The organism is Streptomyces toxytricini, from assembly GCF_014649915.1.
Lineage (GTDB): Bacteria > Actinomycetota > Actinomycetes > Streptomycetales > Streptomycetaceae > Streptomyces > Streptomyces toxytricini.
Genome location: NZ_BMTY01000033.1, coordinates 1 through 55,256, shown reverse-complemented (window position 1 = coordinate 55,256; position 55,256 = coordinate 1). Strand labels below are relative to the sequence as shown.

Sequence of the window (55,256 nt, the reverse complement as noted above, 5' to 3'; positions counted from 1 at the left end):
GCGACGGCCAGCTTCAGCAGCTGGACGAAGAGGTCGCCGACCTTCTCCAGGGTGGTGGCGAGCCAGCTGACGTCCTGGGTTCGGGCGAGCCAGCCGAACAGGACGCCGAGCACGAGACCGGTGACGATCTGCGCCCAGAAGGGGAACGTGAAGGAGGCCTTGGCGGGGGCCTGGGGGGTCGCGGACACGGACACTCTCCGAGTGGGGGCAAAGCAGGGGTGGGGAAGGGGGTGTGTGGGTTCAGCGACAGCCGCAACAGGCCGCGGACACACGGCGGCAGAGGTCGACGTGCAGGCGCGCCACGAGCGGGACGCTCGTGATCATTCGGGGCGCAACTGGGGTCAACATGTTTAACACGCTAACACTTTCCCTTTGAGAAACTCAAAGGCGGACTTTGAGCCAAGGTCATCAAGCGCCCGCGACGCCCTCCCCGCCGCCCGGAGAACCCCCCGAAAACGCCGAAGCCCCGGCGGCCGGGGATGTTCCCGGCGCCGGGGCGCTCGTGCTGCGGCGTGCTGCCGTGTGAGGAATCCGACCCTCAGGAGCCGACGCGGGCGGCGTCGTCGGCCGCGTCCTCCTGGGAGCGGTTGGCGGCGAGGCGCTCCTTGGCGCCGGCGACGCGGTCGGCGATCTGCGCGGACATCTCGTCGCGCTGGCGGCGCAGCAGGACGAACGACAGCGGGGCGGAGATGACCAGCGCGAGGAGCACGACCCAGGCGGGGTTCGCGTCTCCGAGGCCCGCGGGGACCCAGCCCAGGTTGACCAGGACGGCCACGAGGACGAGGCATCCGACGAAGATGCCCAGGCGCATCGCGGTGTAGCGGATCGTCGCGCTCGGCTTGAAGGACACGGTGACCCCTTCTTCGGTTCGTCGGTTTCGTCGTGGCGTGTCCGTCCAGTGAAGCACGCCCGTACCGCGGCCGGCGCCGCCGGGGTCGGCGCACGGGCACCGCCGGGGGCGGCGCACGGCCCGCGGGGGCGGGGTTCAGTGCAGCGGCAGCAGCATGATGATCTCGTCGCGGTCGTCGCCGGGGGCCGCGCGGATGGCGTCCGGGATGCGGCCGACCTCCTTGTAGCCGCAGGCGGCGTAGAAGTGCTCCAGGCCCAGGCCGCCGCGACAGGAGAGCCGGATCGCCTCGACGCCGTCGAGGGTGCGGGCCGCGTCGGCGGCGGCCTCCATCAGGGCGCGGCCGGCGCCGCGGCCCTGGAGGGCGGGGTCGACCATGACGGTGTACGCCCACACCCAGTGGGTCATCAGCCGGTGCGTGTTGAGCGCGAGGAAGGCGCAGGCGCGGACGCGCCCGTCCGCGTCGCGGCCGACGACGAGGCGGTGGCGTCCCTCGGCCATGGCGACGAGGTGCTTGACCATCTCGGGGCGGATGTCGTCCTGCGTCACCGGCCCCACGAAGCCGACGGCGCCGCCGGCGTTGCTGACGTCCGCCCAGAGCTGGACGATCCCCTCGCGCAGGGCGGGGTCGACGACCGGATCAACCGTGAAGGTAAGAGTCACAGGCCAAGATTATCTATTACGGGCCCTCCGGACAACGCGGCACGGACGTCAACGCGGACCGCCCCCGCCCCCAACGCGAAGGCCCCGGCCTCCACGAGGAAACCGGGGCCCGGGGGCCGCTCGTGCGGGCGTCCGCGCGCCCGCCGGCCGGGTCAGACCCGCATCGCCTGCGGCGTCTCGCGCAGCGACGCGTCCGGTCCGGGGTACTCGCGGATGACCTCGTAGCGCGTGTTGCGCTCGACGGGCCGGAAGCCGGCCTCGCGGATGAGCTCCAGCAGGTCGTCGCGGGTCAGCTTGTTCGGGGTGCCGTAGTTGTCCGCGTCATGCGTGATCTTGTACTCGACGACCGAGCCGTCCATGTCGTCGGCGCCGTGCTGGAGCGCCAGCTGGGCGGTCTGCAGGCCGTGCATCACCCAGAAGACCTTGACGTGCTGCACGTTGTCGAAGAGCAGCCGCGAGACCGCGAAGGTCTTCAGCGCCTCGGCGCCCGTGGCCATCGTGGTGCGGGCCTGGAGCCGGTTGCGGACCTTGCCGTCCTTCATGTCGACGAAGTCGTGCTGGTACCGCAGCGGGATGAAGACCTGGAAGCCGCCGGTCTCGTCCTGGAGCTCGCGCAGCCGGAGCACGTGGTCCACGCGGTGGCGCGGCTCCTCGATGTGCCCGTACAGCATCGTGCTCGGGGTCTTCAGCCCCTTCTCGTGCGCGAGCCGGTGGATGCGCGACCAGTCCTCCCAGTGGGTGCGGTGGTCGACGATGTGCTGGCGGACCTCCCAGTCGAAGATCTCCGCGCCGCCGCCGGTGAGGGACTCGAGGCCTGCCTCGATGAGCTCGTCCAGGATGTCGGAGGCCGACATCCCGGAGATCGTCTCGAAGTGGTGGATCTCGGTCGCCGTGAACGCCTTCAGCGAGACGTTCGGCAGCGCCTCCTTCAGCGCGGACAGCGAGCGCGGGTAGTACCGCCAGGGCAGGCTCGGGTGCAGCCCGTTGACGATGTGCAGCTCGGTGAGGTTCTCGCTCTCCATGGCCTTGGCCAGGCGGACGGCCTCCTCGATGCGCATCGTGTACGCGTCCTTCTCGCCCGGCTTGCGCTGGAAGGAGCAGTAGGCGCACGACGCGGTGCACACGTTCGTCATGTTGAGGTGGCGGTTGACGTTGAAGTGGACGACGTCGCCGTTCTTGCGCGTGCGCACCTCGTGGGCGAGGCCGCCGAGCCAGGCCAGGTCGTCGGACTCGTAGAGGGCGATGCCGTCCTCACGGGTCAGCCGCTCGCCGGAGCGAACCTTCTCCTCCAGCTCACGCTTCAGCCCAGCGTCCATCGGCCGGTCGCCTCCTCAGTGTCCTGCTCTGCCCGGTAGGGCCTGCCCAACCCTGCAACCGTACTCTCAGCGCTCGGCGGGAAGTTCCCCGACCCGGTTCTCCCACTTCGTCGACAGCACGATCGTGGTGCGGGTGCGGGAGACGCCCTTGGTGCCGGAGAGCTTCCGGATGATCTTCTCCAGGCCGTCCACGTCGCTCGCGCGGACCTTCAGCATGTACGAGTCGTCGCCGGCGATGAACCAGCAGTCCTCGATCTCGGCGAGGTCCCGCAGGCGGCGGGCGACGTCCTCGTGGTCGGCGGCGTCGGAGAGGGAGATGCCGATCAGCGCGGTGACGCCGAGGCCGAGCGAGGCGGCGTCGACGGTCGCGCGGTAGCCGGTGATGACGCCGGCCGACTCCAGCCGGTTGATCCGGTCGGTGACGCTGGGGCCGGACAGGCCGACGAGCCGGCCCAGCTCCGCGTACGAGGCGCGTCCGTTCTCCCGGAGTGCCTGGATGAGCTGCCTATCCACCGCGTCCATATGCCTGGAGCCTTCCATTGTTCGGCGATGCTGCAAGTTTACGTATAGAATCAAAGGCACACAGGGGTCAACACCCTGTGAATCTGTCAACAGATCAATGACGATCTTCAGGAGTGGTGTACCCGTGTACACGATCGAGATGGCCTACGCACACATGCGACAGCTCCAGGAGCTGGCCAACCGATCCCGCACCGACAAGCCCGCAGCCGCCTACCAGGTGGACAGGACCCGCAAGCCGCACACCGCGAAGAAGCGCTAGCCACCGCTTGCCTCCCGGGAGCGGGACGCTCCACCGAGCTCCCCCTCCCACCGGCGGTACAGCCCGTGCGGCACCCCTGCCGCGTCGAGCACCCGCCCCGCGACGAAGTCCACCAGGTCCTGGATGTGCGTCGCACCCGCATAGAACGCCGGAGAGGCGGGCAGCACGACCGCGCCCGCCTCGTCCAGCGCCACCAGCTGCTTCAGCGTCTGGCCGCTCAGCGGGGTCTCCCGGACGGCGACCACCAGCCGGCGCCGCTCCTTGAGCGTCACGCTCGCGACCCGCTGCAGCAGGTCCTTCGACAGCCCGAGCGCCACTCCCGCCACGCAGGCCGTGGACGCCGGCACGATCAGCATCCCCTTCGCCGGGTACGAGCCCGAGCTCGGCCCTGCCGCCAGGTCCCCCGCGGCCCAGTACCGGACGTCGCCGTCCGACGCCGCGAACGCGCCCGGCTTGCCGTCCGCGCCGCGGGCCAGCCACTCCGCGAGGTCGCCGCGCCAGTGCGCGTCGCGGAAGGCGATGCCCGTCTCGTCCAGCAGGGTCAGCCGCGCGGCCCGGCTCACCACCAGGTCCACACTCTCGCCCGCCGCCAGCAGCCCCCGGATCACCGAAGCCGCGTACGGCGTCCCGGAAGCCCCGGAAACCCCCACCACCCAGGGGGTGCGCTTGCGCTCTGTCATGGCTACGAGACTATCCGGCCACACCGAGCGGGCACTCGCTAAGGTGTCCCGGACGTTCCCGAGGGGAACGGAGCACGACACCCGGGGGGCGGAGCGGATGAGCAGCAGCACGATCGAGCCGACATGGAGCCGGACGGACCGGGCCAGGGCGGCGGCCAAGCTCATGCTGGGCTGGGTGGCCCTGCTGTGGGTCCTGGAGGCGGTCGACCACGCCACCGGCCACGCCCTCGACCAGTACGGGGTGGTGGCCCGCGACCCCGACACCCTGCCCGGCGTCGTCACCGGGTCCTTCCTCCACTTCGGCTTCGACCACGTCGCCTCCAACAGCGTCCCGCTGCTGGTCCTCGGGTTCATCGCCGCCCTGTCCGGCATCCGCCGCTTCCTCGCGGTCTGCGGGATCATCATCGTGGCCGAGGGCCTGGGCACCTGGCTGATCTCCCCGCCGAACACCATGACGCTGGGCGCCTCCGGGGTCGTCTTCGGCCTCTTCGGCTACCTGCTGATACGTGGCTTCGTGGAGCGGAAGCTCCTCGGGATCGCCGTCTCCTTGGCCATCGCCGCCTACTGGGGCACCACGATGCTCACCGGCATCCTCCCGGTCCACGAGGGCATCAGCTGGCAGGGCCACCTCTGCGGCCTCGTCGCGGGCATCGCCACGGCGGTCTACCACCGGCGCCCGGCCCGGACCCGCCCGGCGGGCCCGCAGCTCACGGGGTGACGACGGAGGGGTCCACGGGCAGGTCGGAAGTGTCGACGGTGAGCTTGCCGATACCGGTCTCCACGACGACCGTCCCGCCGTACGCGACGGTGTCCGTACCCAGGTAGCCGTCGGGGCCGGGGTTCCAGAACAGCACGCAGTGCGCCTTGTAAGGGTCGAAGACCAGATAGTGCGGGATCCCTCGGCGCGCGTAGGCACAGGGCTTCACGTCGTAGTCGTTGCGGCGGCTGCTCGGCGAAACCACCTCGATGGCCAGCTCGATCAGATCGGGCGAGTAGGCGCTGAGGTTCTTGGCCACTTCGGCGGCCGGGATCACGGCGAGGTCGGGGCAGAACTCGTTGTCGCCGTCGAACGGGATCGCGACATCACTGAGGAAGCCCCACTGTTCCGACATCTGGGGCTTCAGCGCAGTCCACAGTTGCCAGATCGTGGCGTTGTGGTGCGGCTTCAGCGGACTCATCACGATGGCGCCCTCGACAATCTCCATCCGGTAGCCCGGGAACATGTCCTCGAACCGGCTGAGCTGTGAGTGCAGGCGGTCGCTCTCCGAGACGGTCACGTCGGCCTCCCTGTCCATGCACTCGATGGTAGGGCGCACGGTATGCACGCGGGCGGGCGTGCGCAGCCCGATTCGGGCGGAGTCGCTCCTTCGGGTTACCAGCGCAGGCCGCGGAGTACGAGGTCCACGAGGGCGCACACGAACAGGGCGATGCCGATGAAGCCGTTGACCGTGAAGAAGGCGCGGTTCAGGCGGGACAGGTCGTGCGGGGTGACGATCGTGTGCTCGTACAGGAACGCCGCGACGACGACCGCCAGGCCGATCCAGAACGCCACGCCCGCGTCCGTGGCCACGGCGTACCAGGCCAGGAGGGCCGTGGTGACGGCGTGGGCGCCGCGGGCGCCCCATAGGGCGGCCGGGACGCCGAAGCGGGCCGGGACGGACTTGACGCCCTCCGCCCGGTCGGCGGCCACGTCCTGGCAGGCGAAGATCAGGTCGAAGCCGCCGATCCACACGCCGACGGCCAGGCCCAGGATCACCGCGTCCCAGGACCAGGTGCCCGTCACGGCGAGCCAGGCGCCGACCGGTCCCATCGCCTGGGCGAGGCCGAGGATGGCGTGCGGGAAGTTCGTGAACCGCTTGCCGTACGGGTAGACCACCATCGGCACGACCGCCACCGGCGCCAGCATCAGGCACAGCGGGTTCAGCAGGGCCGCCGCCCCGAGGAACACGGCCAGCGCGATCCCCGCCCCGGTCCACGCCGAGCGCACCGACACGGCGCCGGTGACCAGCTCGCGGCCCGCGGTGCGCGGGTTGCGGGCGTCGATCTCGCGGTCGATGATCCGGTTCGCGGCCATCGCGAAGGTCCGCAGGCCCACCATGCAGACGGTGACCAGCAGCAGCTCCGTCCAGTGGACGGTGCCGCTCTCGTCGAACATCGCGGTCAGCGCGGCGATGTAGGCGAAGGGCAGCGCGAAGACCGAGTGCTCGATCATCACCAGGCGCAGGAAGGCCTTCACCTTGCCGCTGGACCGTGGGGCGGCGGGGCCCGGCCCGGGGCCGACGACCCCGTCAGCGGTCGTCATCATGCGAGGTCTCTCCGGAACTCGTCGATCTCGGCCTGCAGGGACGCGCGAGACAGCGGGCCCGTCGTCAGGGACACCGTGGGCGCCCCCTCGGGCTCGGGCGGGGTGGCGTGCACCGTGACCACGTAGCTCTCGCCCGTCCGGACGTGCTGCGTCGGGCGGCCTTCGAGCCGCAGCACCGCGCCGGCCTCGACGGTGAAGGGCTCGCCGGTGGCGACCGCGGCCTGCAGCCGCTCCGCGAAGTCCTCGACCTCGGTGTCGCGTACACCGGGCAGCTCGAAGCCGCCGTCGGCTTCGTAGTCGTCGTCCAGCACCAGGGCCCACAGGTCGCCCGGGCCGGCGAACTCCTCCGCCGAGACGCCCGCCTGCTCGGCGGCCTTGCGGACATCCGGGTCCGCCGGGTCGAGTTTCGGGCGTACCAGCAGCATGAACGTGGTGTCCTCGCCGATGAACAGCGCCGGTCCACCCAGGTAGGAGCTCACAGCCCGTACTCCTTCCAGCGGCGGTCCACCAGGGCCGCCGTCGCCGGGTCCGACTCGACCATGTCGGGCCAGCCGCCGTCGCGGGTGTAGCCCTCCTCGGGGAGCTTCTTCGTCGCGTCGATGCCCGCCTTGCCTCCCCAGAACTGCTGGTAGGAGGCGTGGTCGAGGTGGTCGACGGGCCCCTCGACGACGGTGAGGTCGCGGGAGTAGTCGGTGTTGCCGAGGGCCCGCCAGGCCACCTCGTGCAGATCGTGGACGTCGCAGTCCTTGTCGACCACCACGATCAGCTTCGTCAGGGACATCATGTGCGCGCCCCAGATCGCGTGCATGACCTTCTGGGCGTGCTTGGGGTACTTCTTGTCGATCGAGACGATCGCGCAGTTGTGGAAGCCGCCCGATTCCGGCAGGTGGTAGTCCACGATGTCCGGCACGATGATCTTCAGCAGCGGCAGGAAGAACCGCTCGGTGGCCCGGCCCAGCGGGCCGTCCTCGGTGGGCGGCCGGCCGACCACGATGGACTGCAGCAGCGGCCGCTTCCGCATCGTGATGCAGTCGATCTTCAGCGCGGGGAAGGGCTCCTGCGGGGTGTAGAAGCCGGTGTGGTCGCCGAAGGGGCCCTCGGGGAGCATCTCGCCGGGCTCCAGCCAGCCCTCGACGACGACCTCGGCCTGCGCGGGGACCTGGAGCGGGACGGTCTTGCAGTCGACCATCTCGATCCGCTTGCCGGCGACGAAGCCGGCGAACAGGTACTCGTCGATGTCTCCGGGCAGCGGCGCGGTCGACGCGTAGGTGACGGCCGGCGGGCAGCCGAACGCGATGGCGACCGGCAGCCGCTCCCCGCGCTCCGCGGCGACCGCGTAGTGGTTGCGGCTGTCCTTGTGGATCTGCCAGTGCATGCCGATGGTGCGCTTGTCGTGGCGCTGGAGGCGGTACAGGCCGAGGTTGCGGACGCCGGTCTCGGGGTGCTTGGTGTGCGTCAGGCCCAGGTTGAAGAAGGAGCCGCCGTCCTTGGGCCAGGTGAACAGGGCGGGCAGCCGGTCCAGGTCGACCCGGTCGCCGGTGAGGACGACCTCCTGGACGGGCGCCGCGTCCGCCTTCACCTTCTTCGGCGGCACGTGCACCATCGAGCCGAGCTTGCCGAAGGCCTCGCGGACGCCGACGAAGCCCTGGGGCAGCTCCGGCTTGAGGAGGCCGCCGATCTTCTCGCTGATCTCGGCGTACGACTTCAGGCCGAGGGCCTTCAGCAGGCGGCGGTCGGTGCCGAAGACGTTCATCGCCAGGGGCATGTCGGAGCCCTTGACGTTCTCGAACAGCAGGGCCGGACCGCCTGCCTTGTTCACTCTGTCGACGATCTCCCCGACCTCCAGGTACGGGTCGACTTCGGCCTTGATGCGCTTGAGGTCGCCCTCCCGCTCCAGGGCCCGGAGCAGCGAGCGGAGATCGTCGTAAGCCATAGGGGCCAGTATCCGTCACCGGATACGCTGGACCTGTCACCGGGGCCGTCGATTCGAACCCCGCCATTGCTCACAGGGGGCTGCTCCACATGATCCGGGCGCTGATGTTCATCCTGCCGCTGGCGCTGACGATCTATGCGTTCATCGACTGCCTCAACACCCCCGAGGACGAGGCCAAGCACCTCCCCAAGGTCGTCTGGGTCATCATCATCCTGCTCTTCTGGATCGTCGGCCCGATCGTCTGGTTCGCCGCGGGCAAGATGCGCCGTCCTCCGGTGGGCGGCCGTACGCCCTCCGAGTGGCACCGCAACCACCGGCACGAGTGGGTCGCCCCCGACGACAACCCGGACTTCCTCAACTCCCTGCGCGAGGAGAACAAGAAGGACGAGGCCCTCCTCAAGGACTGGGAGGCGGACCTGCGGCGCCGCGAGGAAGAGCTGAAGCGGCGCGAGCAGGGCGAGGACAAGGACAAGGGGCAGTCCTAGCGGGTGTCCCGCCGCGGTCTCAGTGGGACGGGGCAGCCGATCGCCCCGGGCCTGTGGCCGTGGCCGTCAGCACGGCTTCCAGCCGCTCGAAGCGGTCATGCCAGACGGCCAGGCCGTGTGCGCAGTCGCTGTCGGAGCCGTGCCGGTCGTCGGTGAAGCGGACCAGCGTGGAGTCCGTGCCCAGCGGCTCCAGGTGGAAGCGGATCCGGTCGTTCTCGTCCACCGTGTACTCCGCGACCCGTTCGACGTCCCAGGCCGTGACCCGGCCCGAGACCGTCTCGTCCTCGTCGAGCCAGTGCAGGGTCACGGCCCCGCCCAGGTGCCGTTCCAGCACGTCCGCATCCGCGAGCCAGCGGCGCAGCCCCTCCGGCGTGGTCAGGGCCGGCCAGACCGTCTCGTAGGCGCACGGCAGGTGCGGCTCGAAGTGCAGCAGGTAGCGGTCGCCGCTCCGGCGCTCGCTGGTGCCTTGCGGTGTCGGCATGGCACCAGCGTCGCCCCGTAGGCGCGGCCGCGCACCTCGGGCCCAAGCCCGGGGTGCGCGGCCGCGCGTGTACGGAGGACCGGGGGCTCAGACGCCCGCGTACGAGTGCTTGCCGTTGAGCAGGATGTTCACGCCGTAGTAGTTCCAGATCCAGCAGGCGAAGGCGAACAGGGCCAGGTAGGCGGCCTTGCGGCCCTTCCAGCCGGCGGTGGCGCGGGCGTGCAGGTAGGCGGCGTACGCCACCCAGGTGACGAAGGACCAGACCTCCTTGGGGTCCCAGCCCCAGTAGCGGCCCCAGGCGTCGCCGGCCCAGATGGCGCCCGCGATGATCGTGAACGTCCACAGCGGGAAGACGGCCGCGTTGATGCGGTAGGAGAACTTGTCGAGCGAGGCGGCCGACGGGAAGCGCTCCAGCACGGAGGCGGCGATCCTCGAGGGGGTGCCGCCGGAGGCGAGCTTGGACTCGTACGAGTCGCGCAGCAGGTAGAGCACGGCGCCGGCCGCGCCGATGTAGAAGACGGCGCCGCAGAAGATCGCGGTGGAGACGTGGATCCACAGCCAGTACGAGTGCAGGGCGGGGACCAGCTGGTCGCTCTCGGTGTACAGCCAGGTGGTGGCGACGCCGAGGTCGAGCAGGACGGTGGTGACGAGGATCAGGCCGAGCCAGCGGACGTTCTTCTTCAGGGCGAGGAGCAGCAGGTAGGTGCCGGCGGCCACCGCGGAGAAGGTGATCGAGAACTCGTACATGTTGCCCCAGGGGGCGCGCTGCACGGAGGCGGCGCGGGCGACGACGCCGCCGGCCTGGAGGAGGAAGCCGAGGACGGTCAGCGAGACGGCGATCCGCCCGTACAGGTCGCCCTGGGCGGTGCCGCCGGCGGCGCCGGGGCCGTCGGGGACGTCGCGGGTGCCGGGCGCGGACCGGGTCACGACCTTCGGCTTGTCGAGGACGGCGGTCGTGCCCTGGGAGCGGACCTGCACGGCGGGCGCGGCGGCCGCGGCGGGGGCGGTCGTCAGGGCGGCCGCGGTGCGGGCGACCTTGCTGCGGCTGCCGAAGGTCCACTCGGCGATGTGCGCGAGGAAGGCGAGCGTGTAGACCGCCATCGACGAGTAGACGAGGTAGTTGCTGATCTGCGCGAGGTTCTCGTTGACCTCGGCTGCGAGCGGCGTCATCCGCGCTCTCCTTCGACGGTTTCCGTGACAGGTCGTTCGGGCGCCGTGGGCGCCTGCTCGTGGAGGGCGGCGGCGAGCTGCCCCAGCTCCTCGGGGAGCCTGGCGGACTCGCTGCGGCCGAGTCCGGCCATCTCGACGACGGTGGTGCCGTCCGGGCCGGGGACGGCGCGGACCCAGATGCGGCGGCGCTGGATGAACAGCGACGCGGCGAGGCCGCCGATGGCGGCGACCGCCCCGCCGAGGGCGAGGCCGCTGCCGGGCTGGGCGGTGACGGAGAAGGTCGCCCAGCGCTCGATGCCCTCGAACTTGACGGTGCCGGCGCCGTCGGGGAGCTCCATGGTCTCGCCGACGAGCATGCGCTTCTTCAGCAGCTGCCCGTCGGCGTCCTTGAACTCCTGCATCTTGGCGGTGTTCAGCCGGTACACGTTCTGCGGCAGGCCGGAGTCGACGCCGAGGCTGCCGTGGTAGGCGCTGAGGGCGAGGACGGGGAACTTCAGGTCGGGGAACTGGGAGAGCATGGTGCCCTGGCCGGCGCCCGCGAAGGTCGGCACGAAGAGGGCGTTGAAGCCGAGCTGCTCCTTGACGCCGTCCTTGTTGCGGTAGCCGTCGGTGACCTTGACGGCGCCGGAGGAGCTGAGGTTGCCGTCGAACGGCAGCATCGGGACGGCGTCCTTGTAGACGACCTTGCCGGAGGGGTCGGTCACCGAGATGACCGGCGCGTAGCCGTGGCCCAGCAGGTAGACCTTGGCGCCGTCGACCTCCAGGGGCTTGTTGACCTGGATCTCGCGCTTCTGCGGTGCGCCGTCCGCGCCCTTGTGGAAGGTGACGTAGGCGGTGAAGTCGCGGGCGGTGCCCTTCTGGGGGCCGGACTCCTCGTAGCTGGCGGAGAAGTCGTCGAGGGTGAAGGAGAACGGCGGCAGGTCGTCGGTGCTGAAGAAGCTGCCGGACTTGAAGTCGTCGTACTGGGTGAGGGTGTTCGCGAAGCCGCTGCCGCGCAGGACGAGCTTGCCTCCCTCGGACTTGAACAGCTGGCCCCAGGCGAACGCCACCAGCATCACGATCAGCGACAGGTGGAAGACGAGGTTCCCGGCCTCGCGCAGGTAGCCCTTCTCCGCGGCGACGGAGCCCTTGCCGGGCTCGGTGCGGAAGCGGCCGCGGCCCAGGAGCGCCTTGGCGTGGGCGAGGACCTGCTCGGGCGCGGTCTCGGTGCGCCAGGTCGCGTACGCGGGCATGCGGTCCAGGCGGCGGGGCGCGCCGGGCGGGCGGCCCGTGAGCTGGCCGACGAACTGCCAGGTGCGGGGGACGATGCAGCCGATGAGGGAGACGAACAGCAGCAGGTAGATCGCGGAGAACCACACCGAGCTGTAGACGTCGAAGAGCTGGAGCTTCTCGGCGACCGGCACCCAGAACGCGTGGTCGCGCTTCCAGTCGGCGACCTTCAGCTCGTCGACCTGGTTCTGCGGGACGAGCGAGCCGGGGATGGAGCCCAGCGACAGCAGGAACAGCAGGATGAGTGCGACCCGCATGGAGGTGAGCTGCCGCCACATCCAGCGGGCCCAGCCGAGCACGCCGATGCCGACGGGGCCGGGGCCGTCCTCCGCGGGGGCGGTGGACAGCTGGGCGCCTGCGGCGGCCTCGGCGGAGTCGGAGTCGGCCCGGTCGGTGCCGGGGAGGTCGGACGGTTCGTCCGCGGGCGGGTGCTGCGCCTCTGCGGACGCCTTGTCGGTCGTACTCATGTCCGTGTAGTCCTCAGATCCCCACCGTGAAGCCTTGGGTCCAGCTCTGCATGTCGTTCACGATGCTGCCCCACACTCCTGTGACGAGCAGCAGGCCCGTCGCGATCAGCATGCCGCCGCCGATGCGCATCACCCACGCATAGTGCCGCTTCACCCAGCCGAACGCGCCCAGCGCCTTGCGGAACGCGACCGCGGCCGCGATGAACGGGATCCCCAGCCCCAGGCAGTAGGCGACCGTCAGCAGGGCGCCGCGCCCGGCGCTGGCCTGGTCGAGGGAGAGGGTGGTGACGGCGGCGAGGGTCGGGCCCATGCAGGGGGTCCAGCCGACGCCGAAGAGCACCCCGAGCAGGGGCGCGCCCAGCAGCCCGGCCGCCGGCTTCCGGTGGAAGCGGAACTCGCGCATCGTCAGGCCGGGGATGGCGCCCATGAAGAACAGCCCGAGGAGGATCACCAGGCCGCCCATGACCCGGGAGATGACCTCCTTGTTGCCGAGCAGGACGTTGCCGAACTGCCCGAAGAGGGCTCCCGTCGAGACGAAGACGGCGGTGAAGCCGAGGATGAACAGGCTCGCGCCGGCCACCATGCGCCCGCGCCGGGCCTCGGCGAGGTCGGCGCCGCTGACGCCGGTGACGTAGCTGAGGTAGCCGGGCACGAGCGGCAGCACGCACGGCGAGAAGAAGGAGACCAGGCCCGCCAGCACGGAGATGGGCAGGGCCAGCAGCAGGGCGCCGGACAGGACCGTGGGGTTCACGCCGGCCGGCTCGGCGGCCAGGGTGAGGAGTTCGGGGACCACGAGGTCACTGCTCCGCGAGCAGCGGGTCGATCATCGAGCGCAGCTGCTGCTCGCCCAGCGGGGCCAGGGTGCGCGCGGCGATCTTCCCCTCCTTGTCGAGGACGATCGTGGAGGGGATGGCGTTCGGGTTGAGGCTGCCGGCCGGGAAGCGCAGCAGGAGCTTGCCCGAGGGGTCGTACAGACTCGGGTAGGTGATCTTGAAGTCGGCCTCGAAGGCGGCCGCGTTCTGCTTGCTCGTGTCACGGGTGTTGATCCCGACGAAGGCGACGGGCTTGCCGGCGTCGGCGAGCTCCTGGGAGACCTTCGCGAAGGACGGGGCCTCGGCCCGGCAGGGCGGGCACCACGAGCCCCACACGTTGAGGACGACGACCTTGCCCTTGAGCTCGGTCGTGTCGAGGGTCTTGCCGTCGACGGTCTCCCCGTCGAGCTTCGGCGCGTCGACGCGCTCGCCCTTGGCGACGGTGGAGATGCCGCTGGGGCCCGTCACGTAGTTGCCGCCGCCGGACCCCGAGGACTTGGCGCCGTCCTCGCACGCCGTCAGGGTCAGGGCGCCTGCGGCGGCCACGGCGGTCAGCAGGAGGGCGCGGCCGCGGGCGGGGCGGCGGCGGGGGGCGCGGCCAGTTCTCATGTGAAAAGTTTCGCATGAGCGATTTGCCGATCTTCCGCGCCCCCCGGGGCCGGTGCCAAGCCGCTGGTCAGGCCCCGAACGCCTTCGACTTGCCCTTGACGGGCCGGGCGCCCGCCAGCAGGTGCGGGGGGACCAGGTCGCGGGCGGGCTCGCTGTAGCCCACCGACACCAGCCTGTCCCCCTGGTACGTGAACGAGGTCAGCGACGCCAGCGTGCACTGCCGGCGGCGCGGGTCGTGCCACAGGCGGCGCTTCTCCGCGAAGCTGCGGACGATCCAGATCGGCAGCTGGTGGCTGACGGCGACGGCCTCGTGGCCGCGGGCCGCGTCGCGCGCCGCCTCGATCGCGCTCATCATGCGGACGACCTGCTCCACGTACGGCTCGCCCCAGGACGGGCGGAACGGGTTGGTCAGGTGCCGCCAGTTGCCGGGCCTGCGCAGCGCGCCGTCGCCGACGCCGAAGGTCTTGCCCTCGAAGACGTTCTCCGCCTCCAGCAGCCGGGCGTCGGTCGCGATCTCGAGGCCGTGGGCCTTGGCGACGGGCTCGGCCGTCTCCTGGGCCCGCTCCAGCGGCGAGGACACGACGTACGCGACGTCCCGGTCCCTGAGGTGCTCGGCGACCCGGTCGGCCATGCGGCGGCCCAGCTCGGAGAGGTGGTAGCCGGGGCGGCGGCCGTAGAGCACGCCGTCGGGGTTGTCGACCTCGCCGTGGCGCATCAGGTGGACGACGGTGGTGTCGCTCATGCGGAGGCCTCCGGGGTGGCCTGCGCGGCGGCGCGGGCGGCGGCGGGCAGGGCGGCGGCGATCCGCTCGACGGCGGCGTCGTCGTGGGCGGTGGAGACGAACCACGACTCGAACGCGGACGGCGGCAGGTAGACGCCCTGCGACAGCATCGAGTGGAAGAACGCGTTGAAGCGGAAGGACTCCTGCTGCTTCGCCTCGTCGTAGTTGCGGACGGGGTCCGCGGTGAAGAAGACGGAGAACATGTTGGAGGCGGTCTGCACCCGGTGGGCGACGCCCTCCTTGGCCAGCGCGTCGGTGACCAGGCCCTGGATCCGCTCCGAGACGGCGTCGACCGCGGCGTACGCGGCGTCGTCGAGGAGGCGCAGCTGGGCGAGGCCGGCGGCGGTGGCGACGGGGTTCCCGGAGAGGGTGCCGGCCTGGTAGACGGGGCCGGCGGGCGCGAGGTGGGCCATGACGTCGGCGCGGCCGCCGAACGCGGCGGCGGGGAAGCCGCCGCCCATGACCTTGCCGAAGGTCATCAGGTCGGGGCGGACGCCGTCGACGCCGTACCAGCCGGCCCGCGAGGTGCGGAAGCCGGTCATGACCTCGTCGGAGATGTAGAGCGCGCCGTTCTCCCGGCACAGGTCCGCGAGGCCCTGGTTGAAGCCGTCGGCGGGGGTGACGACGCCCATGTTGCCCGGGGCGGCCTCGGTGATCACGCAGGCGATCTCGCCGGGGTGCGCGGCGAACGCGGCCCGTACCGCTTCGAGGTCGTTGTAGGGGAGCACGATGGTGTCGCCGGCCTGGGCGCCGGTGACGCCGGGGGTGTCCGGGAGCGCGAAGGTCGCCAGACCGGAACCGGCGGCGGCGAGCAGCGCGTCCACGTGGCCGTGGTAGCACCCGGCGAACTTCACGACCTTGGAGCGGCCCGTGAAGCCGCGGGCCAGGCGGATCGCGGACATGGTCGCCTCCGTGCCGGAGGACACCAGGCGGACCTGCTCGACCGGCTCGATCCGGGCGGTGATCTCCTCTGCGAGCGCGACCTCGCCCTCGCCGGGGGTGCCGAAGGAGGTGCCGCGGGCCACCGCGGCCTGGATGGCCTCGACCACGGCCGGGTGGGCGTGGCCGAGGATCATCGGTCCCCAGGAGCAGACGAGGTCGACGTACTCGCGGCCGTCGGCGTCGGTCAGGTACGGACCGGTACCGGACACCATGAACCGGGGCGTTCCGCCCACGGCGCGGAACGCGCGGACCGGAGAGTTCACGCCGCCGGGCGTCACGAGGGACGCGCGGTCGAAGAGAGTCTGCGAGACTTTGGCTTCATACGGGTACGGGTAGCTCACACGAGCCATGGTCTCATCAGGCCGCGACCGACTTGCGGACGGGCGTTTCACCGCGCCGCCCCGGGGGAGGTCACTGCCATGATGATCAGGCTGCGTGGCGGCAGCCGCGGGGCCGGGGCAGGCAAGACCAGTCGGGTGGAGATATGCAACGCGGTGGTGGACCGGGCGAGGGTACGGACGACCTCGACCCGAAGCGCGCCCGCGAGGCCCGCGAAGCCCGCCGCCGCGGCAGGCACCGCCGCCGCGCCGCGGACGCGGCCGAGCCCGTGCCCGCACCCGCGCCGGCCGCGGAGGAACTCGACGGCCCGGTGCCCAAGGGCCGCGGCATGGGCGTGACGTACAAGTACTTCGGCGCGCCGGACGGTGCGACGGCGGCCCGCGTGCCCGTGACCATGCGGCCGGAGGAGCTCGGCGGCGACGAGCTCGGCATGGGCGGCATGTTCACGAAGATCAAGCCGGAGACCATGGCGGCGATGGTGCTGACCGGCATCCAGGGCATACCCCTGCACAAGGTGCCGCCGCTGGAGCTGGTCGTCCTGCACCCGGACTACGCGGTGGTCAAGCTGCCGACGACGGTCGTCGACCCGCTGCGCGACATCGGCGAGGAGTCCGTCGGCGCGGCCGCGTTCATCTGGTCCACGGTGCCCGACCGCGGGGGCCCGCGCGACGCGTTCAACGTGTACCAGCTGCTGCACGAATGGCAGGATTTCAGCCAGCGCCTCCACGAGGCGGGCCACCAGCCGTACTGCCTGGTCTGGCCCTGACCGGCCGCCGCGCGCGGGGTGCGCCCCGCGCCGCCCGCGGCCGGGCGGCCGGGGCCCCGTAATTCGGCCGCGCGGGCCCGCCCGGCGATGGCATCCTGGGCAGCGTGAACGGACCCGGCATCCACCTCACCCTCGCCCCTGAACTCCGCCTGTTCGTCCCGCCCGGCCGGCGCGCCGAACGGGTCCCGACCGCCACGGACGGAGCCTCCAGCCTCGGCCACGTCGTCGAGTCCGCGGGAGTCCCGCTGACGGAGGTCGGCCGGCTGCTCGTCGACGGCCGCGCGGAGCCCTTCTCGTACGTGCCCCGGCCCGGCGAGACCGTCGAGGTGTTCGGCGTGGACCGGCCCCAGCGGATCGCCGGCGCCCCGCTGCGGTTCCTCCTCGACGTGCACCTCGGCACCCTCGCGCGCCGCCTGCGGCTGCTCGGCGTGGACGCCGCCTACGAGAACGAGGACATCGGCGACCCCGCCCTCGCCACCCGCTCCGCGGACGAGCGGCGCGTGCTGCTCTCCCGCGACCGCGGACTGCTGCGCCGCCGCGAGATCTTCGCCGGCGCGTACGTGTACAGCGACAACCCCGACGAGCAACTGCGCGACGTGCTGGGCCGTTTCGCGCCAGCGCTCGCGCCGTGGACGCGCTGCACCGCCTGCAACGGCACGCTGCGCGACGCCGACAAGGAGAGCGTCGGCGACCGCCTGCAGGGCGGCACGCACCGCTCGTACGACGTGTTCGCGCAGTGCACGTCCTGCGAGCGCGTCTACTGGCGCGGCGCGCACCACGCCCGCCTGGAGCGCATCGTCACCGACGCGGTCGAGGAGTTCGGGGGCGTGGCGGCGCCGTAGGGCGGTCCGACGCGGGCGCGCGCCGGTCAGAAGGCGTAGGTGTCGCCCGTGTCCAGGGCGAGGACCGCGTGCTGGTTGTTGGCGAGGTTGCGGTCCGCGGCGCCGCCGTTCCACCAGGTGTCGATGCGGACGACGACCTCGGGGACCGGCTCCTTCAGGCCCAGGACGAGCCCGATGTGCCGGCCCTGTCCGTGCCGCGGCAGCGGCCCGGTCTCGCACACCACCTCGCGCGCCCCGGCCCGCACGCAGCCCGCCGCCAGGTCCTGCCGGTCGGCGAGCTCGGCGGACAGGCGCAGCCGCACGGTGGAGTCGGGGAGCTCGGAGGGCCCCTCGTTCCACGGCACGAGCCACACCCGCAGCTCGCCCCCGGCGAGGGCGACCCTGCCGTGGTAGGCCACGTCGGCCTCCGGGGCGGCCGCTGCCGCCGCGGCGGGCCCGCCGGGCTCCGGGCCGGCGGCCCCGGCCGCCGCGGCCGCGCCGGAGGCGCCGCACAGCAGCCCCGCCGCGCCGGCCAGCCCTGCGAGCCCCATCACCACACTGCGAGCGGCACCACGGCGCACCGCCACCACCTCCTCGTCCACGCGCGGAGGCTAGCCCGCGGCCGCGCCCGGCCGGTCGGACCATCACACGAACGAGGGCGGGTCCTCCCCCCATCCGGCGGGTCCGGCGGCCTGGCCGACGGGCCCGTACCCGGCGGCCGGCCCGCGCCTATGCTGGCGGTGTCCGCCGTACGAACACACGCACGCACCCCACCGCACGCGTGCGCCCATGCACGAGGAGCCGCACATGAGCACGGCCACCCGGACCGCCGTAGTCACCGGCGCGAGCAGCGGCATCGGCGCGGCCACCGCCCGGCGGCTGGCCGAGGCCGGCTACCACGTCGTCCTCACCGCCCGCCGCAAGGACCGCATCGAGGACCTCGCCGCCGAGCTGGGCGCGGCCGGGCTGTCCGCGGCCGCGTACGCCCTCGACGTCACCGACCGTGCCGCCGTCGACGCCTTCGCCGCCTCCCTCGACCGCTGCGACGTCCTGGTCAACAACGCGGGCGGCGCGCTCGGCGCCGACCCGGTCGCCACCGGCGACCCCGCCGACTGGCGCACGATGTACGAGGTCAACGTCATCGGCACCCTGCACGTCACCCAGGCCCTGCTGCCCGCCCTGACCGCCTCCGGCGACGGCACCGTCGTCGTGCTGTCGTCCACGGCCGGGCACGGCACGTACGAGGGCGGCGCCGGCTACGTCGCCGCGAAGAACGGCGCCCGCGTCCTGGCGGAGACCCTGCGCCTGGAGATCGTCGGGCAGCCGGTGCGCGTCATCGAGATCGCCCCGGGCATGGTCAGGACGGAGGAGTTCGCGAAGACCCGCTTCCGCGGCGACGAGGAGAAGGCCGCCAAGGTCTACGCGGGCGTGGCCGAGCCGCTCACCGCCGACGACGTGGCCGACACGATCGCCTGGGCGGTGACCCGCCCCTCCCACGTCAACATCGACCTCCTGGTCGTCCGCCCCCGCGCCCAGGCCTCGAACACGAAGGTCCACCGCGACCTCTGAGCACGGGGACGAGCCGGTCCGCACCGTTCGGGTGAATGCGCACGCCGTGTACCCGCGCGCACGGAGGAGCCCCGGCCGGGCGGTGCCCGCCGGGGCTCCTCCGTCCCCCCGGATCCGCGTGCGGGCTCAGCCCTTCACGCAGATGACCTGCTTGAGCCTGGCCACGACGCGGACCAGGTCGGTCTGCTGGTCGATGACCTGCTCGATGGACTTGTAGGCGCCGGGGATCTCGTCCACCACGCCCGCGTCCTTGCGGCACTCGACGCCCCTGGTCTGCTCCGCCAGGTCCCGCGCGGAGAACCGCTTCTTCGCCGCCGTCCGGCTCATCTTCCGGCCCGCGCCGTGGGAGGCGGAGTTGAAGGACAGCTCGTTGCCGAGGCCCTTCACGATGTACGAGCCCGTGCCCATCGAGCCCGGGATGATCCCGTAGTCGCCGCTGCCGGCGCGGATCGCGCCCTTGCGGGTGACCAGCAGGTCCATGCCCTCGTACCGCTCCTCCGCCACGTAGTTGTGGTGGCAGCTGATCTCCCGCTCGAAGGACACCTTCGCCTTGCGGAACTCCCGCCGGACGACCTCCTTGAACAGGCTCATCATCGCGGCCCGGTTGTACTTGGCGTACTCCTGCGCCCAGAAGAGGTCATTGCGGTACGCCTCCATCTCGGGCGTCGCCGCGAGGAAGACCGCGAGGTCCCGGTCGACGAGGTTCTGGTTGTGGTCGAGGCTGCGCGCCACGCCGATGTGGTGGTCGGCGAGCTCGTTGCCGATGTTCCGGGAGCCCGAGTGCAGCATCAGCCACACCGAGCCCTCCTCGTCGAGGCAGAACTCGATGAAGTGGTTGCCGGTGCCCAGCGTGCCGATCTGCTTCGCCGCCCGCTCGCGCCGGAACTTCACGGCGTCCGCGAGGTGGTCGAAGCGGTCCCACAGCCGTGCGTACCCGTCCGCTGGGAACCCGTACAGCCGGTCGGCGTCGACGGGGTCGCGGTGCATGCCCGCGCCGACCGGGATCGCCCGCTCGATCTTCGAGCGGAGCCCCGACAGGTCTCCCGGCAGGTCGTTCGCCGTCAGGGAGGTCTTCACCGCGGACATGCCGCAGCCGATGTCGACGCCGACGGCCGCGGGGCAGACGGCGTCCTTCATCGCGATCACCGAGCCGACCGTGGCGCCCTTGCCGTAGTGGACGTCCGGCATGACGGCAAGACCCTTGATCCACGGCAGGGTGGCGGTGTTCTGCAGCTGCCGCATGGCACTCGGCTCGACGGACGCCGGGTCGGTCCACATCCGGATGGGGACGTGCTCCCCCGCAACCTCGAAGTACGACATAACGGCTTAATCCCCCGAAACCCATGGAAAAATCAGAATCCGCAAAACCCTCGCTCAGGACCCCAAACCAGACAGGAGACCGGCGCCGGGACCGGCGTGTGCGATAGACATTGTGTCCATCCGCGCCCAAAGCGCGGCAACGCATTTTCCTGACCGCCGGGCGGCCGGGGCGGTCGAAGGGAGCCAGAGGACGTGCAGCGCAAGGCGGTACGGCGGGTCCTGCCGGGCATCGCGGTGCTCACCGCACTCGTGGCCGGCATGGCCGGCCTGACCGGGTGCACCGGCGGCGGCAGCGGCGGGGGCGACACCGACTCCAAGTCCGGCGACAGCTCCCCCGCACCCGCGCCCGCCGGGAAGTACCGCAGCCTGCCCTCCCCCTGCCGGTCGGTCGACGGCAAGCGGCTGCGGGCCATGCTGCCGGCCGCGCCCGGCCTCACCGAGGAGGACCGCGAGCGGATCTACGCCGGGACCGCCGACACCTCCTACGACGCCGACCGGCACGTCGGCTGCCGCTGGAGCGCGCAGACCCCCGAGGAGACCCGCCTGCTCGCGGTCGGCTTCGAGCGGGTCGTCTCCTACGACCGGACGACCATGAGCGACGACGACAAGGCCCGCCAGGTCTACGTCCGCAGCCTCACCGACGCCCGCCTCCCCTTCCCCGGCCCCGCCGCCACCCCCGGCGCCCCGGCCTCCCCCGGCGCCGCCCCGGCGTCGAGCCCCCCTCCCGCGGCCCCGCCGGCCTCCCCGCCCGCGGCCGCCACCGGCGCGCCCCCCGCCTCCGGATCCCCCGCGCCGGGCAGCGGCGCCCCCACCCCGTCGCCCTCCCCGTCCGAACTCGGCTCCCGCGTCCTCGAAGGCCTCGGCGCCGAGGCCTTCATCGAGGACAAGCTGGGCCCGGCCGGCGCCAGCGCCGCCCAGTCCCGCACCGTGCGGGTCGTCTTCCGCACCGCGAACGTCATCGTCACCGTCGAGTACAGCGTCCAGCCCGCCGTGCCCGGCGCCGTCCCCTCCAGCACCGAAACCCAGGACAAGGCGCGGCAGCTGGCGCAGGCGCTCGTCGAGCGCTTCAGCGACTGACGGCGTCCGACGCGGCGGCCCGCGACACCCCGGCGTGACGGCGCGCACAGCAGCCGCACGCCCGGTGGGGCTACCGTTGCACGGGTCCCGCGCCCGCGCCGCGTCCGTACCCGCGCCCCCACCGCTCCACACGAACGCGTCCCTCAACGTAGTGAAGGAACCATGCACCGATCTGCTTCGCGCCTCACCCGGGTGCTCGCCTGCGCCGCCGTCGTCCCGGTCATATTCGCCGCCGCCGGATGCTCGTCCGACTCGGACAAGGGCAAGGGCTCCGGATCCGGCGACGGCAAGAAGTCGGGCGCGTCGGCGTCCGCCAAGCCCGGTGGGAAGCCGAAGGTCGAGCTGGAGAAGGCCCGTTTCGCCACGCTCCCCGAGCCGTGCAAGACCCTCCAGTCCAAGACCGTCGAGACGCTCGTCCCGGACGCGAAGGACACCAACGGCACCGCGACCAAGTCCAACGACCTGGGCAGCCGCGCCAGCTGCTCCTGGAACGGCCTGAAGACGGACGGCCTGAAGGGCTCCCAGTACCGCTGGCTGTCGGTCTCCCTGGTCCGCTACGACTCCCACGCCTCCCTCGGCAGCGCCAACAAGCGCGCCGAGGAGCAGTACGGCAAGCAGGTCGAGACCGCGAAGGCCACCGAGGGCGCGACCGACGTCAAGGCCGAGGCCGTCGCCGAGACCGGCGACCAGGCCACCTCGATCGTCTTCGGCGTGAAGAAGGACGTGGACTTCGCGAACACGACCGTCGTCGCACGCACCCACAACGTCGTCGTCACCGTCGACTACAACGGCGCCGCCTACGAGGGCGCCGGGGCACCGGATCACGCCAAGCTGCTCCAGGACGCCGTCGCCGCGGCCAAGGAGATCATCGCCTCCGTCGACGCCGCCAACCAGGAGCAGAAGCAGCCCGAGCAGCAGCCTTCCCCGGCCGCGTCCCAGTAGCAGGCACCGACACGGCGGGGCGCAGCGGACCGGGGACCCTTGGTGGAGGCTGACATTCAGTCACCCGTACAGTCACCCGTACGCTGTGCCTGCCGTGGCACGACAAGGGGAGGAGATCGCGGGTGGCCGCGATGCAGCTGACTCGTACGCACCGAATACTCATCGGCGTGGTCGTCGCGGGTGCCGTCGTCATCGCGGGCATCGGTTTCGCGGGCTCGTACGCCGCGGTCCGCGAGCTCGCGCTGAAGAAGGGCTTCGGGAGCTTCTCGCTGGTCTTCCCGATCGGCATCGACGCGGGCATCTGCGTCCTGCTGGCCCTGGACCTGCTGCTGACGTGGATCCGGATCCCCTTCCCGCTGCTGCGCCAGACGGCGTGGCTGCTGACCGCGGCGACGATCGCGTTCAACGGAGCCGCGGCCTGGCCCGACCCGCTGGGCGTCGGCATGCACGCGGTGATCCCCGTGCTGTTCGTCGTCACCGTGGAGGCGGCCCGGCACGCGGTGGGCCGGATCGCCGACATCACCGCTGACCGGCACATGGAGGGCGTCCGCATCACGCGGTGGCTGCTCTCCCCCATCCCCACCTTCAAGCTGTGGCGGCGGATGAAGCTGTGGGAGCTGCGCTCCTACGAGCAGGCCGTCGGCATGGAGCAGGACCGGCTGATCTACCAGGCGCGGCTCCAGGCCCGGTACGGGCGCAGCTGGCGCCGCAAGGCGCCGGTGGAGGCGCTGATGCCGCTGAAGCTGGCCCGCATCGGCGTACCCCTGTCGCAGACGGCCCCCGAGGGGCTGGCGGCGGCCGGGATCGACCCCGCGCTGCTGCCGCCCGCGGACACCGCGGCGAAGGCCCCCGCGTTGGCGGCGGGCGCCGCCGCGGCCGCGCAGCCGCAGGCCCTGGCCGGTCCGGGCGGTCAGGGCCCGCAGCAGGGCGCGCAGCCGGTGCCGTCCGGGCCCGGGCAGGACCCGCGGGCCGGGGCGCAGGCGCAGGCCGAGCCGCAGCCGGAGACCCAGGCCCAGGCCGAGGCCCGGGCGGCCTGGCTGCAGGCCCAGGGCGTCCCGCACCACGCGCCGCCGCCGTTCGCCGTGGACCCGACGGCCATGCCCGCGGCCCACAACAGCGCCTGGTTCGCCGCGCCGCGGGCCCCGCAGACCGCGTACGAGAGCGGCTACAACCCGCAGTACGTCGAGGGCCTGGAGCCCACCCCGGTGCTGCCGCCGGCCGGCCCCGAGCTGCCGGACACCGAGCAGGACCCGGCCGCCCGGCAGGCCCTCGCCGCCCAGCTCGAGGCCCGCGCCGCCCAGCGCGCCCTGGACGCGCAGGCGGAGACCGACGGGCAGGGCGCCCTCTTCCCGGCGGCCGCCGAGGAGGAGGCGGACGGCGGGATCGACGAGGTGAAGTTCGCCGAGGCCGCGTACGAGGTCTTCCGGGCGTACATCGACGAGAACGGCGGCTTCCCGACCCCGGAGCAGCTGGAGATACACCTCCAGGACCGCATGGGCATCGTCCACCCGCGCAGCGCCTCCGCCCTGCGCCGCCTGATGCCGGAGCTGAAGCAGCGCTACCAGCGCGACCTGGAGAACGAGCACATCGCCTGAGGGCCTCCCGCCCCGCCCGGGCGGTGAGGAAGCGGAAAGGGGGCCCGCCGGACACCCGGCGGGCCCCCTCCGTCGTACGGCCGGTCAGACCGCCAGCAGCTTGCGGACGCGGTCTGCGCCGACCGCCAGCAGCAGCGTAGGCAGGCGCGGGCCGGTCTCCCGGGTGACGAGCAGGCGGTACAGCAGCGCGAAGAAGCTGCGCTGCGCGACCTTCAGCTCGGGCGTCGGCTTGGCGTCGGGCTCCAGCCCGGCCATCACCTTCGGCACGCCGTAGACGAGCGTGGTCAGCCCGTCGAGGGACCAGTGCGAGTCGAGGCCCTCCAGCAGCAGCGCCAGCGAGCGGCGCGCCTCGTCGTCGAGGGAGGCGAGCAGCTCGGTGTCGGGCTCCTCGCGCACCAGGGTCCGCTGGTCGGCCGGGACCTGGGTGGTGATCCAGTTCTCGGCGCGGTCCAGGCGGGGCCGGACCTCGTCCAGGGAGGCCAGCGGCTGCGACGGGTCGAGGTCGGCCAGGATGCGCAGGGTCTGCTCGTCGTGGCCGGCGGTGATGTCGACGACCGAGGCGAGCGTGCGGTACGGCAGCGGGCGCGGGGTGCGCGGCAGCTCGTGCGAGGCGACGCGGACGGCGCGGGTGTGCGCGGCGGCGTCGGCGGGGAGCACCGAGCCGTCGGCGACCTTCGCCTCCAGCTTGTCCCACTCGTCGTACAGGCGCTGGATCTCCTGGTCGAAGGCGATCTTGAAGCTCTGGTTGGGCTTGCGGCGGGCGTACAGCCAGCGCAGCAGCTGCGGCTCCATGATCTTCAGCGCGTCGGACGGGGTCGGGACGCCGCCCTTCGACGACGACATCTTCGCCATGCCGCTGATGCCGACGAACGCGTACATCGGGCCGATCGGCTGCTCGCCGCCGAAGATGTGCACGATCTGGCCGCCGACCTGGAAGGACGAGCCCGGCGAGGAGTGGTCGACGCCGGACGGCTCGAAGACGACGCCCTCGAACGCCCAGCGCATCGGCCAGTCGACCTTCCAGACGAGCTTGCCGCGGTTGAACTCCGACAGCTTCACCGTCTCGGTGAACTCGTCCTCGGTGCAGACGTACGTCAGCTCGGTCGTCTCGTCGTCGTACGAGGTGACCTTGGTGAAGTCCTTGCCGCACTCACCGCAGTACGGCTTGTACGGGAAGTACTCGGCGCCCTCGGCGCTGCCGTCGTCCTCGCCGGCCGCGCCGGAGCCCTCGGCGGCCTCCAGCTCGGCCTCGTCGACCGGCTTCTGCGACTTCTTCGCGGCCTTCGGCTTCGTGCGGTACTGGGCGAGGACGGCGTCGATGTCGCCGCGGTGCTTCATCGCGTGCAGCACCTGCTCGCGGTAGGCGCCCGTCGTGTACTGCTCGGTCTGGCTGATCGGGTCGTACTCGACGCCGAGCTCGGCAAGCGCCTCGACCATGGCGGCCTTGAAGTGCTCGGCCCAGTTCGGGTACGGGGACCCCTCGGGCGCGGGCACGGAGGTCAGCGGGCGGCCGATGTGCCCGCCGTGGGACTCCTCCGTGACGCCCGGGATGCCCTTGGGCACCTTGCGGTAGCGGTCGTAGTCGTCCCACGACAGGACGTGGCGGACCTCGATGCCGCGGCGGCGGATCTCGTCGGCGACCAGGTGCGGGGTCATGACCTCGCGCAGGTTGCCCAGGTGGATCGGGCCGGAGGGGGAGAGTCCGGACGCGACGACGACAGGTTTGCCGGGTGCTCGGCGCTCCGCCTCGGCGATGACCTCGTCCGCGAAACGGGAGACCCAGTCGGTCTCGGTGCTGCTCTGAGCCACGACACGTCCTTCTATCTCGAATGCTGGCTTCAGCCATTCTCCCAGACGGAACCCGCCGCCCCTTGGTTGCCCGGCGCCCCGTATAAGCCGGGAAACGGGCTGCGGCCGCGTGGGATACTCGGCCCTTGTCGGAACGAACAACCCGCGCCCCCGGCGGATACCGCGCCAGGGGCACACTCACAGGAACGGCAGCTCATGGCCTCGGTCCCTTCCCTCGCTTCCTCCGTCCATCAGCGCGTCGCCGACGCCCTCGCCTCCGCCCTGCCGGAGGCCGGTGCGGCCGACCCGCTGCTGCGACGAAGCGACCGGGCCGACTTCCAGGCCAACGGCATCCTGGCGCTGGCGAAGAAGGCCAAGGCCAACCCGCGCGAGCTGGCGGCCACCGTCGTCGGCGGCCTCGACAAGGGCGGCGTCATCGAGGAGATCGAGGTCTCCGGTCCCGGCTTCCTCAACATCACGGTCTCCGACCGGGCGATCGTCGAGACGCTCGCGGCGCGCGCCGCCGACGACCGCCTCGGCGTCCCCGTCAACCCGGACGCCGGCACCACCGTGATCGACTACGCGCAGCCGAACGTGGCCAAGGAGATGCACGTCGGCCACCTGCGGTCGGCGGTCATCGGCGCGGCGATGGTCGAGATCCTCGAATTCACGGGCGAGCAGGTCGTGCGCCGCCACCACATCGGCGACTGGGGCACCCAGTTCGGCATGCTCATCCAGTACCTGATCGAGCACCCGCACGAGCTGGACCACAAGGCCGCGGAGCCGGCCGCCGGGGACGCCGGGGCGGCCGAGGCCGCCGGCGAAGAGGCCATGTCGAACCTGAACCGGCTGTACAAGGCGTCGCGCGCGCTCTTCGACGCCGACGAGGAGTTCAAGACCCGCGCCCGCGCCCGCGTCGTCGACCTCCAGGCCGGCGACGAGCAGACCCTCGCCCTGTGGCAGCGGTTCGTCGACGAGTCGAAGATCTACTTCTACTCGGTCTTCGACAAGCTCGACATGGACATCCGGGACGCCGACATCGTCGGCGAGTCCGGCTACAACGACATGCTCGCCGAGACCTGCCGCCTGCTGGAGGAGTCCGGCGTCGCCGTCCGCTCCAACGGCGCGCTGTGCGTCTTCTTCGACGAGTACAAGGGCCCCGACGGCCAGCCCACCCCGCTGATCGTCCAGAAGTCCGACGGCGGCTTCGGCTACGCGGCCACCGACCTGTCGGCGATCCGCGACCGCGTCGGCAACCTCAAGGCGAGCACCCTGCTGTACGTGGTGGACGCCCGGCAGTCGCTGCACTTCAAGATGGTCTTCGAGACCGCCCGCCGGGCCGGCTGGCTCCAGGAGGGCACCAAGGCCGTCCAGCTCGCCTTCGGCACCGTCCTCGGCGCCGACGGCAAGCCGTTCAAGACCCGCGAGGGCGAGACGGTCCGGCTGGTCGACCTGCTGGACGAGGCCGTCGACCGGGCCACCGCCGTCGTCCGCGAGAAGGCGGAGAAGGCCGGCCTGACCGAGCCGGAGATCGTCGAGAACGGCCGCCACGTCGGCATCGGCGCCGTCAAGTACGCCGACCTGTCCACGTCGGCCGCGCGCGACTACAAGTTCGACCTGGACCAGATGGTCTCGCTCAACGGCGACACCTCCGTCTACCTCCAGTACGCGTACGCCCGCATCCGGTCCATCCAGCGCCGCCTCGCCGACACCGCCCCCAAGGCGCACCCGGAGCTGCCGCTGGCCCCGGCCGAGCGCGCGATGGGCCTGCACCTCGACGGCTTCGGCGAGCTCGTCGCCGACGCCGCCGCCGAGTACGCCCCGCACAAGCTCGCCGCGTACCTGTACCAGCTCGCCTCGCACCTGACCGCCTTCTACGACCAGTGCCCCGTCATGAAGGCCGACACCCCGGAGCAGCAGGAGAACCGCCTGTTCCTGATCGACCTGACGGCGCGGACCCTCGGCAAGGGCATGGGCCTGCTGGGCATCCGCACCCCCGAGAAGCTCTGACGCCTCCCGTCTCCCGCTTCCCCCCGCCCCCGGACCGGCAGCCGCGCGCTGCCGGGCCGGGGGCGGCTTCGTACCGGGGCGCCGCCAAGTACGGTGGCCCCGACCGTTGTTGACGCAGCGGCGGCCGGGGGTACGGGGAGGGCACACACGATGAAGGCAGGCGTCTACCTGGCGCACCCGCGGAACGGGAGCTTCAACCACGCGCTGTTCGAGGCCGTCACGGCCGAACTCGCCGCCCGCGGCTGCGAGGTGCACGCGCACGACCTGTACGCGGAGGGGTTCCCGCCGCTCCTCGCGGCGGAGGAGACGGAGACGGTCGACGCGGCCGCCGCCACCGACCCGCGGGTCGAGGCGCACCGCCGCGAGGTCGCCGACCTCGACGCGCTCGTCTTCGTCCACCCCAACTGGTGGGGCATGCCCCCGGCCGTCCTTGCCGGCTGGGTCCAGCGGGTCCTCGTCCCCGGCGTCGCCTACAAGCTCGGCACCGCGGACGGGGAGCCCGCCGGCCTGCTGCGGGCCGACCGCGCCCTCGTCCTGAACACCTCCGACACCCCCGAGGACCGGGAGGCGGGCGAGTTCGGCGACCCGCTGGAGCGCATCTGGGCGGCCTGCGTCCTGCCGTACACCGGCGCACGGGACGTCCGCCGCCGCGTCTTCCGCACCGTCACCGACTCCACGCCGCAGCAGCGCACCGCCTGGCTCGCGGAAGCCCGTGCCCTGGCCGCGGCGCTGGTCACGGACGCGCCGGCGGGCTGACGCCCGGACAGGGACCTCCGCACCTGGCGACGGGCCGTACGACTCCGTACGATCACCTGACCGCGGGCCGCGGCCGGGGGGTCCGGGGAACGGCGCCGCGGGAGGCATGGGGAGGCCGATCGTGGACCCGTTACGACTGGCGCGCGCCGCACTGCACGTCCTCACGGAGGCGGATGCCGGGTACGCCCCGGCGCAGGCCGCGCTGCCCGCCCGCATCCGACTGCTGGCGGAAACCCGCCTGCGCGCCACCGCCTCGGGCACGGTGGCCCTGCACCGCCTCCGCGACGCCCCGGGCGCCGCCTCGGCCACCATGGCGGAGATAGTCCTGGCCGACGAGGCCGACCGCGATCCGGCCTTCGCGGCGGCGCTGGGGGCACTGCTGGAGGAGCTCCGGGGGGTGGGGGGTGCCGGGCCGGCCCGGGGCGCGGCTCGGGCGCCGGGGGCGGTGGAGGCTGCGGGGGCGGCGGAGGCTTCAAGGGGGGCGCAGGCCGCCGGGCCGGCGGAGGCTTCAGGGGCGGCTCGCGGCTCGGCTCCGGGTGCAGGGGCGGCGGAGGCCGGCGTATCGGCGTCGGCTGCGGGATCTGCGGCGGCTGCGCCGACCGCGCGGCCGACGGCCGCACCGGCGCAGGCTCAGGGGGCGGCCCGCGGCTCGGCTCCGGTCTCGGAGGCCGCGCAGGCCGCCCCCGACAGGGATGCGGAGTCTGCGTCGGCCGCACCGGCGGAGGCTCCGGCCGGGGTCCCCGGAAAGGCGGCTCCGGGTGCGGGGGCTGCGGCGCCCGCGCAGCCGCAGGCGGCGACGTCGCCGCTCCTGCCGCTGTCCCCCGCCGCCCGGCAGACGGCGGGGTCCGGCGGGGGCGGCCCGGATCGGGCCGGGCGGCCGGGGGCCGTCGACGACCCGCACGCCATCCGCGCCGCCGACGCCGTGCGGCCGCCATCTCCGGCTCGGTCGGCCGGGCGGGCCGTGCGGGCGGCCTTCCTCGCCGGGGCGGCCGCCACCACCGCGATCGCCGCGACAGGCGGCCGGGTGCCCACCGCCTTGTGGCCGCTGCTGCTGCTGCTCGCCGTCGCCGGGCTGGTCTGCGCGCGCTCCGCCGTCCGCCGCCCGTTCCGCCCGCTGCCGGCGGCGGGGCTGCTGCTGAACCTGGCGGTGCTCGCCCTGCTCGCCGCCGACGCCGTCACGGGGCGCGCGTTCTAGCCGCGGGCCCTATCGGGCCAGATCGGACCCGATCACCCGTTCGGCCCGATTCCGGTCGACGGGGCCGGGGGTAGGGACGTGCCGTCCGTCCGTCCCTCCCCACCCGCCCCGGAGGCCCCGTGCCCCTCATGACCGGCCCGTACCGGCCCGGCACCCCGTGCTGGATCGACCTGATGGTGCCCGACCAGCAAGCCGCCCTCGACTTCTACACCGGCCTCTTCGGCTGGACCGGCGAGATCGGACCGCCCGAGACCGGCGGCTACTCCGTCTGCGAGTACAAGGGGCAGCCGGTCGCCGGGATCATGAAGGCGATGAACCCGGACGGATCCGTCCCCGACCCGATGCCCCCGGCTGCCTGGACCACGTACCTGGCCGTGCACGACGTACACGAGGTGGTCAGAGCCGGCGCCGCGGCCGGCGGCGGCACCCTGGTCGACCCGACGGACGTCATGGACCTCGGCCGGATGGCCGTCCTCTCCGACCCCACCGGCGCCGTCTACGGAATCTGGCAGGCCGGCACCTTCCGGGGCGCCGGGATCGTCAACGAGGACGGCACCCTCACCTGGAACGAGCTGGCGACCGGCGACCCCGGCAAGGCCGCCGCGTACTACGCCGAGATCCTGCCGATCACGCCGACGCCGTCCGAGATGCCGGGTGCGGAGGGCTACACCGAGATCAAGGTCAACGACCGCGCGGTGGGCGGGATCATGTCCCTCGACCAGCACCCGAAGGGGACCCCGCCGCACTGGCTGCCGTACTTCCGCGTCGCCGACGCCGACGCGACCCAGGCCGCCGCGGAACGCGCCGGCGGCAGCGTCATGGCCCCCGCCTTCGACATGCCGGTCGGCCGCATGGCCGTCCTGGCGGACCCGCAGGGCGCGGTCTTCGCGGTGATCACGCCGAACGAGGCCCCGGAGCAGCCGGACCCGATGTGACGGGCGGGCCGGCCCTTTGCCGCCGCCGACGGGCCGCCGCCGACGGGGGCGGGGGGCGGCCGACGGGGGCGGGGGGCGGCCCGTCGGCCGCCGGTCGGCACACGGCCTGCGCTCATTCGATCAGCTCACGCACATGGCCCCGCCCCGCCTCCAGGTCTGCGGTCGATTCCAGCAGGAACTGCCAGGCGGGCGGCGGTGACACCTTCGAGGGCGCGCCGAACTCGCACCACACCGACTTCCCCGGCTGCCTCGGCACCGCGCCCCACCGGTCCGAGAGCGCCTCGACGATGCGCAGGCCGTACCCGTCGCCGATCCGGGTGCGGGACAGGCCGGGGCCGCTGTCGTGCACTTCCAGCCGCAGGCCGCCCTCGTACCGCCGGAGCCGGACGCGGTAGTACCGGCCGGGCGGGACGCCGTGGCGGAGGGCGTTGCCCGCCAGCTCGCTCACGCAGAGCAACAGGTCGTCGCGGTGCTGGGTGACACCCCACACGTCAAGTGTTTCCGCCGCGAACTGCCTGGCAGCGGGCACGGTTTGGCGGGAGCGCGCGAAATAGCGGTCCCTCATCCGGGCGGGTTCAATCTCCTGGATCACGGGGCGATCGTCGCCGTCCGTGACTACCGTGTGCAGTGCGACCGCCCGTACCGATCCATTGGTACGGGCAGGTACGGGTAGATCACGGGCGCAGGTGGGGAGTCCGGAAAACATGCCGCCGAGGAAACGCGTACCGAAGAACGGCACCGCCCTGAAGATGGTCGGGGCACAGATGGCCGTACTCCGGGTCAGGAAAGGCCTGACACAGCGCCAACTGGCCAAGTTGGTGCGGATGGAAGAGGAGACGATCGCCTCGATCGAACAGGGCAGACGCGCCCTGATGCCGGACGTGGCCGAGATGATGGACCGGGTGCTGGAGTCGGGCGGGGTGCTGGCGGCGGGGGTGGAGAGGCTGCCGGCGGTGGATCAGGTGCCTTCATGGGCTGAGGAATACCTGGATCGCGAGCGGGACGCCCTCGCGATCTCCTCGTACGAGAACCAGGTGCTGCCGGGTCTGCTCCAGACCGACTCCTACGCGGAAGCAGTGTTCCGCAACCGCGTTCCTCTCCTGCCGAACGACGTGGTCTCTGCACAGACAGCGATCCGCATTGCACGTCGCGAGATCCTGCGGCGCGAGACCCCGGTCACGCTCAGCTTTATCGTTTGGGAGCCGGTCTTGCGCCTCAAGATCGGTGGCCCGGAAGTCCACCGGGAGCAGCTCGCGCATCTGCTCAGTTGCTCGAAACTGCCAGGTGTGTCGATCCAGGTATACCCACTCGACCACACCAGCCACCCGGCGCTCGATGGCCCTTTCGTGCTCCTGGAGACCCCTGACCATCAGCGTCTGGCCTATGCAGAAACACAACGAGGGAGTCAGCTCATCTCCGACATGAACGAGGTGAGCATCTTGGAGCGCAGGTATGCGATGCTGCGGACTCAGGCCCTCAACCCGGTCGAGACGAGGGCCGAGTTGGACCGCCTGCTAGGAGAGCTATGAGCAGCACCGCACGGAAGTGGTTCAAGTCCAGCTACAGCGGCGACGATGGCGGCCAGTGCTTGGAAGTAGCCGTCGATTGGCGGAAGTCCAGCTACAGCGGCAGTGACGGCGGCAACTGCGTCGAGGTCGCCACATGCCCCGGCACTGTGCACGTCCGGGACTCCAAAGTCACCGACGGACCGGTGCTGAGCCTCGCTCCCGGCGCCTGGACCGCGCTTGCCGGGTGGGTCGCCGGCCGGTAGCCGCGGCAGCGGGTGTCGGCCGGGGCTCGGCCGACACCCGCTCGTTCGCGGATCACTTGATCAGGACAGCGGGTAGGAGTGCCTGCCCGTCGCCTCGTCGATCTCTCCGTGCGCCTTCTGCAACATCTGGGACGCGAGATCCATCAGCGCCCGCGCGCCCGCGATCTCTTCCCCGACCCTCAGCTGCGCCGGGTCGGAGGGGTGGCGCATGGCGTAACCGCGCGCCCGCATCTCGGAGCCGTCACCGAGCCTGACCATGGCCGCCGCAGTGGTGCGGTGCCCGTCCTCGGTGAATTCGAGCTCCACGTGCCACCCGACCAGTGTGGACATGGTGCATCACCTCCAGGGGCTCACCCTTGTCCCTCCAGGGTGCTACCGGGGTGGACGGGATGCGAGCGGGGCGGGGGTGGAGGAGAGGTGACGGAGGCAGGGGGCGGGGGCGGGGGGCGGCGGGAGCCGGCGACTCGGCGTTGGGCGCGACGGCGGGGGCGGGCGTTGCCGGTAGCCGATCGGTCGGCATCAGGGATGGCACTGGGGGTGTCCCCGGCAGTCGATGGTGTCCGGGGCGTGCCGCCCTGTAAAGGGCGCTCCTCCTTCGTCGTCGCGTCGCTTCGCGATGGCCCTTCGGGCCACCCTTGACAGGACGACCCGCCCCGGAGGCATTTTTTTCTGCCGGGGCCGCCCCCGGGGGAATGGCCTGGAGGGACGAGCCCTGTGGGGCGGGGTCAGGGAGCGTGATCCCCGCCCCGGGGGCCGTATCCAGCCCCACCGGCATCAGCAGCCCCGTCGGCGGAAGCCCGGTTGGCTCTCCCGTCGGGAAACGACGCCCAGAGCATCATCCGGAGGCAGGAGCGCCCCAGATCGCTACGTGGGCGCCCTCGGTTTGGCGTCCGGCGGCCGTCAGGGGCCGGGAGGCGCGACGGATCGCTACGTGGGCGCTCCCGGCTCGGCGGCTGGCCGCCGTCTGGGGCCGGGAGCGCGGCAGATCGCTACGTGCGCGCCCTCAGCTCAGCGGCGGTCGGCCGTCGTCGCCCAAGGGCGCCGGACGCCGGCGCCGGACGCGGCTGCCCGGATCGGAATGGACTGGTCAGGAGAACAGGTTGCGCCAGAAGTTGGCGCGGACGTCGCGGATCCAGCAGGTCCTGTTGCAGTGCGGTGCGCGGTACCAGCGGTGGACGACCGGGCGCCCGCAGAACTGGCACGGCACCGTGCGAGCCTTCTTCTCCCCCATGCCGGGGACTCTAGCCGTCAGGAGCCCTGTTCGTGGCGGGCCACCCGGTTCGAGACGTCCTTCAGGAGGGGGTCGAGGCGGCCGACGAGGGCCTGGTAGTCGCGGGTGCCGCCGTCGGCCCACTGTGCGAGGCCGACGACCATCGAGCGGCCCTGGCCGGTGAAGGCCTGCACCATGCCGCTGTCCGGAGGGAGGGTCTTCAGGCCCGAGCCGGGCGGCGGCGCCTGGGCGCCGACCTGGTAGTCGGTCGGGTTGCCGCCGAGTCGCATCACCAGCGTGACGGTGTCCTGCGGGTCCCTCATGGTGAAGACCGCCAGGTTGAACTGGTTGTTCTGGCCGTCCTTGTAGAGGGCGACGTGCTCGCCGAGGCAGCCCTTGCCCGCGTCGATCATGTTGGCGAGGGCAGGGCCGACCGAGTCGGGTTCGGTGCACGACTTCAGGGTCACGGCTCCCACCTTGGTGAAGTTGCCGCCCCTCCCGTCCGGCACCTTCTCGGGGAAGGCGTCGGCGAGCGGGATCACCGGCCGGTCCGATGCGCTGGGTGCGGCTTCGGGTGCGGGGGCCGCCTCCTGTCTGCTCGCGACGGTCTCCCCGCCGACCTTCGTCAGGAGGAAGAAGACCACGCCCGCGACGGCCAGTCCGACCAGCAGCTGCAAGATCAACGGAAGCTTCCGCTTGTTAGTCATGCTCACGACGAACACCCTAGGCAGACCCGCTGACATTGCAGGTCACAGCCTCATTCCGGTTCCGCGGTGGCCCGGGTGTCGTGAATGGTCAGCGCTCCGGCGAGGTCGAGGTCGGCGTTGGTGCCGTGGGCACCGGCGCGTACGAGCAGCACTGCGCCGAGCGCCGTGCTCCAGAACGTCCTGACCTCCACGCCGAGCGGACGCTCCGCCCTCCAGCCGCGGCTGTCGACGAGTCGGCCCACGAAGCGCTCGGACTGCCGGAACAGCAGGCGGAGGTGCTGGTCGACGACGGGGGCGAGTTCGGGCTTGGCGATCCCCGCGGCGAGTGCCCGCGCGACCGACGGGAGCGAGGGCATGGCCAGTACGGCGCGGGCGACGTTGCGCCGGAACGCCGCCGCATCGGGGGCCTGGGTGCCGATGCGCTCGATCCGTCGGGCGTCGTGCAGCAGGCCGAGGAAGGCGGCGTGCACGAGCAGCGAGTCCTTGGACCCGAAGTGGTACGTGACCTGGTTGGGGAAGACGCCCGCCGCCTTCGCGATCTCCGCGACGCTCACCTCGCCGCCGGGCCGCTCCTCACACAGCCGTGCGGTCGCCTCGATCAGCCGGCGCCTCGTCGCAAGACCGCGGCCACGGGCCTCGCTTCGCCTCTTCTCCATCCGCGAATTGTATGTGATACAACAGAGACGTTGACTTGTATGGCATACAAGAAAGGTGCAGGGACATGGACGTCGTCGTGACGGGACTGGGCGCGATCACACCACTCGGTGGAGACGTGGCGTCCACCTGGGACGCCCTGCTCGCCGGCGAGTCCGGCCTCCGTGCCGGCACCGACCTGCCCGACGTCGTGGCGGGGACGATGGCGGTCGACCCCGCCGAGTCACTGCCGCCGGTGCGGGCCAGGCGGCTCGACCGCTCACAGCAGGCCGCCCTCACCGCCGCGGCCGAGGCCTGGGCCGACGCCGGCGCACCGGAGGTGCACCCGGACCGGCTCGCATCGGCGATCGGCACGGGCATCGGGGGCGTACGCACGCTGCTGAAGGAGGACGACGTCCTGGAGTCGGCCGGGACCCGGCGCGTGTCGCCGCGCACGGTCCCGATGCTCATGCCCAATGCGGCCGCGGCGCTGATCAGCATCGAATACGGTGCACGGGCCGGGTCCTACACGCCCGTCTCGGCGTGCTCCTCCGGCGCCGAGGCGATCGCTCTGGGGGCCAGGCTCATCCGTGCCGGCGAGGCGGACGTGGTGATCGCGGGCGGGACCGAGGCCGCGATCACCCCGATCACCGTGGCCGGCTTCACCCAGGCACAGGCCCTGTCGCGGCACACCGCCGACCCCGCCTCGGCCTCCCGGCCGTTCGCCGCGGACCGCAGCGGATTCGTCCTCAGCGAAGGCTCGGCCGTCGTGGTGCTCGAAAGCGCCGAGCACGCCGCCGCCCGGGGCGCGCGCGTCCACGCGGTACTCGCGGGCGCCGGCATCGCCGCCGACGCCCACCACATCACGGCGCCCGCCGCCGACGGCTCCGGTCAGATCTCGGCCATGCGGAAGGCCCTCGCGCAAGCCGGCCTGACTCCCGCGCAGATCACCCACGTCAACGCCCACGCCACCGGAACCGAGGTCGGCGACGCCGCCGAAGCCCGCGCGATCCGAGAGGTCTTCGGCCGCGCCACCGTGACAGCCCCCAAGGCATCGCTCGGCCACCTCTTCGGCGCCGCCGGCGCGATCGAGGCCCTCATCGCCGTCCTCAGCGTGAAGCACGGCGTCATCCCCCCGACCCGCAACCTCGCCACCGGCGTCGCCCCCGACATCGACCTCGATGTCGTCACCGGCCGGCGAGACGTCCCCCAACAGGCCGTCCTCAGCAACTCGTTCGGCTTCGGCGGACAGAACGTCTCGCTCATCGTCACCCCATGACGGCGTTCAGCCGCCGACAACCACACACCGCGATCTGACGCGCCCCCGCCATCGACGACCGCCGGGCGCTGAGCCGGGATCGCCCACGCAGCGATCTGACGCGCTCCCCGCTCCGACGGCCGCCGGACGCCAAACCCACAGCGCCCACGTAGCGATCCGGAGCGCTCCCGGCCCCCCGACGGCCGCCGGACGCCAAACCTGGGGCGCCCACGTAGCGATCAGCCGCGCTCCTGTCTCCGGATGATGCTCTGGGCGTCGTTTCGTGCGGTCAGAGCCCACCCGGCTCCCGCCGACGGGGCGGCTGATGCCGGTGGGACGAAAGGGGCCACTGGGGCGGGGGAGCAAGCTCCCTGATCCGGCTTGTAGGCCCAAGTACCTCCAGGCCATTCCCCCGGGGGCGGCCCCGGCAGAAAAAAATGCCTCCGGGGCGGGCCGGTCGGTCAAGGGTGGCCCGCAAGGGCCATCGCGCAGCGACGCGACGACGAAGGAGGAGCGCCCTTGAGGGACCGGCACGCCCCGGACACCATCAACTGCCGGGGACACCACCAGCCACACACCCGACCCCGACCCATCGGCTCCCACCCACCGGCTCCCGCCGTCGCGCCCCCGTCACCGCTCCCGCCGTCACACCCCCGCCACGGGCCGGCCGGCTACCGCCGCCCCCTCACCGCTCCCGCCGGAGCCACCCCGCAACCTCGGTCGCCCAGTACGTCAGGATCGTGTCCGCGCCCGCCCGCTTGATGCCGGTCAGGGTCTCCATGATGGCGCGGTCGCGCTCCACCCAGCCCTTTTCCGCGGCCGCCTCGATCATCGCGTACTCGCCGCTGATCTGGTACGCGGACACCGGCACGTCGACGGCCTGGGCGACCCGGTACAGGATGTCGAGGTACGGGCCGGCCGGCTTGACCATGACCATGTCCGCGCCCTCCTCCAGGTCGAGCGCCAGCTCGCGCAGCGACTCGCGGGCGTTGGCCGGGTCCTGCTGGTAGGTCTTGCGGTCGCCCTGGAGGCTGGAGGCGACGGCCTCGCGGAAGGGCCCGTAGAACGCGGACGAATACTTCGCCGTGTACGCCAGGATGGCGACGTCCTCGTGGCCCGTCTCGTCCAGCGCGTCCCGGATGACTCCGACCTGGCCGTCCATCATGCCGCTCGGCCCGACCACGTGGACGCCGGCGTCGGCCTGGACCTGCGCCATCTCGGCGTACCGCTCCAGCGTCGCGTCGTTGTCGACACGGCCCTGCGCGTCGAGGACGCCGCAGTGGCCGTGGTCGGTGTACTCGTCCAGGCACAGGTCCGACATGATCACGAGATCGTCGCCGACCTCCGCCTTCACATCCCGGATCGCGACCTGGAGGATGCCGTCCGGCTCGGTACCCGCGGTCCCCAGCGCGTCCTTGTTCTCGTCCGCAGGCACCCCGAAGAGCATGATGCCCGCGACTCCCGTGTCGACGGCCTCGGCGGCGGCCTTCCGCAGGGTGTCGCGGGTGTGCTGGACCACGCCCGGCATCGCCTTGATCGGCAGCGGCTCGTCCAGGCCCTCCCGGACGAACGCCGGGAGGATCAGGTCGGAGGGGTGCAGCCGGGTCTCCGCGACCATCCGCCGCATGGCAGGGGTGGTGCGCAGCCGGCGGGGCCGCGAGCCGGGGAAGGATCCGTACGCGCTCATCTTCAGTCGCCTCTTCGAGCTTCGACAGCAGTCGGGGTCGGGTCCCAGCCTAGGGCCGGGCCCGCCCCGCGACGCGTGAGGGCCCGGGTGCGGGATGCACCCGGGCCCTCACGGGCTGCCGTCCCGGCCGGTCAGCCGACCGGCGGACGAGCAGGGGAGCAGTCGAGCGGTCGACCCGCTCCTCAGGTCGTCCGGCGCCGCCGCGCCCCCGGCCGGCGCTCGCTCGGCCGGGACACCGACTCGCCGGCCTCCTTGGCCGCCTCGCGGCGCGCCGCCCCGTACTCGGCGAGGGCTTCGGCGAGCTTGCCGACGCTCGGCTCCGGCGACAGGACGTCGACCCGCAGGCCGTGCTCCTCCGCGGTCTTCGCGGTCGCCGGGCCGATGCAGGCGATGACGGTGACGTTGTGCGGCTTGCCGGCGATGCCGACGAGGTTGCGCACCGTCGAGGACGACGTGAAGAGCACGGCGTCGAAGCCGCCGCCCTTGATCGCCTCGCGGGTGTCCGCCGGCGGGGGCGAGGCGCGGACGGTCCGGTAGGCGGTGACGTCGTCGACCTCCCAGCCGAGCTCTATCAGCCCGGCGACGAGGGTCTCGGTGGCGATGTCGGCGCGCGGCAGGAAGACGCGGTCGATCGGGTCGAACACCGGGTCGTACGGCGGCCAGTCCTCCAGCAGTCCGGCGGCGGACTGCTCGCCGCTGGGCACGAGGTCGGGCTTGACGCCGAACTCGACGAGCGCGGCGGCGGTCTGCTCGCCCACGGCGGCGACCTTGATGCCGGCGAAGGCGCGCGCGTCGAGCCCGTACTCCTCGAACTTCTCGCGCACCGCCTTGACGGCGTTCACCGAGGTGAAGGCGATCCACTCGTAGCGGCCCGTCACCAGCCCCTTGACGGCGCGCTCCATCTGCTGCGGGGTGCGCGGCGGCTCCACGGCGATGGTGGGAACCTCGTGCGGCACGGCGCCGTAGGAGCGGAGCTGGTCGGAGAGGGAGGCGGCCTGCTCCTTGGTGCGGGGGACGAGGACCCGCCAGCCGAACAGCGGCTTCGACTCGAACCAGGCGAGCTCCTCGCGGCGGGCGGCGGCGCCCTGCTCGCCGACGACGGCTATGACGGGGCGGGCGCCCTCGGGAGAGGGCAGGACCTTGCCCTGCTTGAAGACCTGGGTGATGGTGCCGAGGGTGGCGTTCCACGTCCGCTGCCGGGTGGTGGTGCCGCCGACGGTGACGGTGAGCGGGGTGTCGCCGGCGCGGCCGGCGGCGACGAGCTCGGCGCAGGCGGCGGGGACGGTCTCCAGGGTGGCGGTGACGACGACGACGCCGTGGCCGGCGCCGACTTCGCTCCAGCACTGGGCGGAGGCGTTGCGGGCGTCGACGAACCGGACGTCGGCGCCCTGCTCGCCGCGCAGCGGGACGCCCGCGTAGGCGGGGACGCCGACGGCGGTGGCGACGCCGGGCACGACCTCGAAGGGGATGCCCTCGCCGGCGCAGGCGAGCATTTCGGAGGCGGCGTTGCCGTCGAGGCCGGGGTCTCCGGTGACGGCACGGACGACCCGCCTGCCGGAGCGCGCGGCCTCCATGACAAGATTGGCGGCGTCCCGGATCACCGGTACTCCGGCGGCCGCTGACGTCTCGTCAGCGATCGTCAGCTGTGGCGTGTCCACTCCGGCGCGCGCGTGCGTGCGGACGACCTCGAGCACCTCGGGCTCCGCGATGAGCACATCCGCGGCGGCGAGCGCCTCGACGGCGCGCAGCGTCAGCAGTCCCGGGTCGCCGGGGCCCGCACCGAGGAAGGTGACGTGCCCGTGCCCGGCGGCGGCGACGGGGAGAGCGGAGGTGGTGGGACGTGAGGGGTTCAAAGGGATCGCTCCCCCATCAGACCGGCCGCGCCCTTGGCCAGCATCTCGTCCGCGAGTTCGCGGCCGAGCGCCATGGCCTCGTCGTGCGACTGGGGCACGGGACCGGTGGTGGACAGCTGCACGAGCGTCACGCCGTCGAGGGTGCCGACGACGCCGCGCAGGCGCATTTCATTGACAATCTGCCCGTCGGCCTGAAGGTCGGCGAGCGCGCCCACGGGGGCGCTGCAGCCGGCCTCCAGGGCGGCGAGCAGGGACCGCTCGGCGGTGACGGCGGCCCGGGTGTGCGGGTCGTCGAGCTTGCCGAGGGCGGCGATGAGGTCCGCGTCGGACGCGAGGCACTCGACGGCGAGGGCTCCCTGGCCGGGTGCGGGCAGGACGTTGTCGACCGACAGGTAGTCGGTGACTTCGCCGCTGCGGCCGATCCGGTTGAGGCCGGCGGCGGCGAGGACGACGGCGTCGAGCTCGCCGTCCCGCACGAAGCCGATGCGGGTGTCGACGTTCCCCCGGATGGCGACGGTCTCGATGCGCTTGCCGAGGGTGCGGGCGTAGTGGTGGAGCTGGGCGGTGCGGCGGGGCGAGCCGGTGCCGACGCGCGCGCCGTCGGGCAGCTCCTCGAAGGTCAGGCCGTCGCGGGCGACGAGCGCGTCGCGGGGGTCCTCGCGCAGCGGCATGGCCGCGATGACGAGGTCGTCGGGCTGCGCGGTCGGCAGGTCCTTGAGGGAGTGCACGGCGAAGTCGACGTCCCCGCGCAGCAGGGCGTCGCGCAGGGCGGTCACGAAGACGCCGGTGCCGCCGATCTGTGCGAGGTGCTCGCGGGAGACGTCGCCGTAGGTGGTGATCTCCACGAGCTCGACGGGCCGGCCGGTGACTGCCCGCACCGCGTCGGCGACGTGCCCCGACTGGGACATGGCGAGCTTGCTGCGCCGCGTGCCGAGCCGGAGGGGCTGGTCGGAGCGTGAATTCATGATGCCCGTCCTGAGTCGTGGGTCTGGTTGGCCTGGCCGGCCGCGTCCGCCCCGTCGGCCCGGCTGACGGAGGCCACCGTCAGCGGGTCGAGGTCGAAGAGCTCGCGCAGGGCGTCGGCGTACCCGGCGCCGCCGGGCTCGCTGGCGAGCTGCTTGACGCGCACGGTGGGGGCGTGGAGGAGCTTGTCGACGACGCGGCGGACGGTCTGGGTGACCTCGGCCCGCTGCCGGTCGTCGAGGTCCGGCAGGCGCCCGTCGAGGCGTGCGACCTCCATGGCGACGACCTCGGCGGCCATCGCGCGCAGGGCGACGACGGTGGGGGTGATGTGCGCGGCGCGCTGGGCGGCGCCGAAGGCGGCGACCTCGTCGGCGACGATGCCGCGGACGGCGTCGACGTCGGCGGCCATGGGGGCGTCGGCGGAGGCCTCGGCGAGGGATTCGATGTCGACGAGGCGCACGCCGGGGATGCGGTGCACGGCGGCGTCGATGTCGCGGGGCATGGCGAGGTCGAGCAGGGCCAGGCGTACGGGGGTGCCGTCGGCGTGGCTGCGGGTGCCCTTGCGGGGCTGCCGCTGGGCGGCGGCCTCGCCCTGGTCGGCCCAGGTGCCGTGGAGTTCGAGGTCGGTGGCGTCGACGCCGGTGAGGGCGGCGCGCCCGGCGGCGGCCGGTGCGTCGACGGGGCAGCCGTCGCGGTCGGGTCCGGGGGCGCCGGTGAGCGTACGGGCGACTCCGGCGTCGGCGAGGCGGCCGCCGGCCGCGGCGACGGCGGCGAGGCGGGCGACGACCTCGGGGTCGAGGCCGGCGGGCAGGGCGGCGGCGGGCTCGGCCTGCGCGGGGGCGGCGGCGCGCGGACCGGCCTGTGCGGGGAGCGTCCGGGGTGCCGGGGTGTGGGCCAGGGCGGCGGCGACGTCGTCGCCGGTGAGGACGAGGCCGGTGGCGCCGGTGCAGGAGACGACGACGTCGACTCGTGTCAGTTCGTCGGCGACGGCGGCCATGGGCACGGCGCGGGCGGCCACCCCTGTGCCTGAGGCAACCAGAATCTCGACGAGACGGTCGGCGCGCGCGGCGGTCCGGTTGGCGACGACGACCTCGGCGGCGCCGACCCGGGCGAGGGTGGCTGCGGCGAGGGAGGACATCGAGCCGGCGCCGATGACGAGGGCCCGCTTGCCGGCGGCCCAGGACTCGACGGGCTCCCGCCCGGCGGCCAGCTGCTCCAGGCCGAAGGTGACCAGCGACTGCCCGGCCCGGTCGATGCCCGTCTCGGAGTGGGCGCGCTTGCCGACCCGCAGGGCCTGCTGGAAGAGGTCGTTCAGCAGGCGGCCGGCGGTGTGGAGCTCCTGGCCGAGCGCGAGGGTGTCCTTGATCTGGCCGAGGATCTGGCCCTCGCCGACGACCATGGAGTCCAGTCCGCAGGCCACCGAGAACAGGTGGTGGACGGCCCGGTCCTCGTAGTGCACGTACAGGTACGGGGTGAGCTCTTCGAGCGCGACGCCGCTGTGCTGGGCGAGGAGCGTGGAGAGCTCGGCGACACCGGCGTGGAACTTGTCGACGTCCGCGTACAGCTCGATGCGGTTGCAGGTGGCGAGCACGGCGGCCTCGGCGGCCGGTTCGGCGGCGAGGGTGTCGTGCAGCAGCTTCACCTTGGCGTCGGCCGACAGCGAGGCGCGCTCCAGCACGCTCACGGGTGCGCTGCGGTGGCTCAGTCCCACGACGAGGAGGCTCATGCCGGCATCACCGCCGGGACGTCGCCTTCGGGGCCGGGCTTGCGGGCGCCGGAGGCGGGGCGGGCGGCGGCGTCCGCCACGGCGGCGGCGGTGACGGCGCCGACGGCGGGGGCGGCGGCGGAGTCCTCGCCGGCCTTGCGCTGCTCGTGGAAGGCCAGGATCTGCAGCTCGATCGACAGGTCGACCTTGCGCACGTCGACGCCGTCCGGGACGGAGAGGACGGTCGGCGCGAAGTTCAGGATGGAGGTGACGCCGGCGGCGATCAGCCGCTCGCTGACCTGCTGGGCGGCGCCCGCCGGGGTGGCGATGACGCCGATGGAGACGCCGTTCTCCCGGATGATCTTTTCGAGGTCGTCGGTGTGCTGGACGGGCATGCCGGCGACGGGCTTGCCGGCCATGGCCGGGTCGGCGTCGATCAGCGCGGCGACGCGGAAGCCGCGGGAGGCGAAGCCGCCGTAGTTGGCGAGGGCCGCGCCGAGGTTGCCGATGCCGACGATGACGACGGGCCAGTCCTGGGTCAGGCCGAGCTCGCGGGAGATCTGGTAGACGAGGTACTCGACGTCGTAGCCGACGCCCCGGGTGCCGTAGGAGCCCAGGTAGGAGAAGTCCTTGCGGAGCTTGGCGGAATTGACGCCGGCGGCCGCCGCCAGCTCCTCCGAGGAGACCGTGGGCACCGAGCGCTCGGAGAGCGCGGTCAGGGCGCGCAGGTACAGCGGAAGCCGGGCGACGGTGGCCTCGGGGATACCTCGGCTGCGGGTCGCCGGTCGGTGAGTTCGGCCAGTTGCCACGATGCTCCTGCGGGATGAGCGGGGCTGAAGGCGGTCCTCTGTCCCGAGACCGCCCCGTCGACAGCAGGCTATGTCTTTGTGAACGCGTGCACAAAGATTGTGTCCGCTTTGTCCGACCAAAGTGACCGGGGTCACGCACCCCGGGCCCGTGGCCGGAAGGCGCACAATGCACCGAACCCGTTCAGATCCTGCCGGGGGCAAACCGACACACACTCCTCACCCATACGCCCCCGAGATCCCACAAAACGCCCATGATGGTAGCCGTCGGGCGGTCAGCCCTCCAACGCCCGGCGCAGCCGGTCCGGGTTCACCCTCCAGAAGGTGTGCTGCTCGCCGTCCACGAGCACCACCGGGATCTGCTCCCAGTGCCGCCGGTGGAGCTCCTCGTCCTGGGAGATGTCCTTCTTCTCCCACGGCGCGCCCACCTCGGCGCAGACACGGGCGACCACGGCCTCGGCGTCGTCGCACAGATGGCACCCGGGCTTGCCGATCAGGGTGACCATCCGCTCACCGGGGCTCTTCTTTTCCTTGCGGCGCAGCAGAGGGCTCATGCACCCATTCTCCCGCCCCCCGCGCCGGCTCCCGCGCACCGGGGAGTTCACGCACCGGCAATCGCGCGGTTCGGGAAGTCCCGAACACAGTGGCTATGCTCGCGTCATGGCCGCTCGAGGATGGCTCACCCCCCGTAGGCACTCCGCCACCGCGCGGAGCGTACTGGCAGGCGAGGCCTCGGCCGAAGCCGCCCGCAAGACCGCCCAGGCCCTCGAAGCGGAGGTGCCGGAGGCGGTCGCGGAGGCCGCCGGGCCCGCGCCCGCCCTGCCCGAGGTCATCGAACCGGAATTCCCGGTGGCCGGGGACGACCTAGCCGCCGCCTTCTTCGACCTCGACAACACCGTCATGCAGGGCGCGGCGATCTTCCACTTCGGCCGCGGCCTGTACAAGCGGGAGTTCTTCCGCCGCCGCGAACTCGCCCGCTTCGCCTGGCAGCAGGCCTGGTTCCGGCTGGCCGGGGTCGAGGACCCCGAGCACATGCAGGACGCCCGCGACAGCGCGCTGTCCATCGTCAAGGGGCACCGGGTCAGCGAGCTCATGTCCATCGGCGAGGAGATCTACGACGAGTACATGGCCGAGCGGATCTGGCCGGGCACGCGCGCCCTGGCGCAGGCGCACCTGGACGCCGGCCAGAAGGTGTGGCTGGTGACGGCCGCGCCGGTCGAGACGGCCACGATCATCGCCCGCCGGCTCGGACTTACGGGCGCCCTGGGCACGGTCGCCGAGTCCGTCGACGGCGTCTACACCGGCCGCCTGGTCGGCGAGCCGCTGCACGGCCCGGCGAAGGCCGAGGCGGTGCGCGCACTGGCGGCGGCGGAGGGCCTCGACCTGGAGCGGTGCGCGGCGTACTCCGATTCGCACAACGACATTCCGATGCTGTCGCTCGTCGGGCATCCGTACGCGATCAATCCGGACACAAAACTGCGCAGGCATGCCCGGGAGCACGACTGGCGGCTGCGCGACTATCGGACCGGCCGCAAGGCCGTGAAGGTCGGCGTCCCGGCGGCCGCCGGGGTCGGCGCGATCGCGGGCGGCGCAGCGGCCGCCATCGCCCTGCACCGCCGCCGCAAGTAGCCTCCGCGGCGCCCCGGCGGCCCGCCGCCTGCACCGGAGCGGCCCGAGTGCCCGTACGGCGTCGGCCGCGCCGCTCCGACGGGCTGCCCGGCGCACATTCCCCCAGCCTTACCCGCGCATGCGGACGGGCACGCACGCCTGCCCGACTCGGTCCCGAGCCAGCCTGGAACTGCCCATTCCGCGCTACGGACCGATCAGCAAGCGATCACCAATTGCGACCGAATATGCCTTCGACACGCAACAGAAGTGTCGGAATCGATGATTTCTGCAACTGGGTGTAGTGCCGCCTGTACGAAGCGTTATTCTCCTCAGACGCATGCCGCCGCCCATCTGTCGCCACGACGGGTGAACGGCCTCGCACTGCACGTGATGGAAGCTCTGCCTCTGGGAGTCCCGTGTACCCACCTGTCGGGGTTGACGCCTCGGGCCTGGCTACGCTGCGCGCAACGGTCCTGGACCACCTGCGCGGCTTCGTCCCCACCGCGTACGCCGTCCCCGCCCTCGCCGCCGGCCTCGGCCCGGCCGGTCCTTGCTATGCCCTGGCCGACGGCGGAGCGACGGTGGGCAGACGCGGTCGCGCCGCCGGCGGCACCGCCACCGGCACCACGGCCCCGGCCGCCCGCCGGCCCACCGCGGACAGCGACCAGGCCCGCATGATGGACCTGGTCGAGCGCGCGCAGGCCGGCGAGGCCGAGGCGTTCGGCCGGCTGTACGACCAGTACAGCGACACGGTGTACCGGTACATCTACTACCGCGTGGGCGGCAAGGCGACCGCGGAGGACCTCACCAGCGAGACGTTCCTGCGCGCCCTGCGCCGCATCTCCACCTTCACCTGGCAGGGGCGCGACTTCGGCGCCTGGCTCGTGACGATCGCCCGCAACCTCGTGGCCGACCACTTCAAGTCCAGCCGCTTCCGCCTCGAAGTGACCACGGGCGAGATGCTCGACGCGAACGAGGTGGAGCGGTCCCCCGAGGACTCGGTGCTGGAGTCCCTCTCCAACGCCGCCCTGCTGGAGGCCGTCCGCAAGCTCAACCCGCAGCAGCAGGAGTGCGTGACCCTGCGCTTCCTCCAGGGCCTGTCGGTCGCGGAGACGGCCCGGGTGATGGGGAAGAACGAGGGCGCCATCAAGACCCTCCAGTACCGGGCGGTGCGCACCCTGGCCCGCCTGCTCCCGGAAGACGCCCGCTGATCCCCTCCCCGCCGGCCCCCGCCCCGCCGCCGCAGGCCTCCCCCCACCCCTTCCGACCGCTCACCATCCACACAACCGGTGACCCCTCGATGACGCTGTGGTCCGATCATCCTTCGTCCGTAACCCAACTGCCGCGCCGCTCGTTGTGCGGGATGCAGGCTCCCCGTGGACACGCCCTCCCCGAAGCCGCTCACCCGAAAGGGTGGACGTGCTCAAGGAAGGCAACCTTCCGGACACCTTGGGGAGTCGATCGTCATGACGAGAGGAGGTGCCGCCAGTGATCGCGAACGTGACTCCGCACCGGCGGGCGAACGCCTTCGCCCAGGCCCTGGAGGATCGGAACCCGTCGTCCGACCTTTCCGAACCTGACCCGGCGGCCGAGCAGTCCGAGGCACCTGCCGAGTCTGCCGACCACGAGCGGTTGTTGGCCCTGGCGAGCGTGCTCGGCGAACTGCCGCGCCCGGTGCTGGACCCCGAGGTCAAAGTGGTGCAGCGAGCGCAGCTCGTGGCCGCCATGGAGGCCATGGTGATGGAGGAGAGGGCCGGAGGCGGTGCAGCTTCGGACCCTCAGGTGCCCGAGCAGCGGGCCGGCCGCGGCGCCCACCGGGCGACCCCGCTCCGGAAACTGCGGCCCCGCTCCCGCTGGTCCAAGGGCATCGCGGCAGGCGGCCTCACCGTGGGTGTGGCCGCGGGGGCCTTCAGCGGAGTCGCCGCTGCCAGCACGGACGCCCTGCCCGGTGACACCCTCTACCCGGTCAAACGGGGCATGGAGGACCTCAAGCTCGGCATGGCCGACGAGGACGCCGACCGGGGCGAGCTCTACCTGGACCAGGCGTCGAACCGCCTGTCGGAGGCGCGCCGACTGATGGAGCGCGGCCGTACGGGCGTCCTGGACCACGAATCGCTGGGCGCGATCCGCCGCGCCCTGGACGGCATGAAGCACGACGCGGCCGAAGGACACCGACTGCTGCAGGCCGCGTACGAGCGGGACGGCTCGCTGGGCCCGATCCAGACGCTGTCGTCGTTCTCCCGCTCCCACCGCGACGCGTGGGGGAGGCTCCGCGACAAGCTGCCCGCCCAACTGGGCGATGTGGGCGGCGAGGTGGAGTCGGTCTTCCAGGCCATAGACGATGACGTGGCGCCCCTCCAGGCCCTGCTCCCGAAGGCTCCGGAGCAGACCCAGGGCAACGGCGGCGCCCCGGCCCGGCCGAGCGCCCCGTCCGGGCAGCAGCAGGCCCCGGCTCCGGGCGCCGGCGCACCCGCCGCGAGCCAGGCCCCGGCCGCACCGCCCGCCGCGAAACCGACGCCGGCTCCCGGCAGCGGTCTCCTCGGCGGCACCGGAGACCTGCTCAACCCTCCCGCGGGGCAGCCCACGCCCGGCTCGACGGCCGGCTCGCAGGCCCCGCAGCCGGAGATCACCCTCCCGCCGCTGCTCCCGGGCCTGCTCCCTGGCCTGGGCCTGAAGGCGGAGGACGCCGAGTAGGGCCCCGCCCTGCACGGCACGAGGTGCCCGGCCCCGCGAGGGACCGGGCACCTCGGCCTGCCCGTAGCCGGAAGGATCCCGGCGTCAGAAGAAGACGGACCTCCGCTGCACCAGCAGCTTGTACAGCGTGTGCTGGATCTGCTCCCGCACCTCGTCCGTCAGGTTGAACATCAGCATCGGGTCCTCCGCCGCCTCCGGCGGATAGCCGTCCGTGGGGATCGGCTCCCCGAACTGGATCGTCCACTTCGTCGGCAGCGGCACGGCCCCGAGGGGGCCCAGCCACGGGAACGTCGGCGTGATCGGGAAGTACGGGAGCCCGAGGAGCCGGGCCAGCGTCTTCGCGTTGCCGACCATCGGGTAGATCTCCTCCGCGCCGACGATCGAGCACGGCACGATCGGGGTGCCCGCCCGCAGCGCCGTCGACACGAACCCGCCCCGCCCGAACCGCTGGAGCCGGTACCGGTCGCCGAACGGCTTCCCTATCCCCTTGAACCCTTCGGGCATGACACCGACGAGCTCGCCCGCCTCCAGGAGCCGCTGCGCGTCCTCCGCGCACGCCAGCGTGTGCCCGGCCTTGCGCGCCAGCTCGCCGACGACCGGCAGCATGAACACCAGGTCCGCCGCCAGGAGCCGCAGGTGACGCTGCGCCGGATGCCGGTCGTGGACCGCGACCTGCATCATCAGCCCGTCCAGCGGCAGCGTCCCGGAGTGGTTCGCCACGATCAGCGCGCCGCCCTCGGCCGGGATGTTCTCGACGCCCTTGACCTCGACGCGGAAGTAGCCGTCGAACAGCGGCCGCATCAGCGACATCAGGACCTGGTCCGTCAGCTCCCGGTCGTAGCCGAACTCGTCGACCTCGTACTCGCCCGTGATGCGGCGCCGCAGGAACGCCAGCCCCGACGCGAGCCGCCGCTCCCAGCCGGGCCCTTCCGCGCCGTCACGCAAGCCGGGCGGAGCGCCGTCCGCGCCGTCGCGCGGCCCGCCGGGAGTCCGCCCGCCCGGGGCCGGCGTCCCGGCCTCAGGGCCTGTCCCGGCGTCCGGCGCGGGTGCGGGGCCGGGCACGGCGCGGACGGCGCGCCTCTCGGCGCCGCGCCGCCGCGGCCGGTCCTCGTCGAACGGAATGACCTTGGCGTCCGCCACTATCGCTGCGCTCCCTCGTCGGCTCCGGCAACCCCGGCGTCCAGCATGCCCGCGACCCGGTCCACGGCCCGGGCCAGCCGCTCCGGCGGCAGCAGCCCGCTCCCCCGGCTGCGCGCGAAGTCGGCGAACGTCTCGGAGGTCGAGTACATCGGCTTGAAGCCCAGCACCTCCCGCATCTGCGTGGTCTCCACGACCCGCCCGTGCGTGAGGAGCCGGATCTGCTCGGCCGAGAACTCGGTGACCCCGACCGCCCGCAGCGCGGCCCCCACCCAGCCGACCGCGGGCGGCGCGAGCGGCAGCGTCGGCCGGCCCAGCCGGCGCGCGCACTGCGACAGCAGCAGCACGCCGTCCCCGGCGATGTTGAAGGTGCCGCTGTTGAGGGTGCCCCGGCGGGGCTCCTGCGCCGCCATCCGCAGCACCTCCAGGACGTCCTCCTCGTGGACGAACTGCAGCCGCGGGTCGTGGCCGAGCACGGTCGGCAGGACGGGCATCGAGAAGTACTCGGCGAGCGCCGAGTCCGCGTACGGGCCGAGGATGTTCGCGAACCGCAGCACGCACACCGCGACGTCGGGCCGCCGCCGGGCGAACCCCCGTACGTACGACTCGACCTCGCCGGCGTCCTTCGCGAAGCCGGGCGGCGGCTGCGACTTCGGCTGGGTGGTCTCGGTGAAGACGGCCGGATCCCGCGGGGTGCCCCCGTACACGCTGGTACTGGACTTCACCACGAGCCGGCGCACCGTGGGCGACTTCTGGCAGGCGCCCAGCAGCTGCATCGTCCCGATGACGTTGGTCTCCTTGACGGCGCTGCCCGTACCGCCCGCCCCGGAACTGCCGCCGGTGACCGCGAGGTGGACGACCGTGTCGACGGCGTACTCGGCGAGGACCCGCGCGACGGACGACTGCCGGATGTCGGTGCGGACGAACTCGGCCCGCCCGAGGCCGTGCGGCGGCGGGACCGCGTCGACGGCGACGACCCGCTCGACCTCCGGGTCCCGTTGGACCCGCCGTACGAAGCGGCCCCCCAACTGCCGGGCAGCCCCGGTCACGAGCACGACCTTCCCCACGAGCCCCGCGCCTCCCTCGTCGTCCCCGCCCGTTCCCGGCTACACCGCAGCCCCTCCACCAAAGGATGGTGGAGGGGCTGCGGAGAACACGTACAGCTGCCGTTTACTTCTTGTTACGGCGCTGCACGCGGGTGCGCTTGAGCAGCTTGCGGTGCTTCTTCTTGGCCATCCGCTTACGCCGCTTCTTGATAACAGAGCCCACGACTACCCTCGCTCACTTCTCGGAACATCCCCGCGCCCGCGGGGATCGGTGCGGGGCGTCTGGGCCCACACGACCTACGTCGGCCTAGCCTACCCGCCCGAGCTCCGAGCTTGTAATCCGAGGCGACCCGAAGGTGGCCCAAAGGTGTCGCAGGCCCCACTCTCAGGCCGACTCCACCCCCACATAGGACTCTCGGAGGTACTCGTGGACCGCGTTCTCGGGGACCCGGAAGGACCGGCCCACCCGGATTGCGGGCAGATGACCGTTGTGCACCAGGCGGTACACGGTCATCTTCGACACTCGCATCACCGAGGCGACCTCCGCCACGGTCAGGAACTGAACCTCACTGAGAGGCCTCTCGCCAGCAGCCATGACACACCTTGACCTTCCGTGCATGACGGGCACCGGCTTCCCCTCCGGTTACTCCTCGTCGTCGCACGCTCACTCCCCAGATTAGGGGCGCGTGATACGAGTGGGGAAGAGGAGCTACGGCCACTCCTGCGCGCCCGGCAGACTCGCCCGGTCCAGTAGATACCGCGTCAGCGGTCTGTAGTAGTCCGCGCGCACGCCGTCATCAAGCGGAACCGCCACCGCGACGCACCCCTCGGCCTCCCCGACGAAGACCGCCGGATCATCCGTGTCCGCCAGCCCGATCGCGTCGACACCGAGCTGACCTGCACCGCAGACCCACCCGTGGTCCCCGACGACCAGCTGCGGCAGCGGCCCGCCGACCTCCGCGAGGGCCTCCAGCGCGATCCGAACCGGCAGGGGTGAATGGGTGTGCGCGCCGGTGGCACTCCCGGGGGGCCGCGCGCCGGGTGCTCGCACCAGCGCGACCCCCCGTACGTAATCCAGGCAGTGCGTGCGTACCCCGAACCGGGTCGGGATGTCGATGCGCGCGCCCTGCGCGGGAGTGAGGACGACACAGCCGGCTGCCGACAGGGCCCGGGCCAAACTGGCGTAGAACTCCAGGAGGCGGTGGGGGTGTCCGGTGCCGAACAGTACGGGTTCCCGCGCGGCCGCGGCCGCTCCCAGCCGCTCCGCGAAGGCCCGGAGCGCGGCGAGCGTCCGCTCCGGGTCGATCAGGTCCGGGCCGCTGACGTGGGCGGGGTCGGCGGAGACCCCGCACCTGTCCGCCATCAGGTGCAGCAGCTCCCGCTCGCCCCAGCCCGGTCCGGGGTCGAGGCCGAGGAGCACGCGCGGGTCGCCGGCCGCGAACAGCCGGTAGCTGCGCAGGCTCTCCTCGCGGGTGGTCGCGACGGGCCCGGCGAGGCGGGCGGCCAGCAGATGCGCTCGCAGCGCGCCGGTGCTCAACACCCCTCCGATGCTGCCGCACCGGCCCTTCCGGGGTGCCGGTTCGGGCGGGATTGCGCACAGTCGGCGTAACGATGCTTCACCTGTGCCGCCGGGCTTGCGGGCGGGGCGGCGGGGGGCTCCGTACCGGCTAGGGGAGCATGCCGCGGAGCGGGAACACGGCCCGCCGGGCGGCGAGGACGGCCTGGTCGGCGCGGTCGGCCGGGTCGTAGCCGGCGTCCCAGTCCTGCCAGGCGGCGTCCCGTCCGTCGGTCATCCGGCCGGGCGCGAGCTGCCGGGTCCGTGCGTACACCTCGTCACGCCAGGAGGCGGGCACGGCCGCGGCGGGGTCGACGGGCCGGTGGGCGGCGATCCCGACGAGGTGGGTCCAGGAGCGGGGCACGACGTCGACGACGGCGTACCCGCCGCCGCCGAGGGCGAGCCACCGGCCGCCGGCGTGCTCGTGGGCGAGCCGGTGGCAGGACTCCTGGACGGCGCGCTGGGCGTCCAGGGACACCGCCAGGTGCGCGAGCGGATCCTCGAAGTGGGTGTCGGCGCCGTGCTGGGTGACGAGGACCTGCGGCCGGAAATCGGCAAGGAGTTCGGGGACGGTGGCGTGGAAGGCCCGCAGCCAGCCTTCGTCGCCGGTGCCGGCGGGGAGGGCGATGTTGGCGGCGGTTCCCTCCGCGCCGGCTCCGCCGGTCTCCTGCGGCCAGCCGGTCTGCGGGAAGAGGGTGGCGGGGTGTTCGTGCAGGGAGACCGTCAGGACCCGCGGGTCGTCCCAGAACGCCGCCTGGACGCCGTCGCCGTGGTGGACGTCCACGTCGACGTAGGCGACGCGTTCGGCGCCGAGTTCGAGGAGGCGGGCGATGGCGAGGGCGGCGTCGTTGTAGATGCAGAACCCGGAGGCGCCGCCCGGCATGGCGTGGTGGAGTCCGCCGGCGAAGTTGACGGCGTGGGCGGCCTCGCCGCGCCACACGGCCTCCGCAGCCGCGACGGACTGCCCGGCGATGAGAGCGGACGCCTCGTGCATGCCGCGGAACGCCGGGTCGTCGACGGTGCCGAGCCCGTACGACCCGTCGGCGGCGCCGGGGTCGGCGGAGGCGCCGCGGACGGCGGCGATGTAGTCCTCCCGGTGCACGAGCCGCAGGGTGGAGTCGCCGGCGGGCGGCGCGGAGCGCACCTCCACCTCGCGGTCCAGTCCGAAGGCGCGCACGAGGCCCATGGTCAGGGCCAGGCGCACGGGGTCCATCGGATGGCTCGGCCCGAAGTCATAGCCGGTCACGGCCTCGTCCCACATCACCAACCCGCGGCTGCTCATGCGGGACACCGTATAGGGCGCCGCTCGAGCCGAACGAACGGGCGTACAGCAGCGTCACCAGCACGAGGGCCGCCGGTACGAGCATCGCCCCGCGGTGGCTCCAGGAGTCGCCGAGCGCGCCGACGAGCGGCGAACCGATGAGGAATCCGGCGTAGTTGAAGATGTTCAGCCGGGCGACGGCCGCGTCGGAGGATCGCGGGTACAGGCGGCCGGCGGCCGCGAAGGTCTGCGGGACGATGACGCACAGTCCGAGCCCGAGGAGCGTGAAACCGGCCATGCCGACCCAGGGGCCGGGCGCCGCGGCGACGACGGCGAACCCGCCGGCGGCGAGGAGCGTCCCGGCCCGTACGACGGCGGCCGCACCGAAGCGCCGTACGCCTAGGTCGCCGGCGGCGCGGCCGGCGAGGGTGGTGGCCATGTACAGGTTGTAGGGGAGCGTGGCGAGCTGCTCGGAGCCGCCGAGGACGTCCTGGACGTACTTGGCGCTCCAGTTGGAGACGGTCGAGTCGCCGATGTACGCGCACGTCATCACGAGGCAGAGCGGCAGCAGCGACCGGAACCCGCCCGGCCCGGGGGCGCCCTGCGGGGCGGGCTCCGGCGGGGCGGGGCGGCCGGCGGCGTGGAGGGGGCCGGCGGCGATGATGCCCGGGAGGAGTACGGCGGCTGCGGCGAGGTAGGTCGCGGGCAGCCCCAGGTGCCAGTGGGCGGCGGCCCAGGCGGCGGACGCGCCGGCGATCCCGCCGAGGCTGTAGGCGGCGTGGAAGCCGAGCATGATGCTGCGGCCGCAGGCCTGCTGGAGGCTGACGCCGAGCATGTTCATGGACGCGTCGAGCGCGCCGACGGCCAGCCCGAACACGGCGAGCGCGGCGGCCGCGTGCCCGAGGGTGCGGCCGGCTCCGACGCCGAGGAGGGCCAGCAGGACGAGCGGCTGCGACCACCGCAGCACGGCGGCCGCCCCGACGCTCCGGACGAGGCGCCCGGCGGCGACGCTGCCCACTCCGGCCAGGACGGGCACGGCGGCGAGGAAGGCCGGCAGCAGGGCGTCGGATATCCGGTACCGGTCCTGGATCGCGGGGATCCGCGTCACGAGGAGCGCGAAGGCGACGCCTTGGGCGAGGAAGCAGAACCCGAGGGCGCCCCGCGCACGCCGCAGCCGCAGATGCTCCGTCATGGCGGCACAGCGTAAGGCCGGGCCTTACCTGTGGGTAGGGATCTCACACGGGCAGTTCGAGGAGGCGGGGCAGTTCCTTCATGTCGGCGAAGTGGCCGGTGGCTCCGGCGAGCCGCTCGGCGGGCATCATGCCGGTGAATCCGTAGACGTCCATGCCGGCGGCGCGGGCGGCCTGCACGCCGAGCGGGCTGTCCTCGACGACGACGCAGCGGGCGGGCGGCACGCCCATGGTGCGGGCGGCGTGCAGGAAGAGGTCGGGGGCGGGCTTGCCGCGGCCGACGTCCTGGGCGCTGAAGACGATCCCGTCGCCGAACCACCGGCCGAGCCCGGCGGCCCGGTGGCCGACCCGTATCCGTTCGTGGCTGCCGGAGGAGGCGAGGCAGTACGGGGCGCCGTGTGCGGTGAGCGCGGCGAGGACGTCCTCGACACCGGGGACGGGGGCGAGTTCGCGCGCGAACGCGGCGAAGGTGCGCGCGTGCAGGGTGTCGTCGAAGTCGTCCGGAAGCCGCTGCCCGGTCCGCTCCCGGACGAGGTCGTGCACCCGGTGCACGGCCGCGCCCATGTAGTCGCGGACGGAGTCCTCGTAGGAGGTCGGATGCCCGAGCTCGGTGAGGTACCCGGCGAGGATGGTGTTGGCGACGGGCTCACTGTCGACGAGCACACCATCGTTGTCGAAGATGACGAGGTCATAGCGCATCCCCCCAACGTAGCCGCACCCCCGATGCCCTGCGGATACGCTGGTCGGGCACCCACCAGGAGGAGCTCATGGCCGACCTCACCCCCGAGCAGATGCGCCGCCTGCACGACTTCGCGGAAGAGCTCGCGGCGCTGGCCGAGCACCAGGAAGACCAGTGGAAGGTGCAGACCACCGAGGGCCAGATCTCCCTCACGATGATGAGCCCGACGGCTCCCCACGGTCTGAACGTCGTCCGGCTGCGCCGGCAGATCGAGGCGCAGACCCCGGAGGTCATCGCACTGAGCGACACGAACATGGGGGACCCGGAGACCGGGCTGACGAAGGTCCCCGACCTGATGGTGATCGCGGAGGAGGACGTCGACGACACCGCGAAGGTCGTGAACCCGCGGGACGTCATGCTGGTGGTCGAAGTCGTCTCGCGGACCAACTCCCTGACGGACATCCGCAACGAGCTGCTGGACTACCCCAAGATGGGGGTGCCGCTGTACGTCGTGGTGGATCCCCGCAAGGACCGGAAGACGGTCACGGTCCACAGCGACCCCTCCCGGGGCCCCGACGGAATCCGCTACCGCAAGGAAGTCCCGTACGCCTTCGGTGAGACCGTCGCCGCCGGCCGGTGGTCCCTCGACACGACCTCGCTGAAGAGCTATCCCGCCGAATGGTGAGGGCGCGGTTTTCAATCTCCCCTGAAACGCAGGAAAGCCCCGCACCAGAGCTGGTGCGGGGCTAACCCACAATGATCGTTCGGCGGCGTCCTACTCTCCCACAGGGTCCCCCCTGCAGTACCATCGGCGCTGAAAGGCTTAGCTTCCGGGTTCG

Annotated in this window: 58 protein-coding genes, 1 rRNA gene and 1 pseudogene (1 of these 60 running past the window's edge); 20 read left to right on the top strand and 40 right to left on the bottom strand. The window is 72.6% G+C overall.

Going from position 1 to position 55,256, the window contains the following annotated elements; translation table 11 throughout:
- The 5 genes from IE170_RS30810 to IE170_RS30790 all read right to left on the bottom strand — a co-directional run.
- A protein-coding gene (locus IE170_RS30810) for a dicarboxylate/amino acid:cation symporter (protein WP_189812763.1) crosses the window boundary here: on the bottom strand, positions 1-194 show its 5' portion. The gene continues 1,132 nt to the left of window position 1, outside the view; only the first 194 of its 1,326 coding nucleotides appear in the window; it begins with the start codon at positions 192-194; the stop codon falls past the left edge of the window.
- A gap of 344 nt (positions 195-538) precedes the next feature.
- The gene (locus tag IE170_RS30805; RefSeq protein ID WP_223857098.1) at positions 539-811 is read right to left on the bottom strand and encodes a DUF4229 domain-containing protein; all 273 of its coding nucleotides are present in this window, start codon (positions 809-811) and stop codon (positions 539-541) included.
- Positions 812-985: 174 nt separating this feature from the next.
- On the bottom strand, positions 986-1,510 hold the full coding sequence (locus IE170_RS30800; protein ID WP_189812761.1) for a GNAT family N-acetyltransferase: 525 nt from the start codon (positions 1,508-1,510) through the stop codon (positions 986-988).
- Between the two features lie 152 nt (positions 1,511-1,662).
- Positions 1,663-2,826: an aminofutalosine synthase MqnE gene (gene mqnE / locus IE170_RS30795; RefSeq protein ID WP_114053643.1), complete on the bottom strand. Its 1,164-nt coding sequence runs from the start codon at positions 2,824-2,826 to the stop codon at positions 1,663-1,665.
- Positions 2,827-2,892: 66 nt separating this feature from the next.
- A complete protein-coding gene (locus IE170_RS30790; protein WP_114053642.1) occupies positions 2,893-3,348 on the bottom strand; it encodes an Lrp/AsnC family transcriptional regulator in 456 nt (151 codons plus the stop codon).
- Positions 3,349-3,472: 124 nt separating this feature from the next.
- On the opposite strand from IE170_RS30790, the gene IE170_RS33300 reads away from it, so the two are divergent.
- A complete protein-coding gene (locus tag IE170_RS33300; RefSeq protein ID WP_260615096.1) occupies positions 3,473-3,607 on the top strand; it encodes a hypothetical protein in 135 nt (44 codons plus the stop codon).
- Here the strand turns inward: IE170_RS33300 and IE170_RS30785 are convergent.
- Positions 3,604-4,287, bottom strand: a complete 684-nt coding sequence (locus tag IE170_RS30785) for a UbiX family flavin prenyltransferase (RefSeq protein WP_189812760.1) — start codon at positions 4,285-4,287, stop codon at positions 3,604-3,606. The genes IE170_RS33300 and IE170_RS30785 overlap by 4 nt on opposite strands.
- A gap of 97 nt (positions 4,288-4,384) precedes the next feature.
- Between IE170_RS30785 and IE170_RS30780 the strand changes: the two genes are divergently transcribed.
- Positions 4,385-5,005, top strand: a complete 621-nt coding sequence (locus tag IE170_RS30780; protein WP_189812759.1) for a rhomboid family intramembrane serine protease — start codon at positions 4,385-4,387, stop codon at positions 5,003-5,005.
- Here IE170_RS30780 and IE170_RS30775 read toward each other — a convergent pair.
- From IE170_RS30775 to IE170_RS30760, 4 genes are all read right to left on the bottom strand, one after another.
- Positions 4,995-5,582 carry a Uma2 family endonuclease gene (locus IE170_RS30775; protein ID WP_189812758.1) on the bottom strand — a complete coding sequence of 196 codons (588 nt, stop codon included), beginning with the start codon at positions 5,580-5,582 and terminating at the stop codon, positions 4,995-4,997. The two genes, IE170_RS30780 and IE170_RS30775, sit on opposite strands and share 11 nt — an antisense overlap.
- Before the next feature lie 77 nt (positions 5,583-5,659).
- A complete protein-coding gene (mqnP, locus tag IE170_RS30770; protein WP_189812771.1) occupies positions 5,660-6,589 on the bottom strand; it encodes a menaquinone biosynthesis prenyltransferase MqnP in 930 nt (309 codons plus the stop codon).
- Positions 6,589-7,071, bottom strand: coding sequence for a hypothetical protein (locus IE170_RS30765; RefSeq protein WP_229885309.1), 483 nt, complete (start codon positions 7,069-7,071; stop codon positions 6,589-6,591). Before IE170_RS30765 ends, mqnP begins: the two co-directional genes overlap by 1 nt.
- Entirely contained in the window at positions 7,068-8,525 is a 1,458-nt protein-coding gene (locus IE170_RS30760; protein WP_189812757.1) for a menaquinone biosynthesis decarboxylase, read from the bottom strand. The genes IE170_RS30765 and IE170_RS30760 overlap by 4 nt, the downstream gene beginning before the upstream one ends.
- 89 nt (positions 8,526-8,614) lie before the next feature.
- Here IE170_RS30760 and IE170_RS30755 point away from each other — a divergent pair, with 89 nt between their 5' ends.
- Positions 8,615-9,010 (top strand): PLD nuclease N-terminal domain-containing protein, encoded by a 396-nt coding sequence (locus IE170_RS30755; RefSeq protein ID WP_189812756.1) that lies wholly within the window; start codon positions 8,615-8,617, stop codon positions 9,008-9,010.
- A 19-nt stretch (positions 9,011-9,029) separates the two neighbouring features.
- Here the strand turns inward: IE170_RS30755 and IE170_RS30750 are convergent, their stop codons facing one another.
- The 7 genes from IE170_RS30750 to hemL form a co-directional block, all read right to left on the bottom strand.
- Positions 9,030-9,491: an SRPBCC domain-containing protein gene (locus IE170_RS30750; RefSeq protein ID WP_189812755.1), complete on the bottom strand. Its 462-nt coding sequence runs from the start codon at positions 9,489-9,491 to the stop codon at positions 9,030-9,032.
- An 87-nt stretch (positions 9,492-9,578) separates the two neighbouring features.
- Positions 9,579-10,661: a c-type cytochrome biogenesis protein CcsB gene (gene ccsB / locus IE170_RS30745; protein ID WP_189812754.1), complete on the bottom strand. Its 1,083-nt coding sequence runs from the start codon at positions 10,659-10,661 to the stop codon at positions 9,579-9,581.
- A complete protein-coding gene (gene resB / locus IE170_RS30740; RefSeq protein WP_189812753.1) occupies positions 10,658-12,397 on the bottom strand; it encodes a cytochrome c biogenesis protein ResB in 1,740 nt (579 codons plus the stop codon). Before resB ends, ccsB begins: the two co-directional genes overlap by 4 nt.
- Positions 12,398-12,410: 13 nt before the next feature.
- The gene (locus IE170_RS30735; protein ID WP_189812752.1) at positions 12,411-13,190 is read right to left on the bottom strand and encodes a cytochrome c biogenesis CcdA family protein; all 780 of its coding nucleotides are present in this window, start codon (positions 13,188-13,190) and stop codon (positions 12,411-12,413) included.
- Positions 13,191-13,194: 4 nt separating this feature from the next.
- Positions 13,195-13,818, bottom strand: a complete 624-nt coding sequence (locus IE170_RS30730) for a TlpA family protein disulfide reductase (RefSeq protein WP_189812751.1) — start codon at positions 13,816-13,818, stop codon at positions 13,195-13,197.
- Between the two features lie 67 nt (positions 13,819-13,885).
- Positions 13,886-14,560: a histidine phosphatase family protein gene (locus tag IE170_RS30725; protein WP_114053631.1), complete on the bottom strand. Its 675-nt coding sequence runs from the start codon at positions 14,558-14,560 to the stop codon at positions 13,886-13,888.
- Positions 14,557-15,891, bottom strand: coding sequence for a glutamate-1-semialdehyde 2,1-aminomutase (hemL, locus tag IE170_RS30720; protein WP_189812750.1), 1,335 nt, complete (start codon positions 15,889-15,891; stop codon positions 14,557-14,559). The genes IE170_RS30725 and hemL overlap by 4 nt, the downstream gene beginning before the upstream one ends.
- Before the next feature lie 134 nt (positions 15,892-16,025).
- On the opposite strand from hemL, the gene IE170_RS30715 reads away from it, so the two are divergent.
- Both IE170_RS30715 and IE170_RS30710 read left to right on the top strand, forming a co-directional pair.
- Positions 16,026-16,646: a hypothetical protein gene (locus IE170_RS30715; RefSeq protein ID WP_189812749.1), complete on the top strand. Its 621-nt coding sequence runs from the start codon at positions 16,026-16,028 to the stop codon at positions 16,644-16,646.
- Between the two features lie 104 nt (positions 16,647-16,750).
- A complete protein-coding gene (locus IE170_RS30710) occupies positions 16,751-17,488 on the top strand; it encodes a Mut7-C RNAse domain-containing protein (protein WP_189812748.1) in 738 nt (245 codons plus the stop codon).
- Between the two features lie 26 nt (positions 17,489-17,514).
- Here the strand turns inward: IE170_RS30710 and IE170_RS30705 are convergent, their stop codons facing one another.
- Positions 17,515-18,069, bottom strand: coding sequence for a hypothetical protein (locus IE170_RS30705; protein WP_229885306.1), 555 nt, complete (start codon positions 18,067-18,069; stop codon positions 17,515-17,517).
- Between the two features lie 205 nt (positions 18,070-18,274).
- On the opposite strand from IE170_RS30705, the gene IE170_RS30700 reads away from it, so the two are divergent.
- On the top strand, positions 18,275-19,036 hold the full coding sequence (locus IE170_RS30700; protein ID WP_189812747.1) for an SDR family NAD(P)-dependent oxidoreductase: 762 nt from the start codon (positions 18,275-18,277) through the stop codon (positions 19,034-19,036).
- Positions 19,037-19,162: 126 nt separating this feature from the next.
- Here IE170_RS30700 and IE170_RS30695 read toward each other — a convergent pair whose 3' ends face one another.
- The gene (locus tag IE170_RS30695) at positions 19,163-20,356 is read right to left on the bottom strand and encodes an RtcB family protein (protein WP_189812746.1); all 1,194 of its coding nucleotides are present in this window, start codon (positions 20,354-20,356) and stop codon (positions 19,163-19,165) included.
- A gap of 192 nt (positions 20,357-20,548) precedes the next feature.
- On the opposite strand from IE170_RS30695, the gene IE170_RS30690 reads away from it, so the two are divergent.
- From IE170_RS30690 to IE170_RS30680, 3 genes are all read left to right on the top strand, one after another.
- Positions 20,549-21,433, top strand: a complete 885-nt coding sequence (locus IE170_RS30690; protein ID WP_189812745.1) for a DUF3558 domain-containing protein — start codon at positions 20,549-20,551, stop codon at positions 21,431-21,433.
- Between the two features lie 162 nt (positions 21,434-21,595).
- Complete coding sequence (locus IE170_RS30685) at positions 21,596-22,375, top strand: DUF3558 domain-containing protein (protein WP_189812744.1); 780 nt, start codon at positions 21,596-21,598, stop codon at positions 22,373-22,375.
- A 122-nt stretch (positions 22,376-22,497) separates the two neighbouring features.
- The gene (locus IE170_RS30680; RefSeq protein WP_189812743.1) at positions 22,498-23,970 is read left to right on the top strand and encodes a DUF2637 domain-containing protein; all 1,473 of its coding nucleotides are present in this window, start codon (positions 22,498-22,500) and stop codon (positions 23,968-23,970) included.
- A gap of 84 nt (positions 23,971-24,054) precedes the next feature.
- Here IE170_RS30680 and lysS read toward each other — a convergent pair whose 3' ends face one another.
- Positions 24,055-25,779: a lysine--tRNA ligase gene (lysS, locus tag IE170_RS30675; RefSeq protein WP_189812742.1), complete on the bottom strand. Its 1,725-nt coding sequence runs from the start codon at positions 25,777-25,779 to the stop codon at positions 24,055-24,057.
- Positions 25,780-25,974: 195 nt separating this feature from the next.
- Between lysS and argS the strand changes: the two genes are divergently transcribed.
- The 4 genes from argS (at position 25,975) to IE170_RS30655 (ending at position 30,654) form a co-directional block, all read left to right on the top strand.
- Positions 25,975-27,768, top strand: a complete 1,794-nt coding sequence (gene argS / locus IE170_RS30670; RefSeq protein ID WP_189812741.1) for an arginine--tRNA ligase — start codon at positions 25,975-25,977, stop codon at positions 27,766-27,768.
- A 150-nt stretch (positions 27,769-27,918) separates the two neighbouring features.
- A complete protein-coding gene (locus IE170_RS30665) occupies positions 27,919-28,524 on the top strand; it encodes an NAD(P)H-dependent oxidoreductase (RefSeq protein ID WP_189812740.1) in 606 nt (201 codons plus the stop codon).
- A gap of 121 nt (positions 28,525-28,645) precedes the next feature.
- Positions 28,646-29,719 (top strand): hypothetical protein, encoded by a 1,074-nt coding sequence (locus IE170_RS30660; RefSeq protein WP_189812739.1) that lies wholly within the window; start codon positions 28,646-28,648, stop codon positions 29,717-29,719.
- Between the two features lie 128 nt (positions 29,720-29,847).
- Positions 29,848-30,654 carry a VOC family protein gene (locus tag IE170_RS30655; protein ID WP_189812768.1) on the top strand — a complete coding sequence of 269 codons (807 nt, stop codon included), beginning with the start codon at positions 29,848-29,850 and terminating at the stop codon, positions 30,652-30,654.
- 112 nt (positions 30,655-30,766) lie between these two features.
- Here the strand turns inward: IE170_RS30655 and IE170_RS30650 are convergent, their stop codons facing one another.
- On the bottom strand, positions 30,767-31,246 hold the full coding sequence (locus tag IE170_RS30650; RefSeq protein WP_229885305.1) for an ATP-binding protein: 480 nt from the start codon (positions 31,244-31,246) through the stop codon (positions 30,767-30,769).
- 112 nt (positions 31,247-31,358) lie between these two features.
- Here IE170_RS30650 and IE170_RS30645 point away from each other — a divergent pair, with 112 nt between their 5' ends.
- Together IE170_RS30645 and IE170_RS30640 are read left to right on the top strand one after the other, a co-directional pair.
- Entirely contained in the window at positions 31,359-32,183 is an 825-nt protein-coding gene (locus tag IE170_RS30645) for a helix-turn-helix domain-containing protein (protein WP_189812738.1), read from the top strand.
- Positions 32,180-32,425, top strand: coding sequence for a DUF397 domain-containing protein (locus IE170_RS30640; RefSeq protein WP_189812737.1), 246 nt, complete (start codon positions 32,180-32,182; stop codon positions 32,423-32,425). Before IE170_RS30645 ends, IE170_RS30640 begins: the two co-directional genes overlap by 4 nt.
- Before the next feature lie 60 nt (positions 32,426-32,485).
- Here the strand turns inward: IE170_RS30640 and IE170_RS30635 are convergent, their stop codons facing one another.
- The 4 genes from IE170_RS30635 to IE170_RS30620 all read right to left on the bottom strand — a co-directional run bounded on the left by IE170_RS30635 (position 32,486) and on the right by IE170_RS30620 (position 34,998).
- A complete protein-coding gene (locus tag IE170_RS30635) occupies positions 32,486-32,755 on the bottom strand; it encodes a DUF1876 domain-containing protein (protein WP_125548203.1) in 270 nt (89 codons plus the stop codon).
- A 757-nt stretch (positions 32,756-33,512) separates the two neighbouring features.
- Positions 33,513-33,656, bottom strand: a complete 144-nt coding sequence (locus IE170_RS30630; RefSeq protein ID WP_189812736.1) for a hypothetical protein — start codon at positions 33,654-33,656, stop codon at positions 33,513-33,515.
- A 17-nt stretch (positions 33,657-33,673) separates the two neighbouring features.
- Complete coding sequence (locus IE170_RS30625; RefSeq protein ID WP_189812735.1) at positions 33,674-34,348, bottom strand: hypothetical protein; 675 nt, start codon at positions 34,346-34,348, stop codon at positions 33,674-33,676.
- Between the two features lie 44 nt (positions 34,349-34,392).
- Entirely contained in the window at positions 34,393-34,998 is a 606-nt protein-coding gene (locus IE170_RS30620; protein WP_189812734.1) for a TetR/AcrR family transcriptional regulator C-terminal domain-containing protein, read from the bottom strand.
- Between the two features lie 65 nt (positions 34,999-35,063).
- Between IE170_RS30620 and IE170_RS30615 the strand changes: the two genes are divergently transcribed.
- Positions 35,064-36,254, top strand: coding sequence for a beta-ketoacyl-[acyl-carrier-protein] synthase family protein (locus IE170_RS30615; protein ID WP_189812733.1), 1,191 nt, complete (start codon positions 35,064-35,066; stop codon positions 36,252-36,254).
- Positions 36,255-36,918: 664 nt separating this feature from the next.
- Here the strand turns inward: IE170_RS30615 and hemB are convergent.
- From hemB to IE170_RS30585, 6 genes are all read right to left on the bottom strand, one after another.
- A complete protein-coding gene (hemB, locus tag IE170_RS30610; protein WP_189812732.1) occupies positions 36,919-37,920 on the bottom strand; it encodes a porphobilinogen synthase in 1,002 nt (333 codons plus the stop codon).
- A gap of 182 nt (positions 37,921-38,102) precedes the next feature.
- On the bottom strand, positions 38,103-39,773 hold the full coding sequence (locus tag IE170_RS30605) for a bifunctional uroporphyrinogen-III C-methyltransferase/uroporphyrinogen-III synthase (RefSeq protein WP_189812731.1): 1,671 nt from the start codon (positions 39,771-39,773) through the stop codon (positions 38,103-38,105).
- Entirely contained in the window at positions 39,770-40,738 is a 969-nt protein-coding gene (gene hemC, locus IE170_RS30600; RefSeq protein ID WP_189812730.1) for a hydroxymethylbilane synthase, read from the bottom strand. The genes IE170_RS30605 and hemC overlap by 4 nt, the downstream gene beginning before the upstream one ends.
- The gene (locus IE170_RS30595) at positions 40,735-42,462 is read right to left on the bottom strand and encodes a glutamyl-tRNA reductase (protein WP_189812729.1); all 1,728 of its coding nucleotides are present in this window, start codon (positions 42,460-42,462) and stop codon (positions 40,735-40,737) included. Before IE170_RS30595 ends, hemC begins: the two co-directional genes overlap by 4 nt.
- Positions 42,459-43,250, bottom strand: coding sequence for a redox-sensing transcriptional repressor Rex (locus tag IE170_RS30590; RefSeq protein WP_189812728.1), 792 nt, complete (start codon positions 43,248-43,250; stop codon positions 42,459-42,461). Before IE170_RS30590 ends, IE170_RS30595 begins: the two co-directional genes overlap by 4 nt.
- Positions 43,251-43,522: 272 nt before the next feature.
- Positions 43,523-43,801 carry a glutaredoxin family protein gene (locus tag IE170_RS30585; protein ID WP_189812727.1) on the bottom strand — a complete coding sequence of 93 codons (279 nt, stop codon included), beginning with the start codon at positions 43,799-43,801 and terminating at the stop codon, positions 43,523-43,525.
- 106 nt (positions 43,802-43,907) lie between these two features.
- On the opposite strand from IE170_RS30585, the gene IE170_RS30580 reads away from it, so the two are divergent.
- The 3 genes from IE170_RS30580 to IE170_RS30570 all read left to right on the top strand — a co-directional run bounded on the left by IE170_RS30580 (position 43,908) and on the right by IE170_RS30570 (position 47,549).
- A complete protein-coding gene (locus IE170_RS30580) occupies positions 43,908-44,876 on the top strand; it encodes an HAD family hydrolase (RefSeq protein WP_189812726.1) in 969 nt (322 codons plus the stop codon).
- Positions 44,877-45,271: 395 nt separating this feature from the next.
- Positions 45,272-46,066 (top strand): ECF subfamily RNA polymerase sigma factor, BldN family, encoded by a 795-nt coding sequence (locus tag IE170_RS30575; protein WP_189812725.1) that lies wholly within the window; start codon positions 45,272-45,274, stop codon positions 46,064-46,066.
- A gap of 277 nt (positions 46,067-46,343) precedes the next feature.
- Complete coding sequence (locus IE170_RS30570) at positions 46,344-47,549, top strand: DUF5667 domain-containing protein (RefSeq protein WP_189812724.1); 1,206 nt, start codon at positions 46,344-46,346, stop codon at positions 47,547-47,549.
- An 84-nt stretch (positions 47,550-47,633) separates the two neighbouring features.
- Here IE170_RS30570 and IE170_RS30565 read toward each other — a convergent pair whose 3' ends face one another.
- From IE170_RS30565 to IE170_RS30530, 8 genes and pseudogenes are all read right to left on the bottom strand, one after another.
- Positions 47,634-48,689 (bottom strand): lysophospholipid acyltransferase family protein, encoded by a 1,056-nt coding sequence (locus IE170_RS30565; protein ID WP_189812723.1) that lies wholly within the window; start codon positions 48,687-48,689, stop codon positions 47,634-47,636.
- Positions 48,689-49,777 (bottom strand): annotated as a pseudogene (locus IE170_RS30560) (NAD-dependent epimerase/dehydratase family protein); the annotation flags it as partial. The pseudogene IE170_RS30560 and the gene IE170_RS30565, both read right to left, overlap by 1 nt.
- 79 nt (positions 49,778-49,856) lie before the next feature.
- Positions 49,857-49,955 carry a 30S ribosomal protein bS22 gene (locus tag IE170_RS30555; RefSeq protein ID WP_003948845.1) on the bottom strand — a complete coding sequence of 33 codons (99 nt, stop codon included), beginning with the start codon at positions 49,953-49,955 and terminating at the stop codon, positions 49,857-49,859.
- 162 nt (positions 49,956-50,117) lie between these two features.
- Positions 50,118-50,327: a helix-turn-helix domain-containing protein gene (locus IE170_RS30550; RefSeq protein ID WP_008738568.1), complete on the bottom strand. Its 210-nt coding sequence runs from the start codon at positions 50,325-50,327 to the stop codon at positions 50,118-50,120.
- Positions 50,328-50,441: 114 nt separating this feature from the next.
- A complete protein-coding gene (locus IE170_RS30545) occupies positions 50,442-51,272 on the bottom strand; it encodes a phosphatase (RefSeq protein ID WP_189812721.1) in 831 nt (276 codons plus the stop codon).
- A 127-nt stretch (positions 51,273-51,399) separates the two neighbouring features.
- Positions 51,400-52,569, bottom strand: a complete 1,170-nt coding sequence (locus tag IE170_RS30540; RefSeq protein ID WP_189812720.1) for an acetoin utilization protein AcuC — start codon at positions 52,567-52,569, stop codon at positions 51,400-51,402.
- Entirely contained in the window at positions 52,520-53,740 is a 1,221-nt protein-coding gene (locus IE170_RS30535) for an MFS transporter (RefSeq protein ID WP_189812719.1), read from the bottom strand. Before IE170_RS30535 ends, IE170_RS30540 begins: the two co-directional genes overlap by 50 nt.
- A gap of 43 nt (positions 53,741-53,783) precedes the next feature.
- A complete protein-coding gene (locus tag IE170_RS30530) occupies positions 53,784-54,437 on the bottom strand; it encodes an HAD family hydrolase (RefSeq protein ID WP_189812718.1) in 654 nt (217 codons plus the stop codon).
- Positions 54,438-54,505: 68 nt separating this feature from the next.
- Here IE170_RS30530 and IE170_RS30525 point away from each other — a divergent pair, with 68 nt between their 5' ends.
- Positions 54,506-55,102, top strand: a complete 597-nt coding sequence (locus tag IE170_RS30525; RefSeq protein WP_189812717.1) for a Uma2 family endonuclease — start codon at positions 54,506-54,508, stop codon at positions 55,100-55,102.
- Between the two features lie 77 nt (positions 55,103-55,179).
- Here the strand turns inward: IE170_RS30525 and rrf are convergent.
- Positions 55,180-55,256: ribosomal RNA gene (gene rrf / locus IE170_RS30520) — 5S ribosomal RNA — on the bottom strand; the annotation flags it as partial.

Bases quoted from the DNA above. Each gene is read 5' to 3' on its own strand.
- IE170_RS30630 (WP_189812736.1), bottom strand. From the start codon at position 33,656: ATGGGGGAGAAGAAGGCTCGCACGGTGCCGTGCCAGTTCTGCGGGCGC.
- IE170_RS30525 (WP_189812717.1), top strand. From the start codon at position 54,506: ATGGCCGACCTCACCCCCGAGCAGATGCGCCGCCTGCACGACTTCGCG.
- IE170_RS30725 (WP_114053631.1), bottom strand. From the start codon at position 14,560: ATGAGCGACACCACCGTCGTCCACCTGATGCGCCACGGCGAGGTCGAC.
- IE170_RS30775 (WP_189812758.1), bottom strand. From the start codon at position 5,582: ATGGACAGGGAGGCCGACGTGACCGTCTCGGAGAGCGACCGCCTGCAC.
- IE170_RS30595 (WP_189812729.1), bottom strand. From the start codon at position 42,462: ATGAGCCTCCTCGTCGTGGGACTGAGCCACCGCAGCGCACCCGTGAGC.
- IE170_RS30580 (WP_189812726.1), top strand. From the start codon at position 43,908: ATGGCCGCTCGAGGATGGCTCACCCCCCGTAGGCACTCCGCCACCGCG.
- IE170_RS30780 (WP_189812759.1), top strand. From the start codon at position 4,385: ATGAGCAGCAGCACGATCGAGCCGACATGGAGCCGGACGGACCGGGCC.
- argS (WP_189812741.1), top strand. From the start codon at position 25,975: ATGGCCTCGGTCCCTTCCCTCGCTTCCTCCGTCCATCAGCGCGTCGCC.
- hemB (WP_189812732.1), bottom strand. From the start codon at position 37,920: ATGAGCGCGTACGGATCCTTCCCCGGCTCGCGGCCCCGCCGGCTGCGC.
- IE170_RS30730 (WP_189812751.1), bottom strand. From the start codon at position 13,818: ATGAGAACTGGCCGCGCCCCCCGCCGCCGCCCCGCCCGCGGCCGCGCC.
- IE170_RS30685 (WP_189812744.1), top strand. From the start codon at position 21,596: ATGCACCGATCTGCTTCGCGCCTCACCCGGGTGCTCGCCTGCGCCGCC.
- ccsB (WP_189812754.1), bottom strand. From the start codon at position 10,661: ATGACGCCGCTCGCAGCCGAGGTCAACGAGAACCTCGCGCAGATCAGC.
- resB (WP_189812753.1), bottom strand. From the start codon at position 12,397: ATGAGTACGACCGACAAGGCGTCCGCAGAGGCGCAGCACCCGCCCGCG.
- IE170_RS30805 (WP_223857098.1), bottom strand. From the start codon at position 811: ATGCGCCTGGGCATCTTCGTCGGATGCCTCGTCCTCGTGGCCGTCCTG.
- IE170_RS30550 (WP_008738568.1), bottom strand. From the start codon at position 50,327: ATGGCTGCTGGCGAGAGGCCTCTCAGTGAGGTTCAGTTCCTGACCGTG.
- IE170_RS30665 (WP_189812740.1), top strand. From the start codon at position 27,919: ATGAAGGCAGGCGTCTACCTGGCGCACCCGCGGAACGGGAGCTTCAAC.
- mqnP (WP_189812771.1), bottom strand. From the start codon at position 6,589: ATGACGACCGCTGACGGGGTCGTCGGCCCCGGGCCGGGCCCCGCCGCC.
- IE170_RS30715 (WP_189812749.1), top strand. From the start codon at position 16,026: ATGCAACGCGGTGGTGGACCGGGCGAGGGTACGGACGACCTCGACCCG.
- IE170_RS30620 (WP_189812734.1), bottom strand. From the start codon at position 34,998: ATGGAGAAGAGGCGAAGCGAGGCCCGTGGCCGCGGTCTTGCGACGAGG.
- IE170_RS30615 (WP_189812733.1), top strand. From the start codon at position 35,064: ATGGACGTCGTCGTGACGGGACTGGGCGCGATCACACCACTCGGTGGA.
- hemC (WP_189812730.1), bottom strand. From the start codon at position 40,738: ATGAATTCACGCTCCGACCAGCCCCTCCGGCTCGGCACGCGGCGCAGC.
- IE170_RS30540 (WP_189812720.1), bottom strand. From the start codon at position 52,569: ATGAGCAGCCGCGGGTTGGTGATGTGGGACGAGGCCGTGACCGGCTAT.
- hemL (WP_189812750.1), bottom strand. From the start codon at position 15,891: ATGGCTCGTGTGAGCTACCCGTACCCGTATGAAGCCAAAGTCTCGCAG.
- IE170_RS30635 (WP_125548203.1), bottom strand. From the start codon at position 32,755: ATGTCCACACTGGTCGGGTGGCACGTGGAGCTCGAATTCACCGAGGAC.
- IE170_RS30655 (WP_189812768.1), top strand. From the start codon at position 29,848: ATGACCGGCCCGTACCGGCCCGGCACCCCGTGCTGGATCGACCTGATG.
- IE170_RS30530 (WP_189812718.1), bottom strand. From the start codon at position 54,437: ATGCGCTATGACCTCGTCATCTTCGACAACGATGGTGTGCTCGTCGAC.
- IE170_RS30585 (WP_189812727.1), bottom strand. From the start codon at position 43,801: ATGAGCCCTCTGCTGCGCCGCAAGGAAAAGAAGAGCCCCGGTGAGCGG.
- IE170_RS30645 (WP_189812738.1), top strand. From the start codon at position 31,359: ATGCCGCCGAGGAAACGCGTACCGAAGAACGGCACCGCCCTGAAGATG.
- mqnE (WP_114053643.1), bottom strand. From the start codon at position 2,826: ATGGACGCTGGGCTGAAGCGTGAGCTGGAGGAGAAGGTTCGCTCCGGC.
- IE170_RS30760 (WP_189812757.1), bottom strand. From the start codon at position 8,525: ATGGCTTACGACGATCTCCGCTCGCTGCTCCGGGCCCTGGAGCGGGAG.
- IE170_RS30695 (WP_189812746.1), bottom strand. From the start codon at position 20,356: ATGTCGTACTTCGAGGTTGCGGGGGAGCACGTCCCCATCCGGATGTGG.
- IE170_RS30640 (WP_189812737.1), top strand. From the start codon at position 32,180: ATGAGCAGCACCGCACGGAAGTGGTTCAAGTCCAGCTACAGCGGCGAC.
- IE170_RS30535 (WP_189812719.1), bottom strand. From the start codon at position 53,740: ATGACGGAGCATCTGCGGCTGCGGCGTGCGCGGGGCGCCCTCGGGTTC.
- IE170_RS30790 (WP_114053642.1), bottom strand. From the start codon at position 3,348: ATGGACGCGGTGGATAGGCAGCTCATCCAGGCACTCCGGGAGAACGGA.
- IE170_RS30785 (WP_189812760.1), bottom strand. From the start codon at position 4,287: ATGACAGAGCGCAAGCGCACCCCCTGGGTGGTGGGGGTTTCCGGGGCT.
- IE170_RS30750 (WP_189812755.1), bottom strand. From the start codon at position 9,491: ATGCCGACACCGCAAGGCACCAGCGAGCGCCGGAGCGGCGACCGCTAC.
- IE170_RS30755 (WP_189812756.1), top strand. From the start codon at position 8,615: ATGATCCGGGCGCTGATGTTCATCCTGCCGCTGGCGCTGACGATCTAT.
- IE170_RS30700 (WP_189812747.1), top strand. From the start codon at position 18,275: ATGAGCACGGCCACCCGGACCGCCGTAGTCACCGGCGCGAGCAGCGGC.